Source organism: Pirellulales bacterium (assembly GCA_035656635.1).
In the GTDB taxonomy this organism is placed as follows: Bacteria; Planctomycetota; Planctomycetia; order Pirellulales; family JADZDJ01; genus DATJYL01.
Map to the genome: position 1 here is coordinate 1 of DASRSD010000104.1, position 45,397 is coordinate 45,397.

General features: G+C 55.2%; 30 protein-coding genes. 8 read left to right on the plus strand and 22 right to left on the minus strand.

Annotated elements, in window-relative coordinates; translation table 11 throughout:
• Positions 1-442 precede the first annotated feature (442 nt).
• The gene (locus tag VFE46_09580) at positions 443-3,085 is read left to right on the plus strand and encodes a proprotein convertase P-domain-containing protein (GenBank protein ID HZZ28237.1); all 2,643 of its coding nucleotides are present in this window, start codon (positions 443-445) and stop codon (positions 3,083-3,085) included.
• Positions 3,086-3,101: 16 nt separating this feature from the next.
• Here the strand turns inward: VFE46_09580 and VFE46_09585 are convergent, their stop codons facing one another.
• The 3 genes from VFE46_09585 to pyrF form a co-directional block, all read right to left on the minus strand.
• Positions 3,102-3,974 (minus strand): YihY/virulence factor BrkB family protein, encoded by an 873-nt coding sequence (locus tag VFE46_09585; GenBank protein HZZ28238.1) that lies wholly within the window; start codon positions 3,972-3,974, stop codon positions 3,102-3,104.
• A 168-nt stretch (positions 3,975-4,142) separates the two neighbouring features.
• The gene (locus VFE46_09590) at positions 4,143-4,412 is read right to left on the minus strand and encodes a hypothetical protein (GenBank protein HZZ28239.1); all 270 of its coding nucleotides are present in this window, start codon (positions 4,410-4,412) and stop codon (positions 4,143-4,145) included.
• A 299-nt stretch (positions 4,413-4,711) separates the two neighbouring features.
• On the minus strand, positions 4,712-5,698 hold the full coding sequence (gene pyrF / locus VFE46_09595; protein ID HZZ28240.1) for an orotidine-5'-phosphate decarboxylase: 987 nt from the start codon (positions 5,696-5,698) through the stop codon (positions 4,712-4,714).
• Between the two features lie 176 nt (positions 5,699-5,874).
• On the opposite strand from pyrF, the gene VFE46_09600 reads away from it, so the two are divergent.
• Together VFE46_09600 and VFE46_09605 are read left to right on the plus strand one after the other, a co-directional pair.
• Complete coding sequence (locus VFE46_09600; protein HZZ28241.1) at positions 5,875-6,639, plus strand: hypothetical protein; 765 nt, start codon at positions 5,875-5,877, stop codon at positions 6,637-6,639.
• A gap of 114 nt (positions 6,640-6,753) precedes the next feature.
• Positions 6,754-7,653, plus strand: coding sequence for an aminotransferase class IV (locus tag VFE46_09605; protein HZZ28242.1), 900 nt, complete (start codon positions 6,754-6,756; stop codon positions 7,651-7,653).
• 24 nt (positions 7,654-7,677) lie between these two features.
• Here the strand turns inward: VFE46_09605 and VFE46_09610 are convergent, their stop codons facing one another.
• The 7 genes from VFE46_09610 to VFE46_09640 form a co-directional block, all read right to left on the minus strand.
• Positions 7,678-9,594: a BNR-4 repeat-containing protein gene (locus VFE46_09610; protein ID HZZ28243.1), complete on the minus strand. Its 1,917-nt coding sequence runs from the start codon at positions 9,592-9,594 to the stop codon at positions 7,678-7,680.
• Positions 9,595-10,119: 525 nt separating this feature from the next.
• A complete protein-coding gene (locus VFE46_09615; GenBank protein ID HZZ28244.1) occupies positions 10,120-11,145 on the minus strand; it encodes a PEP-CTERM sorting domain-containing protein in 1,026 nt (341 codons plus the stop codon).
• A 171-nt stretch (positions 11,146-11,316) separates the two neighbouring features.
• On the minus strand, positions 11,317-12,222 hold the full coding sequence (locus VFE46_09620) for a PEP-CTERM sorting domain-containing protein (GenBank protein ID HZZ28245.1): 906 nt from the start codon (positions 12,220-12,222) through the stop codon (positions 11,317-11,319).
• A 407-nt stretch (positions 12,223-12,629) separates the two neighbouring features.
• Positions 12,630-13,043, minus strand: coding sequence for a hypothetical protein (locus VFE46_09625; protein ID HZZ28246.1), 414 nt, complete (start codon positions 13,041-13,043; stop codon positions 12,630-12,632).
• A 14-nt stretch (positions 13,044-13,057) separates the two neighbouring features.
• Positions 13,058-14,167: a DUF1559 domain-containing protein gene (locus VFE46_09630; protein HZZ28247.1), complete on the minus strand. Its 1,110-nt coding sequence runs from the start codon at positions 14,165-14,167 to the stop codon at positions 13,058-13,060.
• Positions 14,168-14,605: 438 nt separating this feature from the next.
• Positions 14,606-15,928 carry an acetylxylan esterase gene (locus tag VFE46_09635; protein HZZ28248.1) on the minus strand — a complete coding sequence of 441 codons (1,323 nt, stop codon included), beginning with the start codon at positions 15,926-15,928 and terminating at the stop codon, positions 14,606-14,608.
• A gap of 151 nt (positions 15,929-16,079) precedes the next feature.
• Positions 16,080-17,240: a DNA-binding transcriptional regulator gene (locus VFE46_09640; GenBank protein HZZ28249.1), complete on the minus strand. Its 1,161-nt coding sequence runs from the start codon at positions 17,238-17,240 to the stop codon at positions 16,080-16,082.
• 531 nt (positions 17,241-17,771) lie between these two features.
• Between VFE46_09640 and VFE46_09645 the strand changes: the two genes are divergently transcribed.
• Complete coding sequence (locus tag VFE46_09645; GenBank protein ID HZZ28250.1) at positions 17,772-20,060, plus strand: endo-1,4-beta-xylanase; 2,289 nt, start codon at positions 17,772-17,774, stop codon at positions 20,058-20,060.
• 44 nt (positions 20,061-20,104) lie between these two features.
• On the opposite strand, the gene VFE46_09650 is transcribed toward VFE46_09645, so the two are convergent.
• Positions 20,105-22,228 carry an alpha-glucuronidase family glycosyl hydrolase gene (locus VFE46_09650; protein ID HZZ28251.1) on the minus strand — a complete coding sequence of 708 codons (2,124 nt, stop codon included), beginning with the start codon at positions 22,226-22,228 and terminating at the stop codon, positions 20,105-20,107.
• Between the two features lie 204 nt (positions 22,229-22,432).
• Between VFE46_09650 and VFE46_09655 the strand changes: the two genes are divergently transcribed.
• Complete coding sequence (locus tag VFE46_09655) at positions 22,433-23,569, plus strand: endo-1,4-beta-xylanase (GenBank protein ID HZZ28252.1); 1,137 nt, start codon at positions 22,433-22,435, stop codon at positions 23,567-23,569.
• A gap of 28 nt (positions 23,570-23,597) precedes the next feature.
• On the opposite strand, the gene VFE46_09660 is transcribed toward VFE46_09655, so the two are convergent.
• Positions 23,598-25,148: an MFS transporter gene (locus tag VFE46_09660; GenBank protein ID HZZ28253.1), complete on the minus strand. Its 1,551-nt coding sequence runs from the start codon at positions 25,146-25,148 to the stop codon at positions 23,598-23,600.
• A gap of 51 nt (positions 25,149-25,199) precedes the next feature.
• Positions 25,200-27,563, minus strand: a complete 2,364-nt coding sequence (locus tag VFE46_09665) for a glycoside hydrolase family 3 N-terminal domain-containing protein (protein ID HZZ28254.1) — start codon at positions 27,561-27,563, stop codon at positions 25,200-25,202.
• Between the two features lie 179 nt (positions 27,564-27,742).
• On the opposite strand from VFE46_09665, the gene VFE46_09670 reads away from it, so the two are divergent.
• Positions 27,743-28,414 (plus strand): malectin, encoded by a 672-nt coding sequence (locus tag VFE46_09670; GenBank protein ID HZZ28255.1) that lies wholly within the window; start codon positions 27,743-27,745, stop codon positions 28,412-28,414.
• A gap of 82 nt (positions 28,415-28,496) precedes the next feature.
• On the opposite strand, the gene VFE46_09675 is transcribed toward VFE46_09670, so the two are convergent.
• From VFE46_09675 to VFE46_09705, 7 genes are all read right to left on the minus strand, one after another.
• Complete coding sequence (locus VFE46_09675; GenBank protein ID HZZ28256.1) at positions 28,497-29,015, minus strand: hypothetical protein; 519 nt, start codon at positions 29,013-29,015, stop codon at positions 28,497-28,499.
• Positions 29,016-29,042: 27 nt separating this feature from the next.
• Positions 29,043-29,540 carry a hypothetical protein gene (locus VFE46_09680; protein ID HZZ28257.1) on the minus strand — a complete coding sequence of 166 codons (498 nt, stop codon included), beginning with the start codon at positions 29,538-29,540 and terminating at the stop codon, positions 29,043-29,045.
• Between the two features lie 83 nt (positions 29,541-29,623).
• Entirely contained in the window at positions 29,624-30,844 is a 1,221-nt protein-coding gene (locus VFE46_09685) for a DUF1559 domain-containing protein (protein HZZ28258.1), read from the minus strand.
• A gap of 197 nt (positions 30,845-31,041) precedes the next feature.
• Positions 31,042-32,040 (minus strand): PEP-CTERM sorting domain-containing protein, encoded by a 999-nt coding sequence (locus VFE46_09690; GenBank protein ID HZZ28259.1) that lies wholly within the window; start codon positions 32,038-32,040, stop codon positions 31,042-31,044.
• 224 nt (positions 32,041-32,264) lie between these two features.
• Entirely contained in the window at positions 32,265-33,485 is a 1,221-nt protein-coding gene (locus VFE46_09695) for a PEP-CTERM sorting domain-containing protein (protein HZZ28260.1), read from the minus strand.
• Between the two features lie 344 nt (positions 33,486-33,829).
• On the minus strand, positions 33,830-35,830 hold the full coding sequence (locus tag VFE46_09700; GenBank protein ID HZZ28261.1) for an endo-1,4-beta-xylanase: 2,001 nt from the start codon (positions 35,828-35,830) through the stop codon (positions 33,830-33,832).
• Between the two features lie 559 nt (positions 35,831-36,389).
• Positions 36,390-39,824 carry an acetylxylan esterase gene (locus tag VFE46_09705; GenBank protein ID HZZ28262.1) on the minus strand — a complete coding sequence of 1,145 codons (3,435 nt, stop codon included), beginning with the start codon at positions 39,822-39,824 and terminating at the stop codon, positions 36,390-36,392.
• Positions 39,825-40,181: 357 nt separating this feature from the next.
• Here VFE46_09705 and VFE46_09710 point away from each other — a divergent pair, with 357 nt between their 5' ends.
• Positions 40,182-41,171 carry a DUF1559 domain-containing protein gene (locus tag VFE46_09710; protein HZZ28263.1) on the plus strand — a complete coding sequence of 330 codons (990 nt, stop codon included), beginning with the start codon at positions 40,182-40,184 and terminating at the stop codon, positions 41,169-41,171.
• Positions 41,161-41,826 (plus strand): HEAT repeat domain-containing protein, encoded by a 666-nt coding sequence (locus VFE46_09715; protein HZZ28264.1) that lies wholly within the window; start codon positions 41,161-41,163, stop codon positions 41,824-41,826. Before VFE46_09710 ends, VFE46_09715 begins: the two co-directional genes overlap by 11 nt.
• 121 nt (positions 41,827-41,947) lie before the next feature.
• On the opposite strand, the gene VFE46_09720 is transcribed toward VFE46_09715, so the two are convergent.
• Complete coding sequence (locus VFE46_09720; protein HZZ28265.1) at positions 41,948-42,226, minus strand: hypothetical protein; 279 nt, start codon at positions 42,224-42,226, stop codon at positions 41,948-41,950.
• Between the two features lie 128 nt (positions 42,227-42,354).
• Entirely contained in the window at positions 42,355-44,568 is a 2,214-nt protein-coding gene (recG, locus tag VFE46_09725; protein ID HZZ28266.1) for an ATP-dependent DNA helicase RecG, read from the minus strand.
• Positions 44,569-45,397: the final 829 nt, after the last annotated feature.

Sequence of the window (45,397 nt, forward strand, 5' to 3'; positions counted from 1 at the left end):
CGGCAGGATTGCTTTACAAACGGCCAATTCGCGGCCTGGCAGTTGGAGCAATTCTCGGCGTCGTCCTATCGCTAGTCGTATTTTTGGGCCTGTTCTTTTTTGATGGCAGTTTATTCATGGCATTGCCGATTCGGGATCTACCATAAGTCGGCAATCGCAAAAATTCTCAGGATTAGACGATTCTAAACTGCCTACTACCAAAAATCTCACGATTAGACTGACCCGCTGCCCAATCCATTCATTCCTTGACAAACGGCCACAAACATTGGAAGATGATGCCTTAAGGAAGCATTGGTTCTTTCAAGACCAGGGGCGTGTGTCCGAAGGCACTGTGGTAGTGGAATGACTGCGGTCTCTCGGAATGCACGGCAAACGGCAGGATTTTGGAGATGCTCGGCGGCAGCTCGACGTCTTGCGCTAAACGGTCTGGATTTACCCTGGCATGAATGCTGAACATTGGGGAACGCCGCTTCGCCCACGCCGCAAGCGCGCGGGCACTTCTCGCCGCCGGCCAACCGGCACGCACCGGCTGTTAAGACTAGAACCTTTGGAACCACGGCGGCTGCTTACGGCCGTGAAATTTGCTCCCACGGCAATTCATCCCGATTATTTACTGCCGGCCGCGCAGCACGGCCTGAAGCCGTTGGGCTCGCCCGGGCCGGTCGGTTTCACCCCGGCCCAAATTGATCAGGCATACGGCATCAATTTGCCAAACTTAAGCGTCGTTAAAGATGGGCAATTGCAATCGCTGCCAGCCGATGGCAGCGGCCAAACCATTGCCATTATCGACGCTTACGACGACCCCACGATTCAGGCCGATTTGAATGCGTTTGATGCCCAGTTTGGTTTGCCAAACACCACGATTATTAAAGTGAATCAGAGCGGGGGGAGCTCGCTGCCGGGGACTGATCCGGCCGGTAAAGATAACGACGATTGGGAAATTGAAACCTCGCTCGATGTGGAATGGGCCCACGCCATGGCGCCAGGCGCCACCATTTTGCTCGTGGAAGCGAACAACGCAGGAAATAGTTTGTACACCGCGATCGATTGGGCCGTGACGCAGCCGCGGGTGGTGGCCGTTTCGATGAGCTGGGGCGGCGGCGAATTTTCCGGCGAAAATTCCTTCGATTCCAACTTCACTACGCCTTCGGGTCATCAAGGCATTACGTTTGTGGCATCGACCGGCGACGATGGCGAGCCGGGCGATTACCCAGCCTATTCGCCCAACGTGCTGGCCGTGGGTGGGACGACGCTCTCGCTGAATGCGAACAGCAGCTACAGCAGCGAAAGCGGATGGAACGACGGCGGCGGCGGAATTAGCACCCACGAGGCGCAGCCCAGCTATCAAACCGCGGTCGTCGATCAAAATTCCAATCTGGGCAATCCGACAACGCGCAGCATTCCAGACATCGCCTTCGATGCCAATCCTAACACCGGCGTAGCCATTTACGATTCGTACGATTTCGGCGCTTCGACCGGCTGGATTGCGGTGGGAGGCACCAGCGTGGGCGCGCCGGTGTGGGCCGGCTTTGTCGCACTCATCGATCAAGGCCGTAGCGAGGTCCACGAGAATTCGCTCACCAGCCAGGCGCTGCTCACGACGCTGTATCAGTTGCCCAGTACCGACTTTCACGATGTAACCACAGGCAACAACAGCCCCAACGGATCGAACCCGTTATACAATGCGGCGCCTGGGTACGATTTAGTGACCGGGCGCGGCACGCCTCTCATTAATTTGCTGGTTCCCGCTATGGAAGGGAACGCCACAATTTCCGGAACCGTGTTCAGCGACGTGAACAGCAACGGCACGCAAGATAATGGCGAAGCAGGACTGGCAGGCTGGACCGTGTACGACGATTTGAACAACAACGGCGTGCTTGATCCGGCCGTGCAAACCACGTTCAATTCCAGCAACGTGCCCACCACCATTCATGCCAATGCCACTAGCACCTCGACGCTTGCCATTTCGGGCTTTGCCGGAAACATTGGCGGGCTGGAAGTGACGCTAAATATCACGGATTTGAAGGATTACCACCTCACGATTACGTTAATCAGCCCCAGCGGAACGCAAGTTACGCTGACCAACAAGGATGGGAATTTCGACGGCAGCGGGAGCAATATTGCGAATTACACCAATACGGTGTTCGACGATTACGCGGCGACTTCAATTTTCACCACCAGCTCTTCGATGGCGCCGTTCACCGGCAGTTACGTGCCCATTGGATTTTTGTCGACTTTGGATGGGACCAATCCGAACGGCACCTGGAAGCTGCAAGTGGTCGACAACAACTTCCGCGATTCCAACGGCAGCATTACCGGCTGGTCGTTGCAAATTACGAATCAGCCCGACTATGTCACCACCACCGACGCCAGCGGCAATTACCAGTTCAACTATGTGGCGCCGGGCAATCATTTTATTCGCGAAGTGCCGCAAGCCAATTACACGGAAACGGCGCCCGCGAGCGGCGTGTACAACGTGGTGGCCGTCGCCTTGGGTAATTCCAACGGCCTGAATTTTGGAAATCATTACACCCCGTCGGTAATGACGCCGCTGCTGGGAGACTTCAACCGCGATGGCGTAGTCGACGCCGCCGACATTAACCCGGCCGAGCTAGCCCTGACCAATTTGAACGAGTACCTCACAACCTATTCGGTGACGCCGGCACAATTGGCAACCTACGACGACGTGAACCAGGATGGGAAATTCACCAACACCGACTTGCAGGCACTGCTAGATCTGTTACTGAGCGGCGGGGGAAGCAGCTCGCCGGCTGCGGCGCAAAGCAATTCAAACTCGACGAGCACTGTTACTTCGAGTACTGGCACTTCAAGCATTGGCAATTCCAGCGCGACTTCTGCCGGCAACACGTCATCTGCTAGTACAGCCGTTGCCAGTTCCACTACGTCTACTTCCGCAGCGCCGGCAAAAACCGGCACAACTACATCGCCCCTATCTTCCACGTGGCAGCAACCAGCGCAGCAATCATTCGATCGACTGGTAGAGCATCTTCATCCATCGCGTTTAGCCGCACATGCCGCAGCATTAACGGCGTTGGATAAGCTGCTGGCAAACTGGCCCAGGTAGTGTGCAGCGCGCTGGCTTAAACACCATCGCCCGTCAGGGGCGGCGCGCCGCGGGCCCTGAGAACTTGGATGTACTCCGCGCCGATGAGAATAATGCTCACGGCGTAATAGCACCACAAGAGCACCGCTAAAAATGCTCCCACCACGCCGTAAGCGCTGGTGTATTTGCTGCGGGCAATAAAAATGGTGAGTAACTGGCGGCCAATTTCCCAGGCGGCGGCGGTGAGCAAGCCACCGTAGAAAGAATCGACCCAGCCGGCCGGCGATTTCGGCAACAGCCGGAACAGCAGCGTAAACACTCCGGCGTTGATGATTAAAGCCGCGGCAATTTGCAGCGCGTCGGACATCCAGCCGACCCAAGGCAACAGGTCGGAAGCCTGGGTTTCGACTGCGGCCAGGACCATTCCGATCAAAAACACAATGACCACCAGCAGGCCGAGTGCTAACAGCAACAAGAACGCCCGGCCGCGCTGAATGACTAGCGCCAGCGCGTGGGCCAGCAAGCTTTTCGATTGCCCCGCCGGATCGCCGTTGATGCGGTCCATGGCCGAATCTAGCTGGGCAAATGCCGCCAGCGCGGTAATGATCATCGTGGCCAACCCGAGCGGGCCATTGATGATCGATCGGTTTTGCACGGCCGTGAGCGCACTAGCCACGTACTCTTTCAGGGCCGGTGAAACATTTTGGGCGATCGCTTCCAACACGGTCTGTCGCGCGTCTTGGCCGGAATGGGTATGCTCCAAAAACCAACCCAGGCCGGCGATCAGCACCAGCAGAAGCGGAAAGAACGACAACCCCAAGTAATACGCGGTGGCCGCGGCCATCAGCGGACCGTCGTCTGCAAACCAGCGCTCGATGGCGCGGCGAACATCGAGAACAAATTGGACCACGGCGCGTACCATGCGTTCAAAATCCGCTCTCCGAGCCACCAGCGATCTTTGTTGTTCCCCAGCCACAGCGTACCAGCATGCGGCGATAGATGGGATGGAAATTCACGTGCAAGATATGTGCCGGAGATCGTGAATGAAGCGCCGCCTGGTCAAGACGGCGGTGAATGCTTATTGCGGCGTGCATTGGCACGGACAGCACGGCTGCGTAACGACCGGCGCACAGGCGGGCGATTGAACCACGGTGGGCGTCACCACCGGCGCGGCCGCCGGGGCTGTGTAATAAGTTGCTGGCGGAGCCGCCGGCTGGGTGTAGCAAACCGGCGGGGCCGGATTGTAAGAAGAATTGAACCACCGGCAGCAACATCCTGAACCCACGACCAGCCACATTAACACGAATAACACTAGCAGCGTCCGTTCGTTGCCAACAAAACGTTTCATGCCGACACACCTTTGCGGGAAAAGAAGACTTACGGACCGTACAACATGAGCATGCGAAAGAGAATTGCGACCGGGAATTATGCGAATCAGCGGAGGGATATGGCAAAATCGATCCCAGATTGGAGCGGATCAATCTTGCCGGAGATAAGCGAGTGGGTGCCGCCTGTTTTCCGTGAGCGGCAAAGGGTAGGGGGGCGCGCCAGCCCACGTCAAGAGCAAATTCCAGCCCAGGGTGAATGCTAGCGACGGTGACGTGGCGGGTGCTTCTAGACGAACGCAATCAAACGGCACTGGCCCTGCTAAACGCCCTGGCCCAAACGCCCGGCCGGAGTTTCGGAGCGCAATTGTGCAATCATTTCTCGGGTGGCAGCTTCGACCGCTTCCTGCCAGCGTGATGGACCGAAGCCAGCATACTCCCGGCGCTGGTGCGCAAAAATAATGCCGCGGGAATTATTCACAATTGCGCCCAGGCCGTCGGCATCGAAGCCGGCGACCACGTCTTTCGCAGTTCCCCCCTGGCTGCCATAGCCGGGAATCAGCAGCCACGCATGCGGCATGGCGGCCCGCAGTTCGGCGAGTTGCTCAGGATATGTTGCCCCCACCACGGCGCCGACGCTGCCGTAGGAGGCGGGCGATTTTTGCCGGCCATTGGATGCCGCATCACTGGCTTGGCGGCTGGGCGAAGCAATCTCAGCCGCCGATTGTTGCTCCACGAACTCGGCCACCTGGCGGTATACCGGTTGGCCGTCGCAAAGCAAATCTTGAAATTGGCCGCCGCCAGGATTCGATGTTTTCACCAACACAAATAGCCCGCCACCTTGCTCTCGCGCCGCCGAAACGAATGGCATCAGGCTGTCTTCGCCCAAATAAGGGCTGACGGTAAGCGCATCGGCGGGCCACGGAGCCGACGGGCCAAAGTAAGCCGAAGCATAAGCCGCCGCGGTGCTGCCAATATCGCTGCGCTTGGCATCGACGATGACCAACAGTTCCCGCTTTCGCGCATGGGCAATCACTTGCGCCAGCGACATCAATCCCGGCGGTCCAAGCTGTTCGAAAAACGCCACCTGCGGCTTGACCGCGGGAACGAGCGGCGCCACCACATCGATTACCCGGCGACAAAACTCGGCGAAGGCTGCCGCCTGCTGGACCGGTTCATTCTCGCCATGAAGTGCGGAGGGTTGCCGCAAACTTTCCGGCAGCGATTGCCAGCGCGGATCGAGCCCCACCACCACGGGCGTTTGCTTTAATTGGACCGCCGCGGCAAGTCGTTGAGCAAAGGAAAGCATCGAAGATGCAATATAACCCATCCGTCGAAGGCCAAACAGGACAGGCCGGCAGCCGATAGTATCCAAATTTGAAGGCAGCCTGTCCCAGGCAATGGACATCGCCGCATGCTGCCTCTAGCAGGCCGGGATGCGAAAAATGATAATACGCAGGCATCGCTCTGCCGGCAAACGTAAATATGGTCAACGAGAAAGCAACGTTGGAAGCACCGCCGCAAAAACCGGTGCGGGTAGCAATGTGGTCCGGGCCGCGAAATATTTCCACGGCCATGATGCGCTCCTGGGGGAACCGGCCCGATACGTTTGTCTGCGATGAGCCCTTGTATGCGTTCTATTTGAACGCTACCCACAAGCCACACCCCATGGCGGCCGAAGTAATTGCCAGCCAACCGACCGATTGGCGCGAAGTGGTGCGCTGGCTGACAGGCGAAATCCCGCAGGGGAAGGCGGTGTTTTTCCAAAAGCACATGGCCCATCACTTACTGCCGGAAATCGATCGCCGCTGGCTGAGCCAGGTCTGCAACTGCTTTCTGATCCGGCATCCGGCCGAAGTCATTACCTCGTATTTGGCCAAAAATGTGACGCCCGAGCTGGAAGATTTGGGCTTTACCCAGCAACAGGAAATTTTCGAGCGCATTCAAGATCAAACCGGAAGGGCGCCGCCGGTGCTGGATGCAAAAGACGTGCAGCAAAATCCGCGGCGGGTACTAAGCAAGCTATGCGAAATTTTGCATATCCCCTTTTACGAATCGATGCTCTCTTGGCCGCCGGGCTCCCGGCCCACCGATGGCGTGTGGGCCCAACATTGGTATCCGGAAGTCGAGAAATCGACGTCATTTCGGCCGTATCAGCCCAAGGCGACCGAGGCGCCGGCGGCCTTCCAAGAAATTTATGACCGCTGCCTGGAAAGTTATGATATTTTACACGCCCATCGGTTACAATAATTGAGCTACCAGCCCCGGGGGGGGATGTGGAAGCACCGACTGGTGGAAGGTCTGCGCGCTTCGCTGCATTGGAAACGCCAAACCGTCGATTTCCTTTTGTTTCCATCGCTTTTTATGCTTCAGTCATTTCGCGAAGAAAATCGCAATCTGCTCGTTAACATCAGCGGTAAGCTTATTCACCGTGACCAGGCCGGCATCAGCCCGTTTGATTCGGTCGTGCAAGGTGGCGACGCGGTATGGGAAGGCTTGCGGCTATATCAAGGACGCATTTTCAAACTGCACGAACATCTGGAGCGGCTGTTTAGCTCCGCCAAGGCGTTGGCCTTTCAGCAAATTCCCTCGCGGGAAGAAATTGTGGAGCAAATCCGCCGCACGCTGGAAGCGAATAATATGCGCGACGGCGTGCACATCCGCCTGACGTTAACGCGCGGCGTTAAAGTCACCTCCGGCATGGATCCGCGGTTGAACCAATCGGGCCCCACGCTGATTGTGCTGGCCGAGTTCAAGCCGCCGGTGTATGACCGCGAGGGGATCGTGCTCATTACCAGCAGCATTCGCCGTCCGCCGCCCGATTGCCTCGATCCGAAAATTCATCACAACAATTTATTGCCGTCCATCTTGGCAAAAATCGAAGCGAATTTGGCCAGCGCCGACGACGCGCTCATGCTCGATGTAAACGGCTTCCTGGCGGAAACCAACGCCACGCATGTATTTTTGGTGCATCATGGCGCGGTGTTGACCGGCCACGTGCGGGCTTGCCCGGAAGGAATTACCCGTTCGGTGGTCATCGAGCTGTGCCGCAAAAACGACATCGAATTCCGGCAGGAAGATTTATCGCTGACCGATGTCTACCGGGCCGACGAAATGTTCTGCACGGGCACCATGGGAGAGCTAGCGCCCGTCGTGCAAGTGAACGGGCGCAAAATCGGCAGCGGGCAGCGGGGCGCGGTAACGCAACGCCTGGCGGCGCTATTTGCTGAACTGACGGCGCACGAAGGCGTGCCGATCGTTTAAGCTCGTTGAATATCCAGGGGCGAACTAGATCGCAGTTACGCGCCACCCTCTGCGGCGGCCATAGGCCAACAAAAAAGTTCCCGCCGCCAACAGTTCCCAGGCCGCCGGTTCCGGCACGGAAGACAACGAGGAGCCGCCGTTGCCGGTTAACTGTTGCTCCAAAGCGACAATGTCGGCGGAGTTGAACACACCATCGCCGTTTACATCGCCCAATGTTTTCAAGTCAGGTCCGGTAAGGCCGTTGGCTGCTTCGTAGCCCGCGGGGTTGAGCAGTGCGTTGATCATCGATTGCACATCCAGGTTTGTGACCTTGCCATCGTTATTGAGGTCTCCCTTCACGGCAAAAAATTGCTCTTCGTTCCACTCCAACACCGAAACGCCCGCCGAGGTTTCCCCGCTGAGGCCGGTCGGCTCGTAGAACAAATCTAAAATGCCATACGTCTTCCACATGTTTTCGTCGTAGGTGGGCTCGTAGTTTCCCATGCTGGCGCTGTCGAGCGTCAGGGTCGTCCACGTGGGAGTAAGAGACGTGTAAAGATTCGTGCTGTAATAAATGACAATGTTGTTTTTCACGGTCGACTGGTTGAACTTGCCCATGCCGGTATCTTCGGAGCGCGTAACAACCAGCACGCGGTTTTGCTTGTCGACCAGCACGATGGGCCGACCCAAATCGCGGACATCGCCGCCGCCGGTGTCGATGCTGGTATCGGAGGCTCGATTGCTAACTTGCGAACTCAGCCATTGCGAGCCATTGTAATAAAACAGCATGTATTGCCGGTTGGGATTGCCGCTGTTCGTCGAGGGGTTCCAACCGGGCGTCAAATAGGTGGCCACCATGGGACGATTGAAATTGTCGATGGCTTCGCTGGTTTGATTGATGAAGCTGTCGTTTTGCGGAATGTTCTCGATAATTTGCCCCACCTGCGCCGCGGCGCCCCCTGCGGACATGTTTTGAATGATCGGCAGCGCGTATTGCGTGGCTCCACCTTGCTGATACCACGTCGCGCCGTTATCGGGCGATTGGGCAAACATAATATTGCTGTTGGTTTGCCAATTGGGCGTGGCGCGCCAGGTCCACGTGGTGATTAAATTTCCATTGGTGTCGTAGGCAAAGCCGTTCAAATAAGCGTTCACGCTGGTCAGCTCACCGTTGATCATGAAATTATTGACCCACGTGTTCGCCGAAGCGTTGTACGGATTGAGGTACTGATTACCGTTGCCGGAGCCGCCGCCGGCGCCGCCGTTGCGGTACGCAAAAATCAATTGTCCTGTGCCGGGCACATTGAAAAACTCCGGATAGGTGACCTCGTTGGTGGTGCTGCCGCTGGAGGGAAACAACGTGGGGGCCGTGGTCGACGATTGCTTGTTGAGCCGCAAAAATCCCCCTGAGCCGAATGCGCTGGTGCCGGTAATGGCCGCGTTCGAAATGGCGTAGTTCAGCGTGACATTGTGCATGTCCCACGAGATGTGCAGGTTGCCATTGGGATCGATGCCCATGGCAATGACATCGTGATCGTCGCCAATATCGCTAGAAGAAATAGTGTAGGTGTTTGTGCCGGAACCTGTGCCCGTGGAGCTTGCCGAATCGACCGTCCAACTCCCCCACGTTCCCGTCGAAATGTTGAACGTGCGCCGGCCAATTTCGATGTGATCGCTGGTGTTATAAAAGGCGAGGTATTCGTCCGTGTTTTGCGCGCCGGCGTTGGTGAAGTTCTGCGAAATTAAATTGTCGTGATCGATCGAGCAGGAATTGGTATCTTGCGCGAAATATGCGCCGGTGCTGACGACCGTGGTCAGCGAGCCCAAATTTTGCCCGCGACTGGGGGTGGCAGGAAAAGCCGCACAGGTCAGCGCCGCCAGCAGCCCGATTGCCCGGCAACCCGTGGCGGCTTGGAAGCAGCGCAGAACCATCGGGTTTGTGGAGAGCCTCTTCCGCAGCATAAGTTTTTGTTCCGTATCAGTCCCGGCAGCTTTTCACGTGGCCCCAGCGTGAATCAACGAACCACTCGCAGGGCTCCAGGAACAGAGCAACCCACGATTAGCCCCGCCGCCTATTATAGCAATCGAAAGCGGCTGCGACTACATTTTTTCACCGGCAGTAGTTGGTCAGTTTGAAATGTAGAGGCGGCCGGGCACCGACCGAAGGTTGGTCGCAGCCGCTGACGCGCCAATCGCTGAAAAAACGGCTGGGCACAGCTGTCGCTACATCCTGATCGATTAAACTGACCCACAACCTCACCGGTGCTTTCCGGGTTTCGTAGCGGGCGGGCGGAAGTTGCCGCAGCCGCTGCCCACGGATAGATGCTGCTTGAACCCTCGGAAGGGATGGACGTGGCCCGGAACAAAAACAGCGGGCAGTGCTTCGCCCTTAGTTTGGTCGAAGCGCTGCCCGCCGAAACACACAAATTCAGAAAGTACGGCCCCTTGCCCGGGGAGAGGGCAGGGCCGCGAGAGCTTTTTACTTCATTATTTCCGACGACGGGCGGCCCCAATCAAACCGACCAAACTCAAGCCGGCCAACAGCAATGCCGAGGGCTCGGGAACGACGGTTAACTGGCCCGTCGTTTGGCTGAATTGGTAGTCCACGCCATTGGCGACTTCGTCCCAAATGCCGCCGCCATCATTGTTAAAGCCTGTCACGGTAAACGTACCGGTAAAGGTTTGGGTAGTCGCGGCTGCGACTGACCAAATATCGCCGGGGGTGTTGTCGGCGCCGGCCAGATTGAAGTTAAACGCGCCATCGTAGGTAGCGATGCCAGTCAAAGTGGTGAAGACCGAGTTATTGACTCCATTGGCGCCGATGACAAAATTCAACACGCCTGTGCTGTCCAACTCAAAGCGGGGGACGTTGGTTCCCAAGCCATCATTTTGTTCCGTGAGGTTAATGCTGCCGGTATATGTGTTGGCGCCGTTCGTAAAGTGTACGGTTCGCGCCACATCAGTATTGCCCGGAGAGTCAATGATCACGGTTGCTGAGCCGCTAACCAACGACTGAATGTAGGTCGGGCCTTGAGCGTCAATGATTCCGCCATTGATGAGCAAGTTCCCCGCCAGCGCGAAGAAATCGGCGCTACCACTTCCATGGCGAATGAACCCATTGGGATTCAAGGTCAAGTTATTGACGGTGATCACGTTGGGAGTTGCGGCGGAACCGCCGGTACCCTTCCAAATGATCGCCTGATTGGCGGGAGTTACAACAGCGGCAACGCCGGTGATCGTCAGTGAATTTCCAGCAAAACTGAAGTTGCCCGCAGACGACGGAGTTCGCAGCAGCTGACCACGAACGGGAGTAGTGGGCGAGTTGAGGTTGGTGTAGTCGTTCGCCGCTGCCGGGGCGTTCGAATCACTCCAATGCCCGGCGGTATTGAAGGAGGTTGTGCCGACCGCATCGTCAGCGGTCATGTTAATGACGGACGCCTGCGATGAAAGAACAAAACCGAAAAGTCCGACCACCAGAACGGCGATCGCCAACGAAATGCGAGAGATGGACATTAGCAAATTCCCCTGAAAACTTAAGTTGATCCTCTCAGTAGCTTTCCTCTACTTTGTGAAAGCTTGTGTGTCGCCTCTTCACAGCTCCACGATGCAAGCTTAGTGGTTATGGATTCAAAAAACCCCCAATCTTGCCCGGAAATAGGGAAGGATCGCGAGTTTCTTCTCTCGCTATTTCCGGCGACGAGCCGCGCCGATCAAACCGACCAGGCCCAAGCCGGCCAGAATCAACGTCGACGGTTCCGGCACGGCAGTCAGGCTGAATTCAGCCACGCTGCCATTCAACTTATTGGAGCCAAAAGCGATCCCGGTAATGGCGGAAGCGCCCGATGGATTGGCAGCCAGTTGGAGTGGTCCACCGCCTGTGGGTGTTACGCCGTCAACAAGCCAACTAATGGACCAAGGCGATGTCGTCGTATCAAGGATGATATCGACATCATGATATGCGCCCGTGGTGACCGAACCATTGACAAGATTGACCTTTTGATTCCCAGTCCCGTTGCCCTGAAACGCCTGCACCGCGCCGGTGCCTTTCATGATGATAAGGCCGGTTGAGTTATCGTTCGACAGCGCTTGGCCCCAAGTGTTGTGATTATTTAGTGCCGCGGGGACAAATGCCATGCCCAGCCAGTTGCCGGTTGTGGCCGGCGTTTCAGTTCCTGAATTGCTGTGCATGTGCAGATCGTAAATAAAGCCGTCGCCAGGATCCGGCGTGAAGGGGAGGAAAACGTTGCCGATTTGATTGGCGTCGTCTGCGCCATTAGTCGTCGTGGCGCCGGTAATGTTTGCGAATGTCGTTCCCAAGCCTGTGTTCGCGCCACCGCTAACGGTCCACAGCGCGTCGGTTGCGGTACTCGGAATTCCAAGATTCGCTGACGTAGCGGAAACATATGTGGCGCCGGCCGTGCCGCCATCAATACCGTTGGCTGTATCGGGCGTTCTACCGTTGATGGTGGTGGCAGCAGTGCCATCGAACAAATCGTCGTAGATGATGTCGGTCGCCAAAGCAGAACGGGCGATGCCGAATAGGCCAATCGCAAAGAGCGCGATCGCCAAAGAAGCGCGTGAGATGGACATTCGCAGACTCCCCTGAAAACTTAAGTTGTTCCTCTCGGTAGCTTTCCTCTACTTTGTGAAAGCTTGTGTGTCGCCTCTTCACAGCTCCACGATGCAAGCTTAAAGGTAATGCGTGCGCTTAAGTGCACGTCAAAATGTTGAATGCGAAGTTTCCTACTGGGAATAATGTTTTTTCCAACCGTGCTCTTAATGTAATTAGCGGCTACAACCATGTCCACTGTTTGGCGTTGAGATTTTACGTTTTTTTAATGTGTTTTTTGACATGCGGAGTGGACTGATGTGGGTGGCCAAGCCGGCTGCCTGAATGACCTGCTGCACTCCCGGGTAAGCCGTGGCTTTGTGGCAGCCATCTCTAGATCAGTGGGGAGGCAAAGGATGCCCCCTGAGGTGGCTTCCGGCAAGCCAAATTACTTGCTTTCCAGCTTAAAATCGTGCTGGTTGGAGCCTTCTTGAACATCTAACGTCAAGACGGATTCCAAGTTATATTTCGCCGGAACCGTCTCGGGGGGCACGATGCCGCCGGAGGTATCCACGCCCGGTGGAATGTGGCCCGGCTCGAAGACCTTCGGGGCCGAGATGGCTACTTGATACTTATTCACCACCACATGCTTCAGCTCGTATTGTCCGTTTTGAATGCCCGCGCCCGCCGAGGGAGTTTTTCCATCGATGGCGGTAACGATCACGCTTCCGATAACGACGGGTTTGCCGTCGAGGGTTACCTGGCCGTTGACATCGCCGGTGGCGGGCCCTCGATTGCAACCGCAGCAAGCGCTGGCCGTTACCAACAATGCGCAGGCGAATGGGAACGATCGGTGGATCATGTGGTTTGCTAAGGTCATTGGATGCCGCTTTGGTCTTGTGATTCCCAATTGGTCGAGACGCCGCCGAACGTGGTGTTCCAGCCGTCAATGGTGCTTAACGCGGCCCAAACGCCGCCGGTAATGGTTTCAGAAAAAAAGTGTACCGAACCATCCGCCATGGCTGCATTCACGCCGCCGACGTGGAAGCTACGGGCTGCATGATAAATTCCGTTAGTGGCATTGGCGTTGGTGCACGGGATAAACGGATACTTGCTGTTCGTCGTTGGATCGCAATACATGGGAGTGCCCAGAGGGTTAACCTTCAGCGTATCGGGAATCGAACTGTTTGGAGTCAGATAGTTTACCGCGGCCCCTGTCATGCCAGCAGTCGTCATAAACAAAGCGGTGCCGTCGTCATTGAGGATATCTCCACGATGATCGGCAGCATTATCTTCGGGAAACATGATGCATTCAGACATCACCATGGTCTTCGATGTGCCGTCGAGAATGTCCTTCAGCGCGACTTTGCGAGGCAGATTGCGGGAGTTAAAGTCGCTGAATCCAAAGGGGCCGTGAAATTGAAACATCGGTTGGCTGGTGTTTACAGTGACCGTCGGGTATCCAACGGGCCCCCAATTGAGCACATAGTTGCCGCGAGAGCGAGGAAAAGGACCGGGAGAAGGATCAACCAGGCCAGCCCAGGCGGGCCCACCGCGGTCACTTGGACAAAAATAAACGGCTACAGGGGTGGCACACGGGCCGCCACGCGTGCCAGCCGGGGTGTTAATGATGTTGGGGGGCATGTAATAGGGTGTGGTCAAACTATATTGCTGAGAAAGCGCCTTTTCTTCAATGTACGGCCAAAGTTCCGGCGGCCAGCCCTGCCGATTTTGAACACCGGCGATCGTGGGAGCATAGCAGGCATACGGCAACACTTTTCTCGTATCGTGATACAGTTGAATCGACAAGCCCCATTGCTTGAGGTTGTTAGTGCAACCGCTGCGGCGAGCGGCTTCGCGCGCAGCCTGCACGGCGGGCAACAACAGGGCAATCAAAATGCCGATAATGGCGATGACGACCAACAGCTCGACCAGCGTGAAGGCCGTACGGGACCGTGAGCCGTAGGCGCCAGTTGGATGACGCATTGGCGATTGGTAACAATTGGCAGCAGGTGCGTTCATAGATTTTGATTGCTCCACAAGCGAAAATCGGCGCGCCCCACATACGTGGCCCACGTCCACCATCCGCGCGCAGACAAACCTTCATGAATAAACGCCGCTGTAAAAGCGCCTGCTCACAAAACCCCCACGGAGACAAGCGTAAGCGGCGTGCCGCAACCCGATCGGCCAGCCGCTAAGAAAAGATACGGCCAGCCGACTCTGTCCTTATCATAGCAACAGGCGGCGAACGAGAAAATGAGATTTTCGTATGCAAGAGTAATTTTTTTTACTCGGCGCCAAAAAGAGACCTCCGGCCATTGGCGAGGGAAAATAAGGTCAGCGCGGCGTATTCTGGAACGGCCGGCAAGATAATTGACCGAGCCGGTTACCCAATAGAAGTTCGGAAATTTGGCCGAGGCGGTTTTAACCCTCCTTTTGGGTCGGCTGGAGATGTTGTTGCAGAAATTTGAGGAACACAACCCAATCGGCAGGCAGCGTGCCATGGCCGCCGGCGTGCATGTAATAGCCCATGGTGTGCAAAATTGGCTCGCCGGCAACGGGCATTTGGTCCGTGTCGAGCCCTTGCTTGCCCAGCAGCTTATAAACGGGCCCGGCCGCCACGGCAGCTAGAAATTCGCCCTTGGGATCAGACCAGCGATCGGTATCGCCCGTTTGCAGCAGCACAGGGCGCGGCGCAATCAGTGCCAGGAGCAGGTGGGAATCGACCGGAAACTGGTCGACTTTGTCGGCCCACTTTTGGTAGTTCGCGCAGAACTGGTACGGGTAGCGCGTAGGGGCCACCAAATGAGCAATGGTTTCGCCATAATTGCGGCGGCTTAATGCCGCGCCCCCTTCGCCGGAACAACTGGCAATGACCAAGGCGAAGCGTGGATCGTGGGCGGCGGTCCAGAGGACGGTTTTGCCCAGCCGCGAAACTCCCATCAGTGCCACGCGCTTGGCATCCACGCCAGCATCGGTTTCTAAATAATCCAAGGCGCGGCTTAAACCCCAGGCCCACGCGCCGATGGAACCCCATTCGTCGGGCGCCGGCTGGGTTTGCCCTGACTTGAGATACAGACTGCGCACACCGGAGCCAATCGCACCCAAGGCATCCGGATCGATATCGGCGTAATTCACGGTGGCAATTCCGAAACCTTTTTCCACAAGCGGCACAACGTTCAAGCTTCCAAATCGCCGGCCGTTGGAGGCCGGCACGCGCTTATTCTGCTGCCGATCCCAAATTTCGCCCTCTTTCACGCCCGGATCGTTTACCGCCAGGTTATTGGCCGTGAAGCCGGCATTCAGCAACAAGGGAACCGGCTGCTTGGCATCGGCCGGCAAATAGATGAGCAAATCCATTTTTGGCCCGGCCTTGTCTTTGGAGAAATAGATGGTCACTTGCCGACGGAGAGCTTTTCCATCAAATGCCGGGGTGCCTGCATCGAAGACATCGAAGCTCATCTCAGCCGGGCGCTCCGGGCTTTTGCCGAATTGGTTTTCTTCAAACAGCTTGACAATTTCCGGACGCCGCTTGGCGAACCAGGTGTTTGCATCCGCGACTTTCTGTCCGTCGGCTAGTTGCAGCGGATCGGGCAAAGAATATTCGCCGACTTTGGATTCGGTGTAATTGGCCGGAATGCCAGCCACATTTCCATCCGGGGCATCGGCAACTTGCCCTGAAGCGCCGGCAGAAGAAAGCCCGACGGAAATCAACGCGGCGAATAAAAGCCGATTGGCAAGCTTCATTGGTGAACCCCCTTTTCGATTCAGAATGACTGCCAAAGTCAAACGCAGCCCGACGCCCCAGGCCGCGGCAGCCAATCCTATCATACCGCCATCCAAAGATCATCCTGCCCGAGAAAGAAGGGGAAAATGGCATCCGTCACAACCGCGCGACTCATCCGTGACGGTGCCGGCGTCGATATTCGCTGGGCGTAATGCTAAATCGCTTTTTGAAGGCCACGCTCAGGTATTCGCCATGGTGAAAACCCGCCTGGTCGGCTACGGCGGCCAGCGGCAGGGCCGTCTCGCTGAGCAGCTTAGTAACGCGCTGAAATTGCATGCGCAGAATTTCATCGTGCGGCGAATATCCAAGCAGCTTTTTGAAGCGATGCTCCAGCACGCGGCGCGAGAGCGGAACCACCTTCAGAATGTCGTCCACGTTGATTCCTTCGCACGCATGCTCGCGAATAAAGTGCATGGCCTGGGAAATATCGTGGTCGGGCACCGCGAGAACATCGCTCGATTGCCGCGTGGCAATGCCCAACGGAGCGATTTTTAGCGAATGCGTCCGGGGTGTTTTTCCTGACATTAACTGGGCCAACATGCGGGCCGCTTCGTAACCGGTGCTGTGGGTGTTGGGAATGACGCTGGAAAGGGGCGGATCTGCCAGATTGCAAAGCATTTCGTCATTGTCCACGCTCACCACGGCCATTTCGTCCGGTACGGCCACCCCAATCCGATGGCAAACGTCCAACAACTGCTGGCCGCGCACATCGTAGGCGGCCATGACGCCGACCGGCTTGGGAAGCTGACGAATCCAAGCAACCAGCTGTTTTTCCTCCTCCGCCAAATTCATGGGCAACCGTCGATGCGGTTGTGGCCGAAACACGCTGCACACGCCGCCGCCTTGCTTGGTGATCCGCACAAATTCTTCCTGCCTCCACATCGACCAATGGAATTGGTTGTTGCCGACAAAGCCGAAGTTCTTGAAACCCCGATCCAGCAAATGCTCTGCGGCCAACTTGGCCATTGCAGCATCGTCCGTTTCGACCCACGGAATTTCCGGCATAATGCGCGCGGCGCTTACATCCACCACCGGCAAGCCGGTTTTGACCATGGCTTGCGCAATGCGGCGATTTTCAATGCGGGCAATAATTCCGTCCCCCTGCAAATTATCGAGCACCCATTTGGGGGCCGGGTCGCCGCGGCCTTGTTCGGTTAAAAAGGTTGACCACGGACCGTGCTCTTGAATGTAGGCATAAATGCCACGGACCAATTCCCGCGAATAAGAATTCGAAGTTTCGATCAGCAAAACCACCCGCGGTCGATGCTTCATAGAGATTTCGCGGCAGAAGTAATTGTTGGGGGGCTGACCCGCAAAATCGCGTGAAGCCGCCTACGGTAATATATCTCAAACTAATAACGCGAAATCTCAAATGCAAGGCGCTGGGCGCGGCGGGACTGGCGGCCGGTGGCGGTCGCCTAATTCAGCGTGTTTTTGCCGCATTTTTTGGGCGATTCTTGCACGGCCACTAGAGCAGGCGGCCGCGGACGCCGCAAGGGGAAAAATATCAAAAGCAATGATCAGGGCATTCGCAGGCAGTGATCTTGGCAGATTCATGGGGGACGATGGTATTCAATCGGCTGCGTTTTTGCACGACGGACGGCTGGCAATCGCTGAGAAAGCTACGACGCAACTTAGGCTACGCCTAATTTGGAGGACAGACGCACTCTCGCCAATTTGTTGTGAATTTTCTCACTACATATTACAATGCCGGGGGCCGAGCGACTGCATTATCGACTCGGGCCAAAGGGGGCTGCCTTGGGCTTTGAGCCGCAAGGCTGCATTCTAGAGACGGAGGCTTCGATGCGGGGGACTAGGCGCTGCTGCGTTTTGGTTACTGCGCTATTGTTGCGCCTGGCCGTCCATGCCCAAGGACAAACCTTGGTCAATGGCTCGGCGATGCCTTTTCAGTCGTTCCAATCGTTTGCGGCCGCCGGGAGCGACAGCGGCAACAATGCCACCCTCACGCAAAACGGCTATCTGGGCACCTACGTGAACTTAGCCCAGCCGGGACCGGTCACGTTCACCGTAAATGCTTCCGGCGTGGCATCCAATGGCATCGATCCGGACATGACCATTTCGATTGCCGATTATAGCCATTCGTTCGACGTCAATTCATCGACCATGCACAGTTACACGTACACCACACCCACACTGCCGGCGGGCCTGTATTTTGTCCGAAGCCAATTAGACAACAGCAGCACTCAAGTGGTGGGCGGCAGCGCCGTTTCGGTGAAGCCCACGTTGACCGTTGGAAATTTGTCGGTGAGCAGCAACCCGACGGTCAATGCCACGCTCAACAATACTGCCTCCGATGCCAACGCGCTTTCGGCGGCAAATAATTACATTAACAATTTCCGTCAGGGAACGGCCGCCATTTCAACGGGATTTCACTCCGGAACGTCGGTTCAAGTCAGCATGCTGCGCAACGCCTTCAATTTTGGCGGAACGGTTTCGGGAGTGACCGTCGGCGATAGCAAAGACATGTTGTATGCCCCAAATTTTGCGGCGGACCCTGAAGAAGGACAATTTCAAAGCTTCATTAACAGTTACTTCAATACCATTGTTCCTTCCAACGGTGGCAAGTGGGCCAGTAACGTAAGCGGCAGCAATTTATCAAGCTTGACGATGCAGTTGGTCGACGAGCAACTGGCTTATGCCAAGGCGCACAACATGCAGGCCCGCATGCACAATTTGATTTGGGGCAGCGGAGCAACCTCGGGCTCTCAACAGCCCTCAACCGTTGATACCCTCTTAGGCACTGCAACGGGGGGCGGCGCCGGCGCCACCAGCGCCAAGCAGTCGCTGACCACCGACATCACCAACCGCATTGGCTATTACCTTTCAGGCGTTAGTTCCAGTTCGACGGGGAGCGGCAGCTCGCTAAAGACTTACGGAACGGGAGACATTCGGGCGACCGATTTCTCGCAAATCGATGTGTTAAACGAAGCTTTGAATAGCCCTTCGTATTGGAACATTTTTCCCAACGGGCAGCCTGCGCCCGGCATCAACACGATTGACACCATCTATCATCAAGTGGCGCAAGCGGCGGCAGCAGCCGGAAATCCGAATTTGAAGCTGTTTACGAACGAATTCAACGTGTTGCAATTTTCGCCGCAGTCGATCAGCACTTCTGGCACAGAGACGGGTTCCGATCCGTACGCCAATTGGTACCGCAACGAAGTGGAGGCCATTAACAATGGCGGCGTGACCGATTTTCAGAGCAAAGTGGTTAACGAGATTGGCATGGAAATGTATTCCAACGTAACCGGCTCCAACCAGCCCAGCGCGAATACGATGCAAAAAGCGCTGCAAAATCTGTCGGTGGAAGGTCTTTCACTTTCGATGAACGAATTTGGCATGGGCTCAGGAACCTCATCCACGGATGCCCAAAGCGCGACCAAAGGCGTGAAGGCGTTGAGCGATTCCGTCACCATGTTTTATGGAAATCCGCTGGCCGATACATTCATGGTTTGGGGCTGGTGGGATACTGCCGCTTCCATCGCCATGAACGGCGCGCCGCCGGCTCAATTCATTGCCACTTCGACCAGCGGCGGCGGTTACACGCTCACGCCGCTGGGGCAGGAATGGGTGAATTTGATGAATGCCTTCACGACACCAACGCAACCGGTGATTGTGAAGCCCGACGGCACGATTCAATTTAACGGATTTTACGGCGAGTACGCGCTAAAAATTGGTAGCCAAACGTATGCCACCGTCGATTTTGAAAAAGGCCCAAACGACACGCCCTTGGAAACACTGTGGATTAAAGGCGATTTCAATTTGGATGGCAAACTCACCAACGCCGATTTGCAAGCGATGCTGAACGCGCTAAAAAATCAAAATAGCTATCAGGCGGCCAACGGGATGTCGAACGAGGAATTCAATGCCATTTGCGACATCAACGGCGATAATGTTTTTAATGCCAGCGATATTTCGACCATGATGCAACTACTGACCAGCGGCATCGAGGCCGGCGTGGGCAGCGGCGGCAGCTCCTTGGCGACGGTTCCCGAACCCGCGGGAATTGTTCTGGTGGCAATTGCGTTAGGGTGCTTGCTGGTGCGCAGCAAGTTAAAACCCGTGCAATAATTGCGGTGTGTCTCTGAACAAATCCTGCTCGGTCGAAATGCAGACTAGGAGTGCACAATCGGCCGGCCGCTAAAACCTTGGAAGTATTGCAGAATTTCGTCGCGCCATTTGCCGGCATCCGCCACTTGAATGGTCAAGCGCGCTGCCACGTGCTTGTAACGGGCCGAGTCGATCTCGGCGGCCAACGTGGACCACGTGGCTTGCAGAGCAGCCGCTTGGGCCGCGCCTTGATAATAATGTGCACATAATTCTTCCCACAACGTGCGGCCTGATTTGAGTTTGTAATCCCATCCGCAGCGATGAAACCACAGCAGCAGCTTTTCCGGACAAGTTGCCAAATTGTCGAACATCTCGCACACCGGCGGAAAATACTGCTCTACTGCTTTATCGCCGGTACTGGTCCGATCGAATCCAATGCCGTCGGCTGAAGCCTGATGATAATAAACCCCCGTCCAATCCGGGCGCGCCGCCTGGGTGTTTTGCGGGTGGGGAGCATAATGGTCACCGCCAATTAAGTGATGCAATCCTAACGGCATGGTGTAATTCACAAATGTCTCGCGCGAACTCATCATCATGCCGCAGATCGTTTTTACGTTGTCGGCGTTGTTTGTGAAGGTCATCCGCACCCATTCTTCAGCGATTTGTTGCGCGGAAAGCTGTGGGTCCCAGGCCAACCGCCCGAATGCATACCAGTTTGCCTGACAGAAATGATGCCCACACCAGTTAGCATCCAAGCCCGGGTTGACCACGCCGGCCATTCCCGTCAATCGGGTAGGTTGCAGCTCTCCGGCAATAACTTTGCCCACGGTTGAACCTGGTCCGTGGGCGAAGGTGTCGGAATCGAGAAACTCCTTCCACATGGTTCCTAAGTAAACCAAGTGCTTCGCTTGCCCCAAGTATTCCTGCGTGGGTTGCACTTCAGCAAACGCAGAAGTTTCTTTGAGTGCGCCGAATAAGGGATGAAATGGCTCACGGGGCTGGAAGTCGAGCGGGCCGTTTTTAATTTGCAGAACGACATTCGGCCGAAATTGGCCATCGAGCTTGGTGAATTCAATGTAGGCCCGTTTGGTGCGGTCGGGATCAATATCCTCGTCGTACACGAAGGCTCGCCAAATGACATTGCCGCCGTGGGGCGCTAGTGCATCGGCCAACACGGCGCTGCCTTCGGCATGATTGCGACCGTAATCTTTGGGCCCCGGTTGGCCTTCGGAATTGGCTTTGACCAGAAAGCCGCCGAAATCGGGGATCAGCTCGTAAATTTCGTCGGCTTTTGCTTGCCACCATGCGGCGACCGCTTTATCCAACGGATCGGCTGTCGGCAAACCGCCCAAGCGCTTGGGTGCGGCAAAATTGGCCGACAAATACATTCGTATTCCATACGGCCGCCAGACATCGGCCAGCGCCGCCACTTTGCGTAAATACTCCGCCGTGAGAATGCGAAAATCGGCATTCACGTTGTTGATGGCCGCCGCATTGATGCCAATCGCCGCATTGGCCCGAGCGTAGTCGGCATAGCGCGGACTGAGCGTGTTGGGTAACTCGCCCCATAGCCACAACGATCGCCCAGCATAGCCGCGCTCTACACTACCGTTCAAATTATCCCAATGATTCAGCATCCGAATTTGGATTTTCGGCCGCTTGCTAATATCAAGCCGTTCGATGGGCAGAGCGGTTTGCAACATCCGAAGAAAATGAAATGCGCCATACAGCGCCCCCAACTCGCCGTTTGAAGCGATGCCAATCACCGGATGATTGGCGATGGTGGTGGAGCGGATAAGAAATCCTTCCGGTCCGACTTCGTCGAGATCTGCCGTCCAATTCAAGCGATTAATGGCGTCCGATGTTTTAGGCGTGCCGACGATAATTGCGCCATCTTCAATAGACTCACTAGCAGGAATCGCCGCGCCCAAAATGCCGGCCAGCCCGGCCGATAGCTCCTCGCGAATTGCCTTGGCCGTGGCCGATTGGCCTGTGACGAAAATTTGAGTCGCCAGGCGGCGGTACACTTCCGCATTTGATCCGGGGGGCGCATATCGCAGCCAAAGCTTGTAGCCATCTTCGTCAGGCAGCGCCATTTCCGTTGCCACGCAGCGCGCAGTGCGCCCCACGAGAGCGCCAGCCAAACCTGCCACGCCGGTGGCAACAAAGGACCGGCGAGAAACCTTCATTGTGCTGTTCTCCCCAAGGCCAACGACATGGCCACGGTTGCGCCGGGATTACAAGCCGGGAAGCAGCCCAGCGCGGACAATTTACTTTTCATTCTATCCGGCGTCGTTGCTTGACAACCGCGCCGACGGCCAGTTTATTATAATCCAATTGGTATCTGCATACGTACCATGGCTCGAACGAAAGAAACATCCGGGGGAGAAACCATGAGCTGCCGCCGCGGGCTTGTTCTGCGCTTCGTTCTGCTTGTTATTTTGGTGGCGATTACGTCCGTCGCCGGCGTTCCACTACGCGCTGGCACGCCCACGCTCAAGGATGCGTATCGGAATGATTTTCTGATTGGCGTGGCCTTGGGGGGTACGTTGCCGGATGATTATAGCAAAGCAGAATTGGCGGCGATTAAAGCGCACTTTAACGCCGTCACGCCGGAAAATTGCATGAAGCCAGAGGAGATTCATCCGAAAGAAAAAATTTGGGACTTTGAGCAGCCCGATGCGCTGGTGAAGTTCGCCGAAGAAAATCAGATGCAGATTTTTGGCCACACGTTAGTATGGCACAACCAAACGCCGGGTTGGTTCTTTTGGGATCACGGCAAACCGGCCTCGCGGGAAATGCTTTTGGAACGGTTGAAGACACACATTGACACCGTCATGGGCCGTTACCGAGGAAAAATTCGGGGCTGGGATGTGGTGAACGAAGCGATCGCCGAAGGAGGAAAGGATGACCTACGCCAAACCAAGTGGCGGGACGGAATCGGCGACGATTACATCGTTCGGGCGTATAAATTCGCGCACGAGGCGGACCCCCAGGCCGATTTGCAATACAACGATTACGGCATTGAGTCGCAGCCCAAGTTGGGCAAAGCCCTGCGGCTCATCAAGAGCTTGCAAGATGCCGGGGTTCCCGTGGCCGCGGTCGGAATTCAAGGGCATTGGCAACTCGACCATGTGCCGTATGACAATCTGGAAAAAGCCATCGACGAATTTAGCAAGCTGGGCGTGAAAGTAATGATCACCGAGTTGGATATGGATACCGCGCCGCGACAGGCAGGGGCCGATGTCGCTCACCACGAGGAAGGAAGTGCTCCCCCCGCCGAAGCAACTCCAGCGGCAGCCGACATTCTACAACGCCAGGCCGAGCAATATGCCAAACTGTTTGCACTGTTTGACAAGCACAAAGACGTGATTACTCGCGTCACGTTTTGGGGCCTGGACGACGGCCGCTCTTGGCTGAACTATTGGCCAAAGCCGCGCATCGATCATCCGCTGTTGTTCGATCGGCAATGCCAACCCAAGCCGGCTCTAAAGGCCATTATTGACGTGGTTGCCAAGCCTACGGAATAGCCAAGTGTGCGAATAGAAAACGCGCGATTTAAGCAGCTGCAAAATTCTTTCGCCGTTCGGCCAATTCATCGGCCATTTGAATGGTCAGCCGCTTGTTGAGTTTATAAGCCAACAACAACAGCGTGCAAACTCCAAACAAGATTCCCACGATCAGCGTGCCGCAAATGCGAAAGCCTTGCAAGGTTTCCGGCGCCGGATCCAGCTTGGGATTGTAGTTGAAAAGGCCCGCCATGATCCACAGGAACGAAGAATTACCCAGCGCCAGGCCACACTTCAGCGCAAAACCAATCGTCGCGAACACAATGCCTGTAAACCGCCGGCCCGTTTTCCATTCAGAGTAATCGGCCACGTCGGCGTAAATGGCCCACACCAAGGGGCTCGTCGGAGCATACACGGCGGCGACAAACACGGTTAACAGCGCCATGCTTCCCACGTCGCTGGGCTTCAGCGTATAGAAAGCCAATGAACCGACCGATGCCAAGGCAAACCCGACCACAGAGACCGTCTTTTTTCCAAATCGCCGCGAGAGTGCCGGCGAAAGCAAAATGACCACAATCATCGTGACTTTTTCTAAAATGTTCACGATGCTGTTGAACACGTCGGCCACGTTGGAATCGGCCAGGTTGGCCCGATCTCCGTGCACGATGTAACCCAACGTCTCCAAAATTCCGCCCGAAGCCGGGGCGCCGGCCGGCGCCGTTAAACCCAGCCGTTGCAGCCAGTCGTACATGACGCCTTTGTCGACGAAATGGTGATAGTAGTTGTACATGGCGTTGCCGCGGAAGGAGAGAATGCAAAAATGCACCAGCGTCATCAGGAACATGACGGCCCACGGGCTGCTCTTGAGCAGAGCGGAAAAATCTTGCTTGGCAGACGATTTTTGCGTGGGGGGCGGCTGAATGCGCTCCTTCGTCGTAAAAAACGTAATCATAAACAGAACCAAGCACACGACGGCCCAAATGGCCATCGTCATCTGCCAACCGTATTGCTTATCGGCCAGGCCGACGGCGGTCAAACCATTTTGTGCGGCATGACCGGCGGCGAACTTAGCCACCAATGGCAGTGTGAAGCCGCCGACAATCAATTGCGCAATGTTCACCGACACAAAGCGAAACGAATTCAACTTGGCGCGTTCGTTCACGTCGCCCGTCATCACGCCCCCCAAGGCGCTGTAAGGCATATTGTTCATCGAATAAATGGTCATCATCAAAATGTTGGTGAAGGCCGCGTAGGCAATCATGGAGCCCAAGCTCCAGCGGTTCGGCGTGGTATAGGCCAGGACCATCACCACGCACCAGGGAAGGGCGGTGAACAAAATCCAGGGACGGAATTTTCCCCAGCGCGTGTTCGTGCGGTCGGTAAGCACGCCAACAATGGGATCAAAAAACGCATCCCACAGTCGAGAAACAATCAAAATGTTAGCGGCAACAACAGCAGTCAGCCCAAACACGTCCGTGTAGAAATTGCCTTGAAACAAAATCATCGTCATGAAGACGAAATTGGCGGCGGCATCGGCGGCACTGTAGCCTGCTTTTTCGACAAACGAAAGCTTCTCAGAAGCAGGACGGACTTCCGCCATGAAAGACCTCAAAAATTCCGATGGAATTGATTGTCCAGCGTTGCCTGCCGGTTACTGCACCACCGCAAGAACTACCTTTTGCAAATCTGCATCCCGCGAAGAATTGCCCACCATAATTTCAAACTCGCCCGGTTCGACCACGTATTTCATGCCCACATCGTAAAACGCCAGCCGGTCGGGCGTGATGTCCAGCGCCACGGTTTTGGTCTCACCAGGTTCGAGCGATACGCGTTGAAAACCCTTCAATTCTTTGATGGACCTCGTAACCGAGCTGACCAAATCGCGAATGTACATTTGCACAACCTCATCACCACGCACCCGGCCGGTGTTCGTCACATTTACCAGCACCCGGGTACGCCCGCTGCGGCGAATTTTTCTCTTTTCCAGCCGCGGCGGACTGAATGTAAAGCTTGTGTAGCTTAGCCCGAAGCCAAATGGATACAACGGCGAGACGTCGTCGAACAAATAGCCGCGGCGTGCCGACGGCTTGTAGTTGTAATAAGCCGGCAAGTGACCGGCGGAGCGCGGAATGGTGATCGGCAGCTTTCCGCCCGGGTTGTAATCGCCAAATAATACATCGGCCACGGCGTGACCGGTTTCTTGTCCCAAATACCAGCACTCAAAAATTACGGGTGCGTGCTGGCTAAGCGAATTGATCGACAGCGGCCGGCCGTTGAACAAAAACACGATTACCGGCTTGCCCGTGGCTAACATGGCGTCGGCCAATTCCTGCTGGCGTCCGATTAAATCGAGACTGGTGCGATCCCCCATGTGCTTCAGATTCCAAGCTTCGCGCGAGGTTAATTCATTGCCGCCGAGGCACAACACGATGACGTCGGCTTGCTTGGCCACTTCCACCGCTTCGGCAATTTGTCGACGATCTTCGGCCGGATCGCTGGGGAATACTTCGTCTTGTCCCCAGACACCCGGCTGCGTGATTTTGCAGCCATCGCTATAGAGTACATGCACGCGGTCACCCACCTTGGCTTTGATGCCGTCGAGCACCGAAACATTGTGCTTAGGCACGCCGCTATAGCCCCCATGTAAGCAGCGGCCGGCATTCGGGCCAATGACCGCGATGGTTTTCATGTTAGCGGCCCTGAGCGGCACGATGCTACCGTCGTTTTTTAGCAGCGTAATGGTTTCCCGGGCTGCCTCTAGCGCCAGCTTTCGATGTTCGTCGCAACCCACCACGCGCTCCGCCTCGTCGGGATCAACGTATGGGTCGTCGAACAAACCGAGTTTGAATTTCCACAACAACATTGGCGCCACCAGCTCATCGAGCTGCGATTCCTTCAGTACTCCCTTTTTGACCAATTCGGCTAAATGCAAATAACAATCGGGTTCCGGCAGCTCGATATTGACGCCGGCTTTCACCGCTAGCGCGCAGGCTTCTTTTTTGTCGGCGGCCACAAAATGGCCATGCGTTTCAGGGCGATGGTGCAATTCCCAAATCGAATAATAATCGGAGACCACAAACCCTTGGAAACCCCATTCCTTTCGCAAAACATCGCGCAACAGCCACCGGTTGGCATGCGAGGGAATGCCGTCGATTTCGTTGTAGCTGGCCATCACGCTGATGGCGCCGGCTTCTTGCACACAGGCTTTGAAAGTCGATAGGAATGTTTCCCGCAGCACCCGTTCCGAAATGTTGACTGGCGCACAGTTCATGCCCGATTCCGGCTGGCCGTGTGCTGCGAAATGCTTCAACGTGGCGATAACATTTTTCTGGCCCTTAAAGGAGCGGTTGCCTTGAAAGCCGCGTACGGCCGCCATGCCCATTTGGGCTACCAAATACGGATCTTCGCCGTAGGTTTCCTCCACGCGGCCCCAGCGTGGATCGCGAGCTACGTCGACGACCGGAGTCAAGGCCTGATGCGTGCCGCGCACCCGGGCTTCATGCGCCGTCATGGCGAATAGCTTCTGTGCTAATTCAGGATTGAACGTGGCGCCTAAGCCAATCGGCTGGCAGAAGCTCGTGGAATCGACAGCGGCATGGCCGTGCAGGCATTCTTCGTGATAGATCACGGGGATGCCTAAGCGCGAATGCTCAAGAAAGAACTTTTGAATGGCGTTGGTAAGCTCCGCGGTGCGGCGGGCATTCAAGCCGCCGGCGGCGTCGCTGGGCCGGCCCACTTGCCCTAAGCCGTGTCCTTTGCGAAAGCTGGCCGCGGCTTTCTGCGGATTGAAATTCCCTTGGTCATCCACCAGCTTGGCAGCTTTTTCCTGCCACACGCACATCATTTGTGCCGCTTTTTCGTCCAGCGTCATTCGTGCGAGCAAATCCTTCACGCGCTTTTCGGCGGACAGCTTGCTATTTTTGTAGGCAGGTAGTTTCCCGTTTTGCGTTCCGCGCGCAAATTTTTTAGTTCGTTCGACAGCACGGCGTTTACGAGGCAACGTGGAAGTACTCATGAAAGTAATTTACCGGTGGCGTCGGGCAACGAGGAAAGAATTGTCGGTGCCACAAACATTTTGAAGTGCGCGACGAGCTTCGGCGTCCTTCAGATTTTTGCAGCCCAGCGGTTGCAGTGCGGAGTAGGATAGTTATGCTAATTGAGTTGATTTCGAATTCCAGGGGGAAAGGAAAAACCATGTCTTACAAAACGATTTTCGTTCGCTGCTTACACTGCCTGATGTTGGCTGCCATTGTTTCCTATGTGTGCAGTTCCCAGCCGAGCGCGGCCCAATCGGACGGGAAAACATCCGACGCCAAATCATCCGCCGAGTCGCCCATCATTCGGTTTCGCGCCGGTTCCACCACCCCGTATAAAGATTCCCAGGGCCATACCTGGCTTCCGGACGTAACGACAAAAGAAGGGGGTTTTGAGGAAGGCGACACGATCGATCGGCCGGACGAAATGGAAATTAAGAACACGAAAGACCCCGCTTTATATCGCAGCGAACATTACAGCATGAAATCGTTCTGGTATAAGGTTCCTAACGGAAAATATGTGATCAAGCTGCACTTTGCCGAAACGTTCGACGGCATTGGCGGACCGGGCGACCGCGTGTTCAGCTTTAAGGTGCAAGACAAGGAATTCAAGGATTTTGACGTTTGGAAAAAAGCCGGCGGCCCGCAACGGGCTTACATTGAATCGGTGCCGGTGGAAATTACGGATGGGAAATTAAAAATTACATTTACGCCAAACGTGGAAAACCCGGAAATCAACGGCATCGAAATCATTCCTGCCGATAAGGCCGCCCTGATGGACAAAGACGCCACGAAAGCATCCGCCGACGAAAAACCGACCACGGGAAAATAACGACGGTCCTGCTCGCGTTTATCATGGCAAATAATCCGTCATCAATCGCCAACACCATCATTCTTGTGCAAAATACTCACCACTACCCGCCGGGATCAGCGGCTGGCGAGACTGTTTGATCGCCATTCAACAATTCTTGGTATCGGGCATCTTCAACCTCCTCGACTTTGCCGCCGTTGAATGCCACTTGCCGTTTGCCGGCGATTCCTTGCTCTTCGAAGATCACCGCGTTAACCGCTCCGGGTCCGCCACCGAGCCCATATTTCACACGAAACGGCTGATGATCTCGCTCCGACATAAACACGGTATCGATGTGATGAGGGTCAATTTGCATCAAAGTCAGATGAGCCGGGCCCATCACATCCGTGATGAACTGCTTGAATTCCAATTCCCCGTGCGGCCCAGCTCCGTAATGATCCAATTGAAATGCAGAGTAAAGATTTGCCAATCGCTGGATGTTGCTGGTATTCACCGCAGCCACCGCTTTGCTGACTTGATCGGAGGAATTCACGTTTTCGGCGCAGCCCACCAGACAAAACGTGAATAGCAGGCATGGAAACCAAACCACAAAACAGTTCATTTGCAAAGTGCGTTCGATCATGGATGATTCTCTTTGGATAATCGCCCTTTATTGCGATTTTCCCGTCCTTTGGCTGCCAGCGCCCGGCAAGGCTGGAGCAGCATTGGGGTCCGCAGGAGGATGCCATTTACCTGACCACATCTCTTGATATTGAGCGTCGTCCACGTCCATCACAATTCCACCATTCGCACCGACCTGCTTCTTGCCGTCGACCCCGTCTTGTTCAAACACTACGGCATTGCCGCTGCCATGGCCGCCACTGACCCCGTACCGGATTTTAAAGGGCTTGTGGTCTCGCTCGGAAATAAACACACCGTCGATGTTGTTCGGATCGATGTGCATCAACTCCAAACGCGACGGACCCATGTTTTTTTTGATCCACGCTTTAAACTCCGTCTCGTTGGCAGGCCCCGGGCCATAATGATCAAATTGATAGGCCGAATAGAGGTTGGTCAGCCGCTGAAGGTTACTGCCGTTGACGGCGGCAATTGCACTTGCGCCTTCGTCGCCCGAACAACCACCCAAAAGTAAAATCGCTGAAAGCAAAAGACAAGATGTGTGCTTCGAGGGCGAAGTGTTCATTCCCGTGGATGGCATTACACCTGTCTCCTCGATGGCCAGGGCACGGACTAAAAAGCGCTCGAATCGACAGTCTGGCCGTCATCGCGCACGGCTAATCGGGCAAAAATGCCGGAATTTGCTGCGTCGAGATCGGTTGTTCCCCATTTGACCGTGAAGTCCATGTTGGTTGACAGCGGATGAACGGAGCCATCGCCGAAGACCGCTATAAAAACATTTTTGTGCGCGGTTCCAAATCCTTGTTCGGACTGACGGGTGCCAAAGACCGATCGGCTAAGCTCATCGTTTTGGAAGGTGGGAAAGCTGCCTGCTCGAATGCAACGCAAAGTATCCCAATGGGCGCCATGCGGCCAACCAGGCTCCTGCCAATAACCGGTGGCGGTGGAAAGCCCCTGCCATTGATAGAATTTGGACCATACCCCCTCTTCTGTGACTGCAATTGTTTTCGAAAGCCCGTCGGAAACTTGAGGTGGTTTCAAGAGGAAACCGGGCCACGAGCTTTTGTTGTGACCGGCTTTCATAAACATTCCGCGATAAACCCGGTGAACCTCATCTGTCGGAACTGAAGGCGCTCCAGTTGCGCCCGCTGTGGCGCCATAGTGGTTCCATTGCCAATCCGAATTTTGAAAGTCCGACATAATGCCAACGTAGTCGTTAACGTGATACAAGTGAGCGGTGTCGGTGAGCAAGCTGGTGCGATCTCCCCGCGTAGGGCAGTTAAACATGGGAATTTGAATTTCGGCCAGGTCCTTGCCTCCCAATGCAGTTAAATTATGCTCGCCAACATCGCGCCCCAACTGATACAGTTGCAGTTCTTCCATGTATGGAAGAATTTGATACATCCAGCTTCCTCGCTCAAACCCATACAGAGCAGTGGTATCCCATTGCGAAGTGCCGTCAACGTTATCGACATTGGCGCCGGCGGTGGGAAAATACTTCTTGGCATCCAGATGACTGTGAATCGCCAGACCAATTTGCTTGAGGTTGTTGACGCACTGACTGCGACGGGCCGCTTCCCGCGCCGCTTGCACTGCAGGCAATAATAGCGCAATGAGAATGCCGATGATGGCAATGACCACCAGCAACTCGACCAGCGTGAAGCCCGTTTCAGCGGCCGAAGTTTGACGAGGGAGCGCTAGGTCGCTACCGGGCTGCCGATCCTCGGGTCCCGGCCTATTCGCTGATCGCTGAGCAATGATCACTGATTTTTGCGAACCGAGATGCAGATCGGCGCGCATAAACCAACATAAGAAACTCGAATTGTGCTTCATGGCACAACCCCCATAAGTTTTTCATCCCCACTAACGCAAGAATTGCGCTAAACCAATCCAATTAGTTTAACAAAATTCGACCCAAGCTACCATTGTACTATTAAAACCGCTCCTGGCGCGGTGCAGCGCGCCAGGAGCGGCGAGGGTATGTCAAAGCATTCCGTTTTCCCACTTACGGAAATTCAAAAGTTACTCCTTTACTTTCGCTTTCGCGCGCCCCACAACAACGCGGGAGCTGCCAAACCCAACAAAACCAGCGTGCCGGGCTCGGGTACCGCGGCAATCTGAAAGCCGGCGAGGTAGCTGGTATCTGCGTTTTGTCCACCGTTGTCGTTGGCAGCATCCGTCGAAATTCCATTGCCACCCCAACCATAAACCGTCAGCGATCCGGTCGCGTCTGTGGTAAGCGTAAATACTGCGGGCGCAGGCGTGGTGCCAGCGGTCCAGGTAATTGACTGCTCATCGTGCGGAGCCACAAAGTCGCCCGCAGCAACAAAGGTATAACCAGCGGGAAGTAAGGAGGCGCTATCCGGATTCCAGCCAAAGTGATTATCGACGGTGGTGTTAGACCAAGGGGCCGTGGCGGTCCAATTTGTCGTGTGGCTGCCCGAGCTGTCATACGAATAAAGAGCGATCTCATACGGTGTGGAAGGAGTAAGCCCCGACACTGCAAGTTGTAGGTAGTTCGTGCTTTGAACGTTGCTGTTGGTACCTGCGAACTCGAAGTCACGGAACAAATCGCTATCGCTAGCGGCGCCTGAAGGACTACCACGATCACGTCCATTCAACGATGCGATGCCGCTAACTTGGCCATAATTCGATGCGGTGCCCGGTATACTAAGCGTGACGTTCGCAGAACCAAAGTTCTTCGTAATGCTGGCTGCGGCATTCGTCGGCGACGCTGCACTATTAGGTAGCTGGATACCATCACCGTTTGTACTCGCCGGACCGCCCCAAGAAGACCATGTCACGCCAAACGGATCAGGACTTAACGTTGGACTACCACTGGGACCATTGGAACCTTCCGTCGTCGTGTTATTGCTGGCAATAACACCGCCGTTAATATCGACTGAAACTACAAGATTCGATGTTAACGGAGAAGTAAAATTCCCCGTAGAGGCCAAGGCGGCCGTTACCGAAATCATTAGGCCAAGAACTACAGCAAAAGCTGTGAACCCCCTCAGAATCTTCGACATAAGACCCTCCCTCAAAAACAAGGATGTGTCACTCTCAGCTACCGGAAAGCTGACAATCAACGCTGCACTGCCTCATCTACCGGCGCTTCCGTTCCGTAGCGACATCCTCGATCGGCTGCGAAATGAATCGCAACCAGTCGGGCCTCTGCTCTAATTGTTCACCGTTGCTATTGTGGCGCGAAACTCTATTCGCTGCAAGCAAATTCTGAAAAAAATCACAATTTTTAGGAGATTCTATTCCGACGTCGTCTTCGCGCCCATAGTAACCCAGTGCCTGCCAGGCTCAAAAGCACAAGCGAAGACGGCTCGGGCACCGCGGTAACGCTGCCATGACCTGCTATCAAGTAATTCAGAAGGGCTTGCACGTCCATATTGTTGAATTTGGACCCGCCCGTCACGTCGGCATATTGGCCAATGTTGCTGGCCGTTACACCGTGGGAACCGGGAGTGCCATTGCCAAAATCGGTCGACAAATAGCCGCTGGTGTTGGTTAAGGCCAGCTCCAAAGCGCCGATGTCTTTGGAATCGACATGGCCATCGAAGTTCAAATCTCCCAGTAAAATGCTGGGAGTCGCAGCATAGACGGCCATATACAAATCGCGTGTGACGCCAGAAAAAGCTAAGTGATTGCGATTGAGGGTATTATCGGGAATTTGGCCGCCGGCCACTTTGTATCCCTCGCCGCCGTCGTAAAAATGCGCTTTCGCCGCGGGACTGGTGTTGCTGTCCATCGTTCCGCTGCTGCGTTGTAGAAACACCGTGCCGGTTTGATCGTTTCCCCACAATTCGAATGCGTACAAGTGACCGGCTTGCAAGGCGATTTGATCGCTGCCGGTGAAATTAAATTCAAAAAAGCGCTCCGGACCGGGGTTTGGATTGTACGTTACAATGTCACCGCTGCCGCCACCCAGCAAATCGGTTTTGTTATAGCCGTTCGGTCCTGGAACGTAGTCGGTCCAGTTTCGATATGGATTGCTTCCGGCAGGGGCGTCCGCTGTGGGTCCAGCGTAACCGGCCGAACCAGGAATGCCAAAGTCATATAAATGGACCGTCTGATTAAACCCGTTTGGATTGGTATTCCCCGTACCACCGCCGGCAATAAATGCAATCGCACCCAAGTTAAAGTTGGTTGACGGCGTAAACGTTTCCGCCAGAATGCCACCGTTATCAACCGATTCACCTACGACAACGACATTGGCGCCGCCGTTGGTGCCCAATTGCAATCCCGTGGGGAAGATTTGGTCGGAAAATGTTTCGACTTGAGGTCCTCCGCCGGCTTGAATGCTGATTCCTGCCGCGCCGCCAACGGGCCATAACACCTGTCCAGTGGAAGCAAATGCATCGTTGGTTGAGGTTATGCCAGCCCAGCTATATGCGCAGGGCATGAGCCAGGCAATCATGGCACAAAAGCCAATGCAGGAAGCGCGTTTAATGAAGGTCAACATGGTATTACTCCTTCACCCAGAAGTTCTGTTTGTACGAGGCGCAATGCGATGGGGCGGCCGCGCCGACCTACAGCAGATTTAGAACACCCCCATAAACCGGTGCGATTCCCCCCAGCATACTTCGAGCGAACCGCAAGACTTGTAGCATTTATCCGTTTTTGCAGTCGGATAAACGCTGCTTATTATGCCATCGCTTTCCCCCCAATACAAGAACTTTTTATGGAGGAACCGCGAGTCCCCCTATATATACTGGCTGAGACGGGCCTGCCTTGATGGCCTCACGGCCACGACCATGGCTTGGGGCGTCAAGAAAATGTGGGATGCGGCAACGAACTACTTGCCGCTTAAATCCGCGCCGACCGCCTGTTGCGTTGTGTTTTGTGGCGACGGTTCAGGCCGATCAGTGCCAAACCGCCCAAGCCCAATAGCGCTAGGCCCGTCGGTTCAGGAACGGCGACGGAGCTTCCGCCGCCGGATAACAACAGATTAAGCAGTGCTTGTATGTCGATGTTGTTTACTTGGCCATCATGATTGATGTCGCCAATGGAGGTCACATAGCTCGAGCCGTTTGTCGCTTCAAAACTCGCCAAATTTACGAGGGCACTCAGCATGGCGGGGATATCAGCACTGGTTAAATGACCATCCCCGTTAAAATCCCCCAACACAACTGGCACGCTGATCGAATAGCTATTTGTCGAGGGATTAAAATTGAAAGTGTAGGTTTTGCCATTAATGAGGGCTTGATAGTCACCATAGAACGCTGAGTCCGGCAACGTCACGCTTCCATCGGCATTGATCGTGCCTGTCATGTTGGTGATCCAGGAGTTGTGCAAAGCTTCGTAGGCTGTCCCGGCGGCCGTAATTTGGAAACTGGAGTTATACAAAACGGAACCCTGCGCGCCCGAAAATTGATTCGTGTAAGCCAATAAGCCCCACAGCGTGAAACCAGTCATTTGAGGCGTACCAAAGGCCAGCGTCATCGCGGTCGTCAGCGATGTGGCCTCAACGGATGCAGTGCCGGTGGTTTCGCCAAATTCGGTGACTTCCAGCGGAAGCCCTTGAGCAGCCAAGTTTTGCCAGGTTGCATAGGCGCGCGCCGGATCTACTTCGCTGCCATTCGTGCCGACGCCCGGCGTGTTATACCATTCGGTGCCAATCCCGGTGACCGCGCCCGAGTTAGGGGTACCGCCGCCGCTGCCGTTGCTGATGCCATTGCGAATCGATTCAATGTGCTGCTGGTACCATTGTCCGAATTGGTCGGAATTGTTATTCAGAACATTGTATTCGTTGGTGAAGAGCTTGGTCGTGGCGCCGGCGTTGGTGACCGCGGTTTGTACCTGGTTATACAGACCAGCCGTCCAGCCGGCGCCACCGTTGGGGTTGGTAGCGCCCATTGTGGTCCAATAGTCGTCATTATTGGCGCTATTGCTGTTGGCCGCCCCCGTGTGATAACTCTCGTTGTAGACATCCAGTTCGGAGTACTCAGTTGCTCGCGGCTTGCCGGTGATGCTATCGGTGCCTCCCACGTAACTGGCAATACGATTGTTGAGCCTAGTAGTAATGGCGCTGGTATTGTTACCGGAGAAATCCGAATTAATGTCCGTGGGTTGCTGCGATCCCCAAACCACATTGTGCATGCGCACGCGCATGCCGTAATGTGAAGCATAATTCAGCAATCGATCAACACTCTGAAGTTGCCCCGCTGTGTCGCTTTCGCTCCATTTGCCGGCATTTTCTGGCGTAACACTATTAAAATCCTGATTGAGAATATTCGTATACTTCGTTTGTGTAGAAGTGTACGTTTGCGTGTTCCCAGGCGATAGCGGAATGTATGTGCTGATGCCGTCTAGCACTGCCGTCCCCCACTTGAAAGCCGAGTTCGTTTCTTGGAGCGTGATCGGCGTGCCAGCTTTGACCCCCTGCACGGTCAAGTTCATTGGAGCTTCGCGAAAATTACTGATGTAGGTGTTCGCCGCGTTCGTTGCGTCGGTAGCGGCAGCGGTGCTGCTGATATTGTCATTGGCGAACGTAGCAGTTCCTCCGCTGACGGTATTCACTTTGAGGTTATTGACCGCAAATGATTTGTTGACCCCATTATCGTAATCGCGCTGGACTTGGACGAAGTAGGTGCCGGGAGTGTTATTAGGACCACCGGGCAAAAAGACATTCTGCGTGTCGTAGTCCGTCGCTGAACTGCCACTGATGTTGAAGCCGAATGTCGAATTGGCGATAACCAAATTCATGTGTGCGGTCGAGCCTGTGCCGGTGGCATTCACATCGAAATTGATCGTGGCGCCGCCGGGGGGCACGACGAGATAAGTACCGATATATCCGGTTTGACTCAAAGTGGTACTCTGCGTTCCCAACGACTTATAAGCAAGATTACCGGCGGTGAGAGACGTCTGTGACCACGCGGACGTTGCGGCCCCGATCAGTGTCGCGCTGCATATGATCAAGCAAGGCCAAGACTGGCGCATGAATGCCTCTCCCTAAACGGCAAAAACTGTTTCAATTTTACCGTTTTAATGGTCAGACCAACTACCGTCGGGGCATCATGGGGTTTGCTGCGAAATAACCAGACAGCACCGATCCGACGATCGATATATCATATCCAATACAACGATGGCAGCAGGAACGCTACCGGGGAGAGGCCACACGGCCAGAACACCCCCCAAAGCGCGATCAGTTTAAAACCCCCTGGCACCTTCATTTGATCGGAAGCAAACTTCCGACGTTATCCGTTTTTGCAGTCAGATAACGGTGATTATTATGTCGTCTCACCACAAGCAATACAAGAACTTTTACCAGCGACCCTCCACCATAGCGTAGGAAACTGTGATTTTGGCGCCATTTACAAAGAACGTCGTGTTGCCATCCGCCGAATTGATCTGTGCGCCGCTGGCGTTATTTTCCCGCAGCGCTGGGATCGCCGGTCGGTGGTGGCGCGTGATCTTCCTTTGCCGGCGAACCAAGAACCTCGGTAAAGATGGGCTTAAGGCCATCGGCCCAAACTTGATAGCCCTTAACGGTGAGATGCAACTTGTCGCTCGTCATGCCGTCGAATAATTTGCCGTCTTGATCCGCCAACTTGTCGTTCACGTTCAAATAGCGCACCCTTTTGCCATCGGCAAATTTGGCAATTTGCTCGTTCACACGATTAATGGTTGGTACAACTGCAATGTTATCGTTCCTGGGAAAAATGGCGGTCAAGATGATCGTCGCGCCGGGAGCTTTCTGTTGGCAGAGATCTAAAATAGCTTTGATTCCCCTGGCCATGTCGGTAACTTTAGTTTCATCACCGGGTTTAATGCCAATGTTGTTTGTGCCCGCCAGGACGACAATTATTTTTGGATTTACGCCATCCAGCTCACCGTTTTTCAGACGCCACAAAATATTTTGAGTAGTGTCGCCGCCCCAACCAAAGTTCGCGGCATTCCAGCCAAAGAAGTTTTGGTTCCAGTTGGCCAAGTTGGCTTGGTACTGTTGATCGCTGGTGCTCCAGCGCCGTGTAATGGAGTCGCCGACAAAATAAATGTCGATGTCACCTTGCTTGGCTTTCTCTAGCAAGAGTGCATGCGCAATTTGAGAGTTTTTGTCTGTTCGAGGGACCGGCAGATCGGCAGCATTGGCATCGGCAACCTGCGAACTAGATGAAATAGTTGTTGCAGAGTCATCAACTCGCACCGCTGAGGTATCGACTGACGGCGCTTGTATGTACTTCCCCACCCACTCAAAGAACGCCGGCCAGTTCGGGGTAACATCGTGCCCCCCTTCGTGCTGCCGCCACGCCAATTCGCCACCAATGAGCGTTTTGACCGGAGGCATTTCATCGGTTAAGTAATCTCCCGGCGTGCCGAAATCTTTTTTGCCCAGCATCCGATAGACCGGTCCTGCCAACACCCCGGCCATGAAGCTGCCGTGGGCATCCACCCATTTTGGATCGCCATGCTCAACCGAACCGTAGCTGATGAAGCAGGGGCGCGGCGCGCATAAAGCAATTAGTTCATGCGCATCGACCGGCAAATCGGCCGCGGTTTTCGATCCAAAGGTTGCGTCACTGGCTCCGTACTTCAAGAAATTGCCAGCCATCCAGTAGTACTCGCCACCGGTGAGATTCTCGACTGCTTCGCCGAAAAGATGGCGATGCAATTTCGCGCCTCCTTCACCAGAAGATGCGATCAGCCCAACCGCTACTCGCTCGTCGAAAGCTTCCGTAACGAGCGCCGCTTTGCCGTAGCGTGACACTCCTTCGATGCCCACTTTTTTCGGATCGACTTTCGCATCGGAGTTGGCCTCGAAGTAATCGATGAGCCGGCTCACTCCCCATTGCCATGCCCGCAGCGCGCCCCAGTCGTCCGGTTTGCGCGGCTCGCCCTTGTTGGTCAAACCGATGATGCCCGAACGCAACTGGTTATTGTCGGGCTGAATGCTTCCTGGATTGATATACCCGTAGCCCCAACCATGGGCGATGGCTTGCTGTGTCCACGGCACTGCAATCGGGGTGCCGCCAGGGCGAGGACCGAATCCACCGCGACCAAACGCGCCGCCGAACACAATCATGATTGGAACCGGCGTCGATGTATTCGCTGGCACTGTAAAGCTGGCCTGAATATTCACCGTGATATTCGGATCAACGCGGTTATCGACATGCCCGACAAGCGTTTTGGTGATTGTGGGTATACCGCCACTGTCACTTTCGGTAGTAGCTGTGACCTCCCATTTCACCGCCGGAACGTTTTTCGGAATCCACCCGTACACTTCCCGTTCGAAGTCTTCCAGAATCTCGGCACGCCGTTGGGGCCACTGCTCGGGACGAGTAACCTTGCTTCCATTTTTTATGGTCAGTACGTCGGGCAGGCTGTCCTTATATGGATTCGCTTTCGCTTCATCGTAAATGCTTTGGTCGTTGCCATCCGCTCCGCGACGCAGCCGCTTGATGCCCAATTGATCCATCATGTTTTGATGATCGTCATAACGAGATTGCGGTTCGATATGGCCCACTTCTCCGACGGGCTCAGCAACGGCGTTTGGTTTCACGTCTTCGCCGCGAACCAACGCATTCAGCCATTCGGCCGAACGCTGTGTATACGGCCGTTGCTGTGCTGGTGTGGCCAAGTTGTTGTGTGGCGAATCGATCATCGGCACTGCTTCCTTCGGTCCGGCAATTTGGTTGAACGCCGTCCAAATGCCGGCGGGCGGCGCCGTCGTATCCACGAACCCCATCGCCACTAGACACTTGCCCTTAATGCGCGGCGCGAAATTTACAGCGTCAAAGTACAGCGCCGTTTCCATAATTTTCGAGTTGCGTGACGGAAAATTCGGATAACCCGATTGCCGACCGTGCAGTGGACCATTGGTGTCGCAGCCGGCCGGCTCATCGACAATTAAATGTGTGATTTGCGGGTGCAGTCCTGCTACACACAAGCTTTGCTGGCCACCCATGCTGGTCCCCATGACCACCAGGGTTTTTCCATCCCAATCGGGCCGGCCGGCGATATAATCCACGGCGCGATAATCAGCCAAATACATCTGCAAAAAATAACTTTTGTCGCGGTCATCGTTGCCGATGGTTTGGTAGTTTTTAATCGCTGACGGCAACGCGTCGTAGTACGATTGCGGCTGATCGGGCAGTACGTCGTGCGGCTCAATATTCAACGTAAGCCATCCGCTGGCCGCATGATTGGTAACCCACGACTTTTGCAAGGGATAGGGCGGACTGGCCCATTGAAAAATCACCAGAGCCGGAAATTTTCCTTCTCGTTTCGGCTTGGCCAGTTGACCATAGACATGCGCACCGTTGATATGATCCATTTTGATAGTGGCGTATTCGACATCAGGCTTGCCGCTGTCGCCTGGCGTAAGCTCCGTGTTCTCCGGAATTTCCCTTAGGGTTTTGATCTTTGTGTTCCAAAACTCATCAAAATCTGCTGGGCGCTCGACCGACGGTCGCAATTGAGTGGGCGCGACCGCCGCGCCAGCCGCGATTACAGCACGGCGACGTCGATCACTCGGCGATTTATCCTCAGTTTCCTTGTTGGAATCTGTAGCCGCGCTCTCAGTCGATGCCTCAGGCGTGAGTTGTAAATACAGCATTGCCGGTTCATTAGTAGAAATCTCGATGTCAGTTTTGCCGGACGATAGATCGAGCTCGCCGCTTTTAATGACATCGAAATTATTCTTTTTGAGCGCGTACGTGTATTTTGCCATCGGCAGTGTTGTACCTTCCGGGAAAGCGACGGTCCAACCAACTTTTTCCCCGATTTTGTAAATGCCGGTTTTGTTATAGGGAGCAAAAGTTAACTCTTGTGCCGCGCACCGCAACGTTGCGAGCTCAAACAAGCCCAGCAACGTAATCGCGAAGATCGGAATCGGCCTTCGATGGGAGACCATCCATCTCATAGAGCCACCCGCACTTTGATTGGAGGATGTGAATTCGCGCGCCTCATCCACGAACGAAACAGAATTCGCTTGACTTATCACAAGTAGGAAAAACTTGATTGACCCATTCTATTGCCGCCAGGAATGACACTCAAGCGCCGATCCACTTGACAACGCTCCCAATCAGCGGCGACACTTGCGAATGAAGCATCGGCACTTTACGGTGCAATTCCCTGATATTGCTTCGTCGCTCATACAGCCAGCGGCAGCGGGCCCTCTACAGTTGGCTTGAGTGCTTCGTCGACAGCCAGTTCCCATATGTGCTTGTACCGCCCGCTAGATTGTGCGCCAAAGAATCCTGGTTGCCCATGCAATGACCCAGTAGCGTGGCGGACCGGCCCGGACTTAGTTCGCAGTTTCCCTCTCCGCTTGATACGCGCATTCACGTTGATTGAGCTGCTCGTAGTGATAGCAATTATCGGTCTGCTAATTGCATTCTTACTGCCAGCCATTCAAAGTTCGCGAGAGGCGGCGCGCCGGACGGCGTGTGCGAACAATCTCAAGCAAATTGGCATGGCCATTCTGCATTATCAGTTAGCTCAAGGCGTGTTTCCTTCCAGCAATACCGACAACCTGTTCACTTGGGATACCAGCGGTGCGCTTCGCAATCACAGTTGGGCAAGCGTGATTATGCCCTACGCCGAATTGACAGGGCTTAACCGCACAATCGACTATTCTGTTTCCGCGATGTTGCCGGCGAATCAATTGGCCGCGGCGACCGTAGTACCCATGTATCGCTGTCCTTCCTACATTGGACCGGATTTTACAACTGATTCGCATTACCCGCCGGGACAGTATGCGATTGGCAACTATGTTTCGCTCGCTGCATCCGACGTAGATCACTTGTATGCAGCGGAATTGAGGCCCGAAGGCGTTATCTTTCCCACATCCAGAATTCGGCCATCTGATGTAGCCGACGGCCTATCGAATACCGTCCTGATCGTGGAAAGCCGCGAGGAAAAGATGCGCGTTTGGATCGATGGGCGCACGGCCGCTAATACCGCCCTGCGATATGATTCGGCCGACGCCGATTCCACCCTGCCGCACGGCATTTCATTAAACTATACGCCATATTATAACGATGGCGATATTGTCTCCGCGTACGGGCCGTCCAGCATGCATCCCGGCGGAGCACTGCACCTGTATGGAGATGGTTCGGTGCATTTTCTGTTAGATCAAATGTCGGCAGCCTTGTATGTAGCCTTGTGCACACGTGCAGGGGGAGAAACCATCGATCATGTTCCGTAGATTGCTGTACCGCCTGCCATTTCTCGCTTTGTGCTTGTGTCTGGCGGGTTGCGGCAGCGATCCCACGAGCCAACTGCTGGCCCAACTCAGAAGCCCGGAAGCTGAGGCTCGCCAGGCAGCGGTTCGCGGCTTAGATCAGCAAACCAATTGGGACAGCCGTGTAATCACTGCGCTGACCGATTTGGTTGCCGACAACGATGCCGAAGTTCAGCGATTATCGATGAATGCGTTGGGCAAGTGCGGACCAAGTGCCGAATCAAGCGTGCCGGCATTAACCAAGGCACTGACCAACCCGGAGCATTCCACACGTCTGGCTGCCGCACTGGCGATCCAAAAAATCGATCCTAAAAATCCCAACTTCGCGCCAGTTCTCGTGGAGGCGATGCGCACCGGCGATGGCAGGATTTTCCTGGACGTGGGCGCCATGGCGCAAAGCGGCGCCTGGGCCGTTCCCACGCTCCTGGAGCTCCTGGGCCATAAAACGCCTCAAGTGCGCGCATTAGCCGCGCAAACGCTTGGCCAAATCGGCCCGGCCGCCCATGATGCAAGCAAGCCGCTGAAGGCCGCGATGCGCGATTCCAATCCTGCGGTGCAAAGAGCAGCCCAAATTGCCCTCACACAAATTCAACCGCCGCCGATCAAGCCCGCAAAGTAATTGAAACCGTATAGTAATTGAACCGTGCTTTCGCCATTTAGCAGCCCGGTAATTTCATCCCGGCGGCCAAGGGCATTCATGTCCGCTCAAGTCCGGTGTTGAACCGCTATCGCGCCGCTAATCATGCGTAGCGAAGCATCACGTAGGCCAACACGGCCACGGCCAACAGCACCGCCACTCCCAGCAACCGGCTGAACGGAAGCACGTAGCGGTCAATGTCGATGCGCTTGTCTAGGGCGTCGGTAAATTTCCGGGTGTCGACCCACCGGGCACTGCGCGTGGCCACCTTGGCGAAAAATGCGGGGCTGATCACGGCGATCAGGCCCAGCATTCCGATGATGCCGATGGTCGTCCAAAGTACGGCCTGCTTCGAAATCACGGCTACAAGTGCACACAGCATGATGCTGGCTCCTAGGAATCGCTGCACCCAAACAGAGTTTAATGAAAGCTTAGCTTATCCCCTCCCATCGTCAAATTGATAAATGAACAAGGTAAAAACGCATTTTTCTGTCTCCACACGCAATGTATTTAGCCCACGCCTCCTAAATCAAGCGCCGCTCCATAGCGAGAAAGCACCAATTGACGCAGCCGGGCGTGCTCGGTTTGCGAAAGTTCCGGGTCGGCGGCAATTACCTGGCGAGCATCTTCGCGCGCCTCAGCCGCAACGACCGAATCGCGCACCAAGTCGGCCATGCGAAACGGGGACAGGCCGTGTTGTCGGGTGCCAACCAAATCGCCCGCCCCGCGCTGTTGAAAGTCGATTTCGGCCAGCCGAAAACCGTCGGTCGTGCTCACAAACGCTTGCAAGCGCTCGTTTGTGTTGTCGGTGGGTTCGGTCGTTGTAGCATTCCGCTCAGTTGTATCTTTATCGCTCCGCTCAGTTTTATCCTTATCGCTTCGCTCGGTGGCAAACACGCAGCAATTTCCCTGAAACTTTCCTCGCGAAACCCGGCCACGCATTTGATGCAATTGAGCCAGCCCAAAACGATCGGCGCCCAAAATCGTCATCAATGTGGCGTTGGGCACGTCGATGCCTACTTCCACCACACTAGTGGCAACCAGCACCTGCGTGCGACCAGCGGCAAATTCGCCCAAGGCGGCGTCTTTTTCTTCGGCGCTCATGCGGCCGTGCATCAAGCCCAATCGAAACGCTTCCAACTCGCCGTGCGCCAATTCTTCAAACGTGGCCTGCAAGTTTGCGGTGTCGACGTGCTCCGATACCTCCACCAGCGGCACAATCACATACCCTTGCCGACCTTCGCGCAAATGGCGGCGAAAAAAATCCCACCACTTGGCGCGATTTTCCTCCTCGGCCAAATACGTGTGCACCGGCAGCCGGCCGGGCGGGCTTTCGGAAATGATCGATACATCCAAATCGCCGTACAGCGTCATGGCCACGGTGCGAGGAATGGGGGTAGCGGTCATCACCAAATAATGCGGATCGGCGCCGGCCTGCTTCAACGTCGCCCGTTGCCGCACGCCGAAGCGATGTTGCTCGTCAATCACCACCAGCCCCAATTGCTTGAACTGTGCCTCGGCATACACAATGGCCTGCGTGCCCACGATCAAATCGATTTCGCCCGTCGCCAGCTTTTGCAACGTTTCTTCGCGCTCCTTGGCGGTCAAGCTGCCGCTGAGCAGCGCCATCCGCACCTGGCTATTGGCCAGCATTTTTTGCAGCGTCCGCAAATGTTGCCGAGCCAGCACTTCGGTCGGCGCCATCAGCGCGGCCTGGCAGCGATGGGCCACGGCCAACAGCATCGCATAAACCGCCACCACGGTTTTGCCGCAACCCACGTCTCCTTGCAGCAAGCGGTTCATCGGCGTGGGGCGAGCCAAGTCGGCGGCAATTTCATCGATCGCCCGGCGCTGCCCCGGCGTCAGCTCAAACGGAAACAACCGCGTAATGCGGGCGTCAATTTTCGCGCTGGTTTCCAGCAGCGGAGCCTGGCGACGAGTTTCTTGCACATTGCGCCGCAGTGCCATCGCCAACTGCAACACAAACATCTCTTGATAAATGAAGCGCCGCCGGGCTGGTTGCACGTTTTCCTTGCTCGCAGGAAAATGAATTTCGTGCACGGCGGTTTGAATGGGAAGCAAACGGTGGGCCGCCAAATACGGCTGCGGAAACGCTTCTTCCAGCAAGCCCGCATATGCTTCTAGCGCTTGCTTTACAATGTATCGCAGGCCGCTTTGCTTGAGCCCCTCGGTCAGCGAATACACCGGCAACAGTTGCGCGCCGGGCTTTTCCCCTTCGTCGGAATCGATCCATTGCACGCGCGGATGGGCCATTTCCCAGCGGCCTCCTTTCAACCGGGGCTTGCCGGAAACCAACACTTCCTGTCCTTGCCGCAATTTATCGGCCATGAACGGCATGTTGAACCACAACGCCCGCAAGTACTGCGAATCCTGCCGCAGCAGCACGCCCAAGATAAAGCGGCCCGTCCCCGTGTTTCGCAAATCGATTTCTTCCACCGTGCCGCGCACGCTTTGCAGCTTATCTTCTTCCAAGGCGTCAATGCGGCGCACGTCGCTCAGGTCTTGATAATCGCGCGGGAAATTGAATAGCACGTCGGCCGCCGTGCGCATGCCAATTCGCTGCAGCAGCTTGGCTCGATCAGGCCCCACACCTTTCAAAAACTGCACCGGCGTGGCTAATTCCTCCAGGGCCGATTTTCCAGCGGCACGATTGGCAGTCCTGCTATCAACCGCAGGTCGAGGCGTGGTCGAAATATCGTTCATGTCAGTATTGTAAAGCAGTGAAGAACAACCGACGAGGGACGGGGAATGCGAAGTGGGGAATGGGGAGTGTGGAGTGGGTAATGCGGAATCTGGAGTGGGGAATAATTGTTTGGCCAAGTTTTTTATTTCTTGGACACAATTCTGTGATTCTGTCCGCCACGTCGCAATTGGCCCGCCGTCAGTTTGCGGCTTCCGCCGAATGGCTGCATCACACAACTCAGGCAATTTTCGTCCGCAGGCGTGCATTGTTAGTAAATTGTTGACACGTTTTATGGATGACTGATTCGCCGGGCGTAACGGGCGTTAATAGTATTAACGACAGGGTGGCTGGGATCGACCGCAGGGAGCCCCCAGTGCGACCCGCGGGGTAACGCGGGCAACTGTTCATCAGTATACTAACTCCCGATTTTCCGGCAAGTGATTTTTTGGGCCACTATGCTCCGCAATTACCATCTCCCTCTCCCTTGATGGGAGAGGACCAGGGGTGAGGCTGCTGACCCGCACCGGCGATGCCATTGCCGGAGTAATGCGCGGTTCACAAAGCCGGGCATGACATGCCCGGACCTGGTAGTCCAATTGTCCGACGGGCACCGTCGAGCCATGTGCGAATTTGTCACTTCCATAAAAACTCCACATTGGCCCCGGCGGCAATATGTCGGCAATCGGCTGCACACTACGCTATAATGCCGAAATGAAACTCGCGGGCGGCTGTCTAATTGTGCTCGCTGTGCTGACCACATTGATGATCCTGGAAGAATTAGCACTTGCAGCGCATCGGAATCCGGTCGGCTTCAGTGAATACCTGCGGACGTTTTTTGGATATTGGTGG

What these genes read in the sequence shown, in the direction of transcription:
- VFE46_09580 (HZZ28237.1), top strand. Translation starts at nt 443, where the DNA reads ATGAATGCTGAACATTGGGGAACGCCGCTTCGCCCACGCCGCAAGCGC.
- VFE46_09590 (HZZ28239.1), bottom strand. Translation starts at nt 4,412, where the DNA reads ATGAAACGTTTTGTTGGCAACGAACGGACGCTGCTAGTGTTATTCGTG.
- pyrF (HZZ28240.1), bottom strand. Translation starts at nt 5,698, where the DNA reads ATGCTTTCCTTTGCTCAACGACTTGCCGCGGCGGTCCAATTAAAGCAA.
- VFE46_09600 (HZZ28241.1), top strand. Translation starts at nt 5,875, where the DNA reads ATGGTCAACGAGAAAGCAACGTTGGAAGCACCGCCGCAAAAACCGGTG.
- VFE46_09605 (HZZ28242.1), top strand. Translation starts at nt 6,754, where the DNA reads ATGCTTCAGTCATTTCGCGAAGAAAATCGCAATCTGCTCGTTAACATC.
- VFE46_09610 (HZZ28243.1), bottom strand. Translation starts at nt 9,594, where the DNA reads ATGCTGCGGAAGAGGCTCTCCACAAACCCGATGGTTCTGCGCTGCTTC.
- VFE46_09615 (HZZ28244.1), bottom strand. Translation starts at nt 11,145, where the DNA reads ATGTCCATCTCTCGCATTTCGTTGGCGATCGCCGTTCTGGTGGTCGGA.
- VFE46_09620 (HZZ28245.1), bottom strand. Translation starts at nt 12,222, where the DNA reads ATGTCCATCTCACGCGCTTCTTTGGCGATCGCGCTCTTTGCGATTGGC.
- VFE46_09625 (HZZ28246.1), bottom strand. Translation starts at nt 13,043, where the DNA reads ATGATCCACCGATCGTTCCCATTCGCCTGCGCATTGTTGGTAACGGCC.
- VFE46_09630 (HZZ28247.1), bottom strand. Translation starts at nt 14,167, where the DNA reads ATGCGTCATCCAACTGGCGCCTACGGCTCACGGTCCCGTACGGCCTTC.
- VFE46_09635 (HZZ28248.1), bottom strand. Translation starts at nt 15,928, where the DNA reads ATGAAGCTTGCCAATCGGCTTTTATTCGCCGCGTTGATTTCCGTCGGG.
- VFE46_09640 (HZZ28249.1), bottom strand. Translation starts at nt 17,240, where the DNA reads ATGAAGCATCGACCGCGGGTGGTTTTGCTGATCGAAACTTCGAATTCT.
- VFE46_09645 (HZZ28250.1), top strand. Translation starts at nt 17,772, where the DNA reads ATGCGGGGGACTAGGCGCTGCTGCGTTTTGGTTACTGCGCTATTGTTG.
- VFE46_09650 (HZZ28251.1), bottom strand. Translation starts at nt 22,228, where the DNA reads ATGAAGGTTTCTCGCCGGTCCTTTGTTGCCACCGGCGTGGCAGGTTTG.
- VFE46_09655 (HZZ28252.1), top strand. Translation starts at nt 22,433, where the DNA reads ATGAGCTGCCGCCGCGGGCTTGTTCTGCGCTTCGTTCTGCTTGTTATT.
- VFE46_09660 (HZZ28253.1), bottom strand. Translation starts at nt 25,148, where the DNA reads ATGGCGGAAGTCCGTCCTGCTTCTGAGAAGCTTTCGTTTGTCGAAAAA.
- VFE46_09665 (HZZ28254.1), bottom strand. Translation starts at nt 27,563, where the DNA reads ATGAGTACTTCCACGTTGCCTCGTAAACGCCGTGCTGTCGAACGAACT.
- VFE46_09670 (HZZ28255.1), top strand. Translation starts at nt 27,743, where the DNA reads ATGTCTTACAAAACGATTTTCGTTCGCTGCTTACACTGCCTGATGTTG.
- VFE46_09675 (HZZ28256.1), bottom strand. Translation starts at nt 29,015, where the DNA reads ATGATCGAACGCACTTTGCAAATGAACTGTTTTGTGGTTTGGTTTCCA.
- VFE46_09685 (HZZ28258.1), bottom strand. Translation starts at nt 30,844, where the DNA reads ATGAAGCACAATTCGAGTTTCTTATGTTGGTTTATGCGCGCCGATCTG.
- VFE46_09690 (HZZ28259.1), bottom strand. Translation starts at nt 32,040, where the DNA reads ATGTCGAAGATTCTGAGGGGGTTCACAGCTTTTGCTGTAGTTCTTGGC.
- VFE46_09695 (HZZ28260.1), bottom strand. Translation starts at nt 33,485, where the DNA reads ATGTTGACCTTCATTAAACGCGCTTCCTGCATTGGCTTTTGTGCCATG.
- VFE46_09710 (HZZ28263.1), top strand. Translation starts at nt 40,182, where the DNA reads ATGTGCTTGTACCGCCCGCTAGATTGTGCGCCAAAGAATCCTGGTTGC.
- VFE46_09715 (HZZ28264.1), top strand. Translation starts at nt 41,161, where the DNA reads ATGTTCCGTAGATTGCTGTACCGCCTGCCATTTCTCGCTTTGTGCTTG.
- VFE46_09720 (HZZ28265.1), bottom strand. Translation starts at nt 42,226, where the DNA reads ATGCTGTGTGCACTTGTAGCCGTGATTTCGAAGCAGGCCGTACTTTGG.
- recG (HZZ28266.1), bottom strand. Translation starts at nt 44,568, where the DNA reads ATGAACGATATTTCGACCACGCCTCGACCTGCGGTTGATAGCAGGACT.